This is a genomic window from Enterobacter sp. N5-15 (assembly GCF_057221635.1).
The window spans coordinates 2,061,345-2,117,635 of the sequence record NZ_CM170150.1 but is presented as its reverse complement, the minus strand read 5'-3'; the positions used below and the strand labels follow the sequence as shown (position 1 = coordinate 2,117,635).

At 57.3% G+C, this 56,291-nt stretch carries 54 protein-coding genes and 1 pseudogene (2 of these 55 cut by a window edge); 33 read left to right on the top strand and 22 right to left on the bottom strand.

All coding sequences use genetic code 11. The annotated features are described in order from the left end of the window. Positions 1-313 (bottom strand): IS3 family transposase gene (locus AC2TE5_RS10115; RefSeq protein ID WP_484611838.1); it reaches 1,048 nt to the left of the window's first position. Within the gene, positions 1-313 belong to an annotated coding region that runs on past the window's edge; the region does not span the whole gene. A gap of 342 nt (positions 314-655) precedes the next feature. Here AC2TE5_RS10115 and asr point away from each other — a divergent pair. The 3 genes from asr (at position 656) to AC2TE5_RS10100 (ending at position 2,228) form a co-directional block, all read left to right on the top strand. Beyond that, positions 656-1,126 carry an acid resistance repetitive basic protein Asr gene (gene asr, locus AC2TE5_RS10110; protein WP_045910376.1) on the top strand — a complete coding sequence of 157 codons (471 nt, stop codon included), beginning with the start codon at positions 656-658 and terminating at the stop codon, positions 1,124-1,126. A 94-nt stretch (positions 1,127-1,220) separates the two neighbouring features. Beyond that, positions 1,221-1,304, top strand: coding sequence for a small membrane protein YdgU (ydgU, locus tag AC2TE5_RS10105; RefSeq protein ID WP_021241182.1), 84 nt, complete (start codon positions 1,221-1,223; stop codon positions 1,302-1,304). A gap of 102 nt (positions 1,305-1,406) precedes the next feature. Next, on the top strand, positions 1,407-2,228 hold the full coding sequence (locus AC2TE5_RS10100) for a trypsin-like serine peptidase (RefSeq protein WP_063143028.1): 822 nt from the start codon (positions 1,407-1,409) through the stop codon (positions 2,226-2,228). 1 nt (position 2,229) lies between these two features. Here the strand turns inward: AC2TE5_RS10100 and AC2TE5_RS10095 are convergent, their stop codons facing one another. The 4 genes and pseudogenes from AC2TE5_RS10095 to AC2TE5_RS10080 all read right to left on the bottom strand — a co-directional run bounded on the left by AC2TE5_RS10095 (position 2,230) and on the right by AC2TE5_RS10080 (position 5,442). Beyond that, positions 2,230-4,392: a bifunctional diguanylate cyclase/phosphodiesterase gene (locus AC2TE5_RS10095; protein WP_484613143.1), complete on the bottom strand. Its 2,163-nt coding sequence runs from the start codon at positions 4,390-4,392 to the stop codon at positions 2,230-2,232. A gap of 83 nt (positions 4,393-4,475) precedes the next feature. Next, positions 4,476-4,805 (bottom strand): multidrug/spermidine efflux SMR transporter subunit MdtI, encoded by a 330-nt coding sequence (gene mdtI / locus AC2TE5_RS10090; protein ID WP_024909144.1) that lies wholly within the window; start codon positions 4,803-4,805, stop codon positions 4,476-4,478. Then, positions 4,792-5,154, bottom strand: coding sequence for a multidrug/spermidine efflux SMR transporter subunit MdtJ (gene mdtJ, locus AC2TE5_RS10085; RefSeq protein ID WP_213328438.1), 363 nt, complete (start codon positions 5,152-5,154; stop codon positions 4,792-4,794). Before mdtJ ends, mdtI begins: the two co-directional genes overlap by 14 nt. 117 nt (positions 5,155-5,271) lie before the next feature. Further along, a pseudogene (locus tag AC2TE5_RS10080) lies at positions 5,272-5,442 on the bottom strand (protein YdgV). Positions 5,443-5,575: 133 nt separating this feature from the next. Between AC2TE5_RS10080 and AC2TE5_RS10075 the strand changes: the two are divergent. Further along, positions 5,576-6,610: an AI-2E family transporter gene (locus AC2TE5_RS10075; protein ID WP_213328439.1), complete on the top strand. Its 1,035-nt coding sequence runs from the start codon at positions 5,576-5,578 to the stop codon at positions 6,608-6,610. 3 nt (positions 6,611-6,613) lie between these two features. On the opposite strand, the gene AC2TE5_RS10070 is transcribed toward AC2TE5_RS10075, so the two are convergent. Further along, on the bottom strand, positions 6,614-7,561 hold the full coding sequence (locus tag AC2TE5_RS10070; protein ID WP_484613142.1) for a zinc-dependent alcohol dehydrogenase family protein: 948 nt from the start codon (positions 7,559-7,561) through the stop codon (positions 6,614-6,616). Between the two features lie 28 nt (positions 7,562-7,589). Further along, positions 7,590-8,615, bottom strand: coding sequence for an LLM class flavin-dependent oxidoreductase (locus AC2TE5_RS10065; RefSeq protein ID WP_133548713.1), 1,026 nt, complete (start codon positions 8,613-8,615; stop codon positions 7,590-7,592). Positions 8,616-8,793: 178 nt separating this feature from the next. Here AC2TE5_RS10065 and yajD point away from each other — a divergent pair, with 178 nt between their 5' ends. Next, positions 8,794-9,141 (top strand): HNH nuclease YajD, encoded by a 348-nt coding sequence (gene yajD / locus AC2TE5_RS10060; protein ID WP_003857471.1) that lies wholly within the window; start codon positions 8,794-8,796, stop codon positions 9,139-9,141. A gap of 52 nt (positions 9,142-9,193) precedes the next feature. Further along, on the top strand, positions 9,194-9,463 hold the full coding sequence (locus AC2TE5_RS10055; RefSeq protein ID WP_213328442.1) for a hypothetical protein: 270 nt from the start codon (positions 9,194-9,196) through the stop codon (positions 9,461-9,463). 12 nt (positions 9,464-9,475) lie between these two features. On the opposite strand, the gene AC2TE5_RS10050 is transcribed toward AC2TE5_RS10055, so the two are convergent. Next, positions 9,476-10,261, bottom strand: coding sequence for a MipA/OmpV family protein (locus AC2TE5_RS10050; RefSeq protein ID WP_484613141.1), 786 nt, complete (start codon positions 10,259-10,261; stop codon positions 9,476-9,478). Between the two features lie 124 nt (positions 10,262-10,385). Between AC2TE5_RS10050 and AC2TE5_RS10045 the strand changes: the two genes are divergently transcribed. The 4 genes from AC2TE5_RS10045 to AC2TE5_RS10030 all read left to right on the top strand — a co-directional run bounded on the left by AC2TE5_RS10045 (position 10,386) and on the right by AC2TE5_RS10030 (position 16,575). Continuing rightward, positions 10,386-11,081 carry a response regulator gene (locus AC2TE5_RS10045; protein WP_198885310.1) on the top strand — a complete coding sequence of 232 codons (696 nt, stop codon included), beginning with the start codon at positions 10,386-10,388 and terminating at the stop codon, positions 11,079-11,081. Beyond that, complete coding sequence (locus AC2TE5_RS10040) at positions 11,078-12,274, top strand: sensor histidine kinase (protein WP_213328444.1); 1,197 nt, start codon at positions 11,078-11,080, stop codon at positions 12,272-12,274. The genes AC2TE5_RS10045 and AC2TE5_RS10040 overlap by 4 nt, the downstream gene beginning before the upstream one ends. A gap of 78 nt (positions 12,275-12,352) precedes the next feature. Then, complete coding sequence (locus tag AC2TE5_RS10035) at positions 12,353-13,501, top strand: efflux RND transporter periplasmic adaptor subunit (protein WP_484613140.1); 1,149 nt, start codon at positions 12,353-12,355, stop codon at positions 13,499-13,501. Beyond that, positions 13,498-16,575 (top strand): efflux RND transporter permease subunit, encoded by a 3,078-nt coding sequence (locus tag AC2TE5_RS10030; protein WP_484613139.1) that lies wholly within the window; start codon positions 13,498-13,500, stop codon positions 16,573-16,575. The genes AC2TE5_RS10035 and AC2TE5_RS10030 overlap by 4 nt, the downstream gene beginning before the upstream one ends. Positions 16,576-16,597: 22 nt before the next feature. On the opposite strand, the gene AC2TE5_RS10025 is transcribed toward AC2TE5_RS10030, so the two are convergent. Further along, entirely contained in the window at positions 16,598-17,365 is a 768-nt protein-coding gene (locus tag AC2TE5_RS10025; protein WP_484613138.1) for an arylamine N-acetyltransferase family protein, read from the bottom strand. A gap of 96 nt (positions 17,366-17,461) precedes the next feature. On the opposite strand from AC2TE5_RS10025, the gene AC2TE5_RS10020 reads away from it, so the two are divergent. Continuing rightward, a complete protein-coding gene (locus AC2TE5_RS10020) occupies positions 17,462-18,916 on the top strand; it encodes an aminotransferase-like domain-containing protein (protein ID WP_484613137.1) in 1,455 nt (484 codons plus the stop codon). Here the strand turns inward: AC2TE5_RS10020 and AC2TE5_RS10015 are convergent. Then, positions 18,888-19,772, bottom strand: coding sequence for a LysR family transcriptional regulator (locus AC2TE5_RS10015; RefSeq protein ID WP_484613136.1), 885 nt, complete (start codon positions 19,770-19,772; stop codon positions 18,888-18,890). The genes AC2TE5_RS10020 and AC2TE5_RS10015 overlap by 29 nt on opposite strands. Before the next feature lie 135 nt (positions 19,773-19,907). Here AC2TE5_RS10015 and AC2TE5_RS10010 point away from each other — a divergent pair, with 135 nt between their 5' ends. Beyond that, entirely contained in the window at positions 19,908-20,888 is a 981-nt protein-coding gene (locus AC2TE5_RS10010) for an NAD(P)H-dependent flavin oxidoreductase (protein ID WP_484613135.1), read from the top strand. A 41-nt stretch (positions 20,889-20,929) separates the two neighbouring features. Here AC2TE5_RS10010 and AC2TE5_RS10005 read toward each other — a convergent pair whose 3' ends face one another. Beyond that, complete coding sequence (locus tag AC2TE5_RS10005; RefSeq protein WP_484613134.1) at positions 20,930-21,985, bottom strand: SDR family oxidoreductase; 1,056 nt, start codon at positions 21,983-21,985, stop codon at positions 20,930-20,932. A 97-nt stretch (positions 21,986-22,082) separates the two neighbouring features. Here AC2TE5_RS10005 and AC2TE5_RS10000 point away from each other — a divergent pair, with 97 nt between their 5' ends. After that, positions 22,083-22,970: a LysR family transcriptional regulator gene (locus AC2TE5_RS10000; protein ID WP_484613133.1), complete on the top strand. Its 888-nt coding sequence runs from the start codon at positions 22,083-22,085 to the stop codon at positions 22,968-22,970. Between the two features lie 82 nt (positions 22,971-23,052). After that, complete coding sequence (locus tag AC2TE5_RS09995) at positions 23,053-23,322, top strand: hypothetical protein (RefSeq protein WP_045356947.1); 270 nt, start codon at positions 23,053-23,055, stop codon at positions 23,320-23,322. A gap of 12 nt (positions 23,323-23,334) precedes the next feature. On the opposite strand, the gene umuC is transcribed toward AC2TE5_RS09995, so the two are convergent. Both umuC and umuD read right to left on the bottom strand, forming a co-directional pair. Further along, positions 23,335-24,597: a translesion error-prone DNA polymerase V subunit UmuC gene (umuC, locus tag AC2TE5_RS09990; RefSeq protein ID WP_484613132.1), complete on the bottom strand. Its 1,263-nt coding sequence runs from the start codon at positions 24,595-24,597 to the stop codon at positions 23,335-23,337. Beyond that, complete coding sequence (umuD, locus tag AC2TE5_RS09985) at positions 24,581-25,015, bottom strand: translesion error-prone DNA polymerase V autoproteolytic subunit (RefSeq protein ID WP_008500532.1); 435 nt, start codon at positions 25,013-25,015, stop codon at positions 24,581-24,583. Before umuD ends, umuC begins: the two co-directional genes overlap by 17 nt. 286 nt (positions 25,016-25,301) lie before the next feature. Between umuD and AC2TE5_RS09980 the strand changes: the two genes are divergently transcribed. Next, positions 25,302-25,502 (top strand): hypothetical protein, encoded by a 201-nt coding sequence (locus AC2TE5_RS09980; RefSeq protein WP_032657653.1) that lies wholly within the window; start codon positions 25,302-25,304, stop codon positions 25,500-25,502. 45 nt (positions 25,503-25,547) lie between these two features. Here AC2TE5_RS09980 and AC2TE5_RS09975 read toward each other — a convergent pair whose 3' ends face one another. After that, positions 25,548-26,414 carry an aldo/keto reductase family oxidoreductase gene (locus AC2TE5_RS09975; RefSeq protein WP_484613131.1) on the bottom strand — a complete coding sequence of 289 codons (867 nt, stop codon included), beginning with the start codon at positions 26,412-26,414 and terminating at the stop codon, positions 25,548-25,550. Between the two features lie 143 nt (positions 26,415-26,557). Here AC2TE5_RS09975 and tcp point away from each other — a divergent pair, with 143 nt between their 5' ends. After that, a complete protein-coding gene (tcp, locus tag AC2TE5_RS09970; protein ID WP_213328456.1) occupies positions 26,558-28,219 on the top strand; it encodes a methyl-accepting chemotaxis citrate transducer in 1,662 nt (553 codons plus the stop codon). A gap of 27 nt (positions 28,220-28,246) precedes the next feature. Here the strand turns inward: tcp and smrA are convergent, their stop codons facing one another. Next, positions 28,247-28,810, bottom strand: coding sequence for a DNA endonuclease SmrA (gene smrA / locus AC2TE5_RS09965; protein WP_213328457.1), 564 nt, complete (start codon positions 28,808-28,810; stop codon positions 28,247-28,249). Positions 28,811-29,164: 354 nt separating this feature from the next. Then, positions 29,165-30,076: a LysR family transcriptional regulator gene (locus AC2TE5_RS09960; protein WP_213328458.1), complete on the bottom strand. Its 912-nt coding sequence runs from the start codon at positions 30,074-30,076 to the stop codon at positions 29,165-29,167. A gap of 175 nt (positions 30,077-30,251) precedes the next feature. On the opposite strand from AC2TE5_RS09960, the gene AC2TE5_RS09955 reads away from it, so the two are divergent. The 7 genes from AC2TE5_RS09955 (at position 30,252) to uspE (ending at position 37,426) form a co-directional block, all read left to right on the top strand. Further along, positions 30,252-31,562: a M20 family metallo-hydrolase gene (locus AC2TE5_RS09955; protein ID WP_484613130.1), complete on the top strand. Its 1,311-nt coding sequence runs from the start codon at positions 30,252-30,254 to the stop codon at positions 31,560-31,562. Further along, positions 31,562-33,007 carry a M20 family metallopeptidase gene (locus AC2TE5_RS09950; RefSeq protein ID WP_484613129.1) on the top strand — a complete coding sequence of 482 codons (1,446 nt, stop codon included), beginning with the start codon at positions 31,562-31,564 and terminating at the stop codon, positions 33,005-33,007. The genes AC2TE5_RS09955 and AC2TE5_RS09950 overlap by 1 nt, the downstream gene beginning before the upstream one ends. Positions 33,008-33,048: 41 nt before the next feature. Then, complete coding sequence (gene abgT / locus AC2TE5_RS09945) at positions 33,049-34,575, top strand: p-aminobenzoyl-glutamate transporter (protein ID WP_484613128.1); 1,527 nt, start codon at positions 33,049-33,051, stop codon at positions 34,573-34,575. Between the two features lie 10 nt (positions 34,576-34,585). Beyond that, on the top strand, positions 34,586-35,101 hold the full coding sequence (gene ogt, locus AC2TE5_RS09940) for a methylated-DNA--[protein]-cysteine S-methyltransferase (RefSeq protein ID WP_121423521.1): 516 nt from the start codon (positions 34,586-34,588) through the stop codon (positions 35,099-35,101). 183 nt (positions 35,102-35,284) lie between these two features. Further along, positions 35,285-36,037 carry a fumarate/nitrate reduction transcriptional regulator Fnr gene (gene fnr, locus AC2TE5_RS09935; protein ID WP_006174991.1) on the top strand — a complete coding sequence of 251 codons (753 nt, stop codon included), beginning with the start codon at positions 35,285-35,287 and terminating at the stop codon, positions 36,035-36,037. A 146-nt stretch (positions 36,038-36,183) separates the two neighbouring features. Next, a complete protein-coding gene (locus AC2TE5_RS09930; RefSeq protein ID WP_014883604.1) occupies positions 36,184-36,366 on the top strand; it encodes a hypothetical protein in 183 nt (60 codons plus the stop codon). Positions 36,367-36,475: 109 nt separating this feature from the next. Then, positions 36,476-37,426, top strand: coding sequence for a universal stress protein UspE (gene uspE, locus AC2TE5_RS09925; RefSeq protein ID WP_213328463.1), 951 nt, complete (start codon positions 36,476-36,478; stop codon positions 37,424-37,426). 123 nt (positions 37,427-37,549) lie between these two features. Here the strand turns inward: uspE and pntB are convergent, their stop codons facing one another. Together pntB and pntA are read right to left on the bottom strand one after the other, a co-directional pair. Then, the gene (pntB, locus tag AC2TE5_RS09920) at positions 37,550-38,938 is read right to left on the bottom strand and encodes a Re/Si-specific NAD(P)(+) transhydrogenase subunit beta (protein ID WP_024909329.1); all 1,389 of its coding nucleotides are present in this window, start codon (positions 38,936-38,938) and stop codon (positions 37,550-37,552) included. A gap of 10 nt (positions 38,939-38,948) precedes the next feature. Beyond that, the gene (gene pntA, locus AC2TE5_RS09915) at positions 38,949-40,478 is read right to left on the bottom strand and encodes a Re/Si-specific NAD(P)(+) transhydrogenase subunit alpha (RefSeq protein WP_121423520.1); all 1,530 of its coding nucleotides are present in this window, start codon (positions 40,476-40,478) and stop codon (positions 38,949-38,951) included. 535 nt (positions 40,479-41,013) lie between these two features. On the opposite strand from pntA, the gene ydgH reads away from it, so the two are divergent. From ydgH to folM, 3 genes are all read left to right on the top strand, one after another. Then, positions 41,014-41,958: a DUF1471 family protein YdgH gene (gene ydgH / locus AC2TE5_RS09910; protein WP_024909331.1), complete on the top strand. Its 945-nt coding sequence runs from the start codon at positions 41,014-41,016 to the stop codon at positions 41,956-41,958. 184 nt (positions 41,959-42,142) lie between these two features. Further along, the gene (locus AC2TE5_RS09905; RefSeq protein ID WP_484613127.1) at positions 42,143-43,525 is read left to right on the top strand and encodes an amino acid permease; all 1,383 of its coding nucleotides are present in this window, start codon (positions 42,143-42,145) and stop codon (positions 43,523-43,525) included. 39 nt (positions 43,526-43,564) lie between these two features. Continuing rightward, on the top strand, positions 43,565-44,287 hold the full coding sequence (folM, locus tag AC2TE5_RS09900; protein WP_061715397.1) for a dihydromonapterin reductase: 723 nt from the start codon (positions 43,565-43,567) through the stop codon (positions 44,285-44,287). Here folM and AC2TE5_RS09895 read toward each other — a convergent pair. After that, positions 44,284-44,619, bottom strand: a complete 336-nt coding sequence (locus AC2TE5_RS09895) for a GlpM family protein (RefSeq protein WP_047647949.1) — start codon at positions 44,617-44,619, stop codon at positions 44,284-44,286. The genes folM and AC2TE5_RS09895 overlap by 4 nt on opposite strands. A 128-nt stretch (positions 44,620-44,747) precedes the next feature. Here AC2TE5_RS09895 and rstA point away from each other — a divergent pair, with 128 nt between their 5' ends. The 4 genes from rstA to tus all read left to right on the top strand — a co-directional run bounded on the left by rstA (position 44,748) and on the right by tus (position 48,351). Continuing rightward, the gene (gene rstA / locus AC2TE5_RS09890) at positions 44,748-45,464 is read left to right on the top strand and encodes a two-component system response regulator RstA (protein ID WP_484613126.1); all 717 of its coding nucleotides are present in this window, start codon (positions 44,748-44,750) and stop codon (positions 45,462-45,464) included. 249 nt (positions 45,465-45,713) lie between these two features. Beyond that, positions 45,714-45,974 carry a hypothetical protein gene (locus AC2TE5_RS09885; protein WP_213328466.1) on the top strand — a complete coding sequence of 87 codons (261 nt, stop codon included), beginning with the start codon at positions 45,714-45,716 and terminating at the stop codon, positions 45,972-45,974. Between the two features lie 75 nt (positions 45,975-46,049). After that, positions 46,050-47,348, top strand: a complete 1,299-nt coding sequence (gene rstB, locus AC2TE5_RS09880; RefSeq protein ID WP_033145344.1) for a two-component system sensor histidine kinase RstB — start codon at positions 46,050-46,052, stop codon at positions 47,346-47,348. Between the two features lie 73 nt (positions 47,349-47,421). After that, positions 47,422-48,351 (top strand): DNA replication terminus site-binding protein, encoded by a 930-nt coding sequence (gene tus, locus AC2TE5_RS09875; RefSeq protein WP_484613125.1) that lies wholly within the window; start codon positions 47,422-47,424, stop codon positions 48,349-48,351. On the opposite strand, the gene fumC is transcribed toward tus, so the two are convergent. After that, positions 48,352-49,746: a class II fumarate hydratase gene (gene fumC, locus AC2TE5_RS09870; RefSeq protein WP_484613124.1), complete on the bottom strand. Its 1,395-nt coding sequence runs from the start codon at positions 49,744-49,746 to the stop codon at positions 48,352-48,354. It lies immediately after the preceding gene. 182 nt (positions 49,747-49,928) lie between these two features. Then, complete coding sequence (gene fumA, locus AC2TE5_RS09865) at positions 49,929-51,575, bottom strand: class I fumarate hydratase FumA (RefSeq protein ID WP_484613123.1); 1,647 nt, start codon at positions 51,573-51,575, stop codon at positions 49,929-49,931. A 199-nt stretch (positions 51,576-51,774) separates the two neighbouring features. Between fumA and manA the strand changes: the two genes are divergently transcribed. Further along, positions 51,775-52,950 (top strand): mannose-6-phosphate isomerase, encoded by a 1,176-nt coding sequence (manA, locus tag AC2TE5_RS09860; protein ID WP_213328469.1) that lies wholly within the window; start codon positions 51,775-51,777, stop codon positions 52,948-52,950. 99 nt (positions 52,951-53,049) lie between these two features. Beyond that, positions 53,050-54,582 (top strand): YdgA family protein, encoded by a 1,533-nt coding sequence (locus AC2TE5_RS09855; RefSeq protein WP_484613122.1) that lies wholly within the window; start codon positions 53,050-53,052, stop codon positions 54,580-54,582. Between the two features lie 102 nt (positions 54,583-54,684). Here AC2TE5_RS09855 and AC2TE5_RS09850 read toward each other — a convergent pair whose 3' ends face one another. Beyond that, on the bottom strand, positions 54,685-55,713 hold the full coding sequence (locus tag AC2TE5_RS09850) for a Mal regulon transcriptional regulator MalI (protein WP_484613121.1): 1,029 nt from the start codon (positions 55,711-55,713) through the stop codon (positions 54,685-54,687). A gap of 177 nt (positions 55,714-55,890) precedes the next feature. Here AC2TE5_RS09850 and malX point away from each other — a divergent pair, with 177 nt between their 5' ends. Next, positions 55,891-56,291, top strand: the 5' portion of a protein-coding gene (gene malX / locus AC2TE5_RS09845) for a maltose/glucose-specific PTS transporter subunit IIBC (protein ID WP_213328473.1). The gene runs 1,192 nt beyond the window's last position; 401 of the gene's 1,593 nt are visible here — the first part of the coding sequence; its start codon is at positions 55,891-55,893; its stop codon lies off the right edge, out of view.

The window sequence follows — 56,291 nt, the reverse complement described above, 5'->3', positions numbered from 1 at the left end:
CACCTCCCCTCCGGTAACGCTGCGTCCAGTCGAGAATAAGGGACTCATTGGGGATGGCGAAGCGCGATGAAGCCTCCGCATAGCTGCACCTGTTTTCAGCGACGTAGCGGACAACGCGGAGCCTGAATTCTGCAGTATAGGTCCGCGCAGGACGGTCCTCCAGACCGGCTTTACCCTGACGACGGTAAGCCCGCAGCCAGCGGGTCAGTGGGGTTCTGCCCACACTGAACAGATGGGCTGTTTCTTTGATACTCGACTGTCCGGCCATGTAATGCAGTACAGCTGCAAGCCTAATATGGAAAGGATATTTCATTGTTCTGAACCTCCAGATTTGGAATCTGGTGTCCAGGATCCGGGGTTTAGTGCAGATTGAGCCGCCCTGGCACGTTCACCGGTCACGTCGTTACAGAGTAGCAAGAAACATAAAGTGAACGAAATGACCACTACAGCCGTATGTTCCCCCTCACCCCAGCCCTCTCCCTCAAGGGAGAGGGGGTCGTCCGTGCTGGCAATATTTTCTGAGGAACCCTGGCAATGTACATATGGTTACACGCCGATACCAATCACTCACGGAAACCTCGAATTTACAGGGATATAGTTATTTCAACGGCCCCGCAGTGGGGTTAAATGAAAAACCAAATTCGAGGGTATGAGAATGAATAAAGTATTAGCTCTGGTTGTTGCCGCTGCTATGGGTCTGTCTTCTGCTGCGTTTGCTGCTGACACTACCGCAACTGCTGCACCGGCTGCCGCACCTGCTGCAACCACCACCGCTGCGCCAGCAAAAGCGGTTCACCATAAGAAACATCATAAAGCTGCAGCGAAAAAAGAAGCCGCTGCACCAGCAACCGCAGCACCAACCGAGCAGAAAGCTCAGGCTGCCAAAAAGCACCACAAAAAAGCCGCTAAACCCGCTGTAGAGCAGAAAGCACAGGCGGCTAAAAAGCACCACCACAAGAAAGCCGCTAAACCGGCTGTAGAGCAGAAAGCTCAGGCCGCTAAAAAACATCACCACAAAAAAGCTGCTAAACCAGCTGTAGAACAGAAAGCTCAGGCTGCTAAAAAGCATCACAAAAAAGCAGTAAAACACGAAGCTGCTAAACCAGCTGCACAGCCAGCTGCGTAAGAGTACAAGCTTAACCGTGCCCTTCGGGGCACGTTGGTAAACCGGCGCTGAACCGGAACAGGTTCCGCGCCGTTTTTTTTTATCCGGAGGGCGTATGCTGCGACGCTATCGGTTTGAGCTGATTCTGATCCTGCTTATTTTATGCGCGCTCATCGCAAGCCATTTTTATCTTTCCTGATTGTAGCACGCTGATTTTACTCCCACTTTAGCGCTGTCCCGTCTATAGTATTTTCATAGGGTTCACTTTTAATAATCATAATTACCCCCACCAGAGTGTGATATGCGTAAATCTGTTGTGTTGTTACTGGGAACGTTTGGTCTTTTTTCTGGGTTCTCACATGCGGATGATGGCGGTGATGACACCATTAGCGCGAAAGAGCTAAAGACGCTTTTTTTCGGTCATGACGATCGTACGCGCGTCGCCGATCCCACCCAGGCCCCCTGGGATGCAATAGGTCAACTGGAAACCGCCAGCGGTAACTTATGTACCGCGACGTTGATCACCCCACAGCTAGCCCTTACGGCAGGCCACTGTCTGTTAACACCGCCAAACGGCAAGCCGGATAAAGCGGTTGCCTTGCGGTTTGTGTCGCAAAAAGGGACCTGGCGCTATGAAATTCACGGCATTGAAGGCCGGGTCGATCCGTCTCTCGGCAAACGTCTGAAACCGGATGGTGACGGCTGGATAGTGCCGCCGGCGGCGGCCTCATGGGATTTTGGCCTGATCGTTTTGCGCTACCCGCCTTCAGGCATTACGCCGCTGCCGTTATTTGACGGCGACAAAGCCGCACTCACCGCCGCGCTGAAAGCCGCCGACCGAAAGGTGACGCAGTCAGGCTATCCTGTCGATCATCTGGATACGCTTTATACGCATACCGACTGTATTGTGACGGGCTGGGCGCAAAACAGCGTGCTTTCGCATCAGTGCGATACGTTGCCGGGTGACAGCGGTTCGCCGCTGATGCTGAAAACGGAAAACGGCTGGCAGCTGATCGGAGTCCAGAGCTCTGCCCCTGCGGCAAAAGACCGATGGCGCGCCGACAACCGGGCCCTGTCCGTTACCGGTTTCCGCGACCAGTTGGAAGCGCTGGCGCAGCAGTAAATCAGCAGCGTCTGACCTTACGTAACGCTCTGATTGACTCAATCGGCATAGGCTGGCTGAACCAAAAACCCTGCAGTTGATCGCAGCCAGCCAGCCGCAGCAGTTTCATTTGCTTCTCGGTTTCCACCCCTTCCGCCACCACCGCCATGCCCAGCGCATTGGCGATCCGCACCGTGCCGCTCACCAGCGCTGCCGCCTGTTCATCGTGGTCCACCAGCCCGGCCAGGGATTTATCAATCTTGATGGTGTCGAAGTTAAAACGCCGCAAATAGCCAATGCTGGAATAGCCGGTACCGAAATCATCCAGCGCCACCGCGGTGCCCAGCGCTTTAAGATTGGCTATCGCCATGCGGGCACGCTCCGGATTTTCCAGCACATAGCTCTCCGTGACCTCAAGCTGCAGCCGGTGGGCCGGGAAACGGGTGCTCTCCAGCACGCTGGCCACTTTTTCTTCAAAGGCAGGATCGCGAAACTGCGCGGGCGAGATATTAACGGAAAGCTTTAGTTCACCGTACGGCTGCAGATCCTCACAGGCCCGCTGCAGCACAAACTGACCCAGTTTGTAAATCAGCCCGCTGGTCTCCGCAATGGCGATAAAGGTATCCGGACCAAGCGGCCCCTCCGGGCGACGCGGCCAGCGGACCAGCGCTTCGACGCTGCTCATTGTCTGGCTGCGGGCGTCAATAATCGGCTGATACCAGACCTCAAACTCATCGCGCTCCAGGCCGTCACGAATCTGATTTTCAATCGCCAGCTTGCGTTCCCGGACGCTGTTCAGCTCCGCGTCGTAGTGGGTGATACGCCCTTTTCCGCTCATTTTGGCGTGATACATGGCAATATCGGCGCGGCGAAACAGTTCCGAGCTGTTGCATTCAGTCAGGGTTCCGCTGGCGATACCGATGCTGGCACCGATATGGATTGTGCGTTCCCCCAGCAGAACCGGGGTGGTGAGATAATCCAGCACGGAAACGGCAAAGGCGGTAGCCTGCGCCTCTGCATCATCACCGCCGATGGTCATGGCGAACTCATCCCCGCCCATGCGCGCCAGCATCCCGCCGGGCGGCACGCGTTCATTCAGCGTTTTCGCTATCGCCACGATGAGATCGTCACCGACGCTGTGGCCGTAGATATCATTCACATCCTTAAAGCCATCGAGATCGATAAACACCACGCTTTTGACGTCGGTATCACCGCGTAAACGCACCCGATCCAGCGCCTCGATGAGCGCGCGCCGGTTAGGCAAATGGCTTAACCAGTCCGTTCTTGCGACCAGACGCGCCTGGCTTTCACCGCGCGCGAGTTTGTACAGCCCCACGCTGCTCACCAGAATGAAAAGCAGGATCAGCGCCGACGCCAGCACCACAATCTGCCTGATGTCAGAAGATGCCGCCCGGGCGGCCTGCGCGCCCGGAAGCCGCGCCTGCCAGTTCAGAAATCCGACTAACTCCCCTGCAGCACTGTGCAGCGGCATGCTGCGATCGTTAATTTTGTCTGGGGTAAAGTGGAGGTTATCGATCTGAAAAGTGCCGCCCAGGTCGGATAAGATTCTGGCGTTAAGATGGCGGGTAATCACCAGATAGCGGCGGGTTCCGTCGTGGATCTGTAACCTGCCGACCATCGGGCGAATCAGCCCAATGCCGACAAAGGCCACGCCGGTGCGCGTCTGGCTGATCCCCGCATAGATATTTTTTTCACCCGCGAGCGCTCGCCCGTGCTGGTCGATAAGCGCTTTGAGGCCTTTGCCAAAGAAGTCGAGGTTTTTTTCGTCAAAGGGTCGGCTTTGAAACGATCCCCAGAGGACGTTGAAATGCTCATCCAGCACGAAGGTCCCGTCGTAGAGGTTATTGATTTTAAAGCCGGCACCCCAGGTGTTGTACAGCCAGTCGGGATCGAGCGTGGGACGGTAGGCCTCCCGCACCGCATCGTCCCAGACGGCGTTATCAAGCACCAGAGAGGAGACGCGGTTAACCGAGGTCTGAATGGCTCCCTGCACGGAAAGCGCCGTGCGGTGTTCATCAATTTCGTTGGTTTTGGTGCTGATAAGATGCAGGGAAAGGTAGAGCAGCGCGACGATGGAGATGATTAAGCCGATCCCCGCCATGAAGACCATGGCAAACAACGTTCTCGCATTGGGAATATTGCGCCAGCTTAATGTGCGATACATCAGCCATCCTCTTCATGTTTTGCTTTTCTAAGCGTAATACAGGCAGCGAATTTCGCTGCCTGTAAATCATGGTTCGAGGTCTGTCAGGCGAGTTTTATCATGATCATGCCGGCAAGGAGCAGTATAAGCCCCATCCAGCCCTTGTTATTTAAGCGCTGGCCGAAGAGTACCCAGCCTGCGGCCAGCGTGGCGGCGATACCAAAACCACCCCACAGCGCATAGGCCACCGAAAGATCGATCCCTTTTACCGCCTGGGACAGGGCGCTGAACGCCCCCAGCACCGCGGCAATCGACATCAGGCCGTAGAGTTTACGGCGAAAACCATCCGAGAATTTCAGCAGAACGTTCGCCAGGATTTCCAGCACGATGGCGAGCCCCAGCCAGGCCGCATGAACCCATTCAAACTGTTGCATGGTTCTGCTCCTTCTGCGTTTTGCCAGGCTTTCGGGTACCGGATTTAATCAGCACAATACCCGCGACCAGCGTCGTTAATCCGGCGACCTTCATTGTTGTTAACGTTTCGTCAAATATCAGCACGCTGAACAGCGTAATCAACAAAATACCGATCCCTTCCCAGAGTGCATACGCGACGCCCAGCGCAATTTTTTTCACCGCAAACGAGAGGAAAATATAAGAAAGCGAAATCATCACCAGCATCAAAATAAAACCGGTGTTGCCATCGCTGACGCTTGCCCACTTCATAGACAGCGTGCCGGTAATTTCAGCGATAATTGCCAGCGCTAATAGGATCCAGTAAAACATGTTTTTCTCCTGCTTGAGAATATAATCCATCGTGGCCCGCTGCGTGCAGCAAACCAAAAAATACGAATTGAAATCAGACAGCTAAGCGCTTAGCGCCAGCTCAGGCAGAAGAAATGACTATAGTGCGGTGCGCCAGTGTTGCTCACCAGAAAGCAGGCAGAAGGAGGTGGAGTATACAGCGGTATTGTTTGAAGAGTACGTCCTGAACATATTGTCCATAAAATTACAATTATCCGCGTTGTTGCTTCTCGTCTTTGCGGATGAAAATTGTCCTCAGTAGTTAAACACACCAAATTTGTACCATAAGCTAGGATTTTACTCAAAGTCTTTGCAATTCTTTACCCATCCCGTTTGATTTTGGTTAGTTTATTGCAACGCCTTTCACCTTTATTATAAATAAAAAGATTATTCCGGAGTCACCATGGCTAAACCCATCATTACCCTGAACGGGTTAAAAATTGTCATCATGCTGGGCATGCTGGTGATCATACTGACAGGCGTTCGTTTTGCCGCCGACATTATTGTGCCTTTTATTCTGGCCCTGTTTGTTGCGGTGATCCTTAACCCGCTGGTACAGCGCATGACGCGGCTACGCATTCCGCGCGTGTTGGCCATCACGCTGCTTATCAGCATCATTATTGTGGCGATGGTCTTGCTGATGGCGTATCTGGGGACCTCGCTAAATGAGCTGGCGCGAACGCTGCCGAAGTACCGCTCTTCGCTGGCGATACCGCTGCTGCAGCTGGAACCCTGGCTGCAGCGCGCGGGCATCGAAGTCTCGGTTGAGGAACTCCTGAAATACATCGACCCCAACGCGGCCATGACGATCGTCACCAGCCTGCTGGCGCAGCTTTCCAATGCCATGACCTCCATTTTCCTGCTGTTTTTAACGGTGGTGTTCATGCTTCTGGAGGTGCCGCAGCTGCCGGCAAAGCTGCAGCAGATAATGGTCCGTCCGGTTGAAGGAATGGGGGCGATTCAGCGCGCGCTGGACAGCGTCTCCCGCTATCTGGTGCTGAAAACCGCCATTAGCCTGGTCACGGGCGGCGTCGTCTGGGTGATGCTTCTGGCGCTGGACGTTCGCTTTGCGTTTGTCTGGGGGCTGCTGGCGTTTGCGCTTAACTACATTCCCAACATCGGCTCCGTGCTGGCGGCGATCCCTCCTATCCTTCAGGTGCTGGTTTTCAGCGGGCTTTATGACGCGCTGATCCTGCTGGCCGGATACCTGGTCATCAATCTGGTGTTCGGTAACATTCTTGAGCCGCGCATGATGGGGCGAGGGCTGGGACTCTCAACGCTGGTGGTCTTTTTGTCCCTGATTTTTTGGGGCTGGCTGCTCGGCCCCGTTGGGATGCTGCTCTCCGTCCCGCTGACCATCATCGTTAAGATTGGCCTGGAACAGACGGCGGGCGGGCAAAGCATTGCCGTGCTGCTGAGCGATATGAGCCATCAATAGCGGTCAATCCACCATCGACAGGAGGGGCTTGCGGGTCCTTCCTCCTTCGCGATACGTACCGATCGCCCTCTGCCATTCCGCCAGTGGATAGATCGCGACGTCGCTGTACCTACTGTTGGGCAAATTAAGCCAGATGCGGTCAAACTCCGCGCGCCACGCCTCAGCGCTGAGCGCATCCAGACCGTTTCGGATATGGAACCACGCCACGCGCGGCGCTGGCCGTTGCTGTCTGAAGGTTTGCCCGGAGAGCAGCCCGTAGCAGACAAATATGCCCTGCTCGGGCATCACGCTGAGGATCGCTTCCGCAAGCGGCCCGCCGGTGGCATCGTAGACAACGTCGGTACGCGCGGCGACGGAGCCAATCCGCTGGGCGTCATGCTGCGCGACGGGAATGATCCCCATCGCCTCCAGCCGTTCAGCGTGAACGGCGGAACGGTGGATCCCGTACACCGCTTCCGCCCCCGCCTGACGCGCCCACTGCCCCAGCAGAATGGCGCAATCCGACCCGGCTGCCGTGAGCAGCACCCGCTTTCCCTGAGGCGGATAGCGGGTAAGCATCATCTGCGCCGCCAGCGGGTTGATATAGGCCCGCGCGGCCAGACGTGCGTCAAGAGCGTCCGGAACGGGGATGGCATACTCTGCCGGGCAATCAACATAGCGCTGCCAGGTGCCTTGACCGCGCAGCGGCAGGACGCGTTTACCCAGCAGATGCGCAAACGACGCGGGCGCGTCGGTGACAACGCCGACACCTTCATACCCCGCTACCGCCGGTAGCGGGGTTCGGTGGCGATAGGCGCCGGTGATGGGAATGAGATCGGACGCGTTCACCGGAGAAAACAGCATTTGCACGCGGAGCTGACCCGGCGCAAGCGCCCCCAGCGGCGCGGTTTCAGGTTGCAGAACGGTTTCTGGCTCGCCAAAACGGCGATACCAGAGGGCCAGGTTTTCCATTACGATCTCACGGCTGATAGCGGAACGACTACTCGCGCCAGCCCATTGCCGGTGCGACATGTTTGAGAATAGACTCAATCACGTGCGCATTATAATCCACACCCAGCTGGTTCGGCACGGTCAGTAATAACGTATCGGCTTCGGCAATCGCGTCGTCCTTTTTCAGCTGTTCGATCAGCTTGTCCGGCTCCGCCGCATAGCTGCGTCCGAAGATGGCGCGCGTTTTCTCATCAAGGTAGCCCACGCTATCGCTGTCGTTACGGCTGGCACCGAAATACATCCGGTCGCGGTCGTCCATCAGCGCAAAAATACTGCGGCTGACCGACACCCGCGGCTCGCGCGTATGCCCTGCCTCTTTCCAGGCCTGACGGTACGCGCGGATCTGTTTTGCCTGCTGAATATGGAACGGCTCACCGGTTTCATCGTCCTTCAGGGTTGAGCTTTGCAGGTTCATTCCCAGCTTTGCGGCCCATACGGCCGTCGCATTTGAACCGGCTCCCCACCAGATACGCTCGCGCAGCCCTTCAGAATACGGCTCCAGTCGCAGCAGCCCCGGCGGATTCGGGAACATAGGCTGTGGGTTAGGTTTTGCAAACCCTTCCCCGCGCAGCACCTCAAGCAGCACCTCGGTATGACGGCGCGCCATATCCGATTCGTCTTCCCCTTCCTGCGGGACATAGCCGAAATGACGCCAGCCATCAATGACCTGCTCCGGCGAGCCACGGCTGATGCCAAGCTGCAAACGACCGCCGGAAATCAGATCCGCCGCGCCTGCATCCTCGGCCATGTACATCGGATTTTCATAGCGCATATCAATCACGCCGGTACCGATTTCGATGGTTTTCGTTTTTGCACCTATTGCCGCCAGCAAAGGGAACGGCGAGCTAAGCTGTCGGGCAAAGTGGTGCACGCGGAAATACGCGCCGTCTGCCCCCAGCTCTTCAGCCGCCACGGCTAAATCGATGGACTGCAGCAGCGTGTCTGCCGCCGAGCGAGTGCCGGACTGCGGTGAAGGCGTCCAGTGGCCAAAGGATAAAAACCCGATCTTTTTCATAACCCTGTGTCCTGATAATGCATTGCGTTCTGTCCACTTTACGCATTACCCGGTAAGAATAAATGCCGTTTATTTAACGGAGTGATTCAAATAAATTGACAGAATTGAGCGGGGCGTCATTACGCGCCATAATGGGATATAATATCCCCCACTTTTTTCATGGCAGGTAAAACCGGCAATGGCTCTGATCCCTAAAAACTACGCGCGACTGGAAAGCGGCTATCGCGAGAAAGCATTAAAAATCTATCCCTGGGTCTGCGGACGCTGCTCGCGGGAGTTTGTCTATTCCAATCTGCGTGAACTCACGGTTCACCATATCGATCACGACCATACCAACAACCCGGAAGATGGCAGCAACTGGGAGCTGTTGTGCCTGTTTTGCCACGATCACGAGCATTCGAAATACACCGAAGCGGATCAGTACGGCACCACCGTGGTCGCAGGGGAAGACGCGCAAAAAGACGTGGGCGTCGCCACGTTTAACCCGTTTGCCGATTTAAAAGCGATGATGGATAAGAAGAAATAATCGTTCACCGCCCATACCTGCCGTATGGGCGGTTCAGGAAAGGATAAAGGCCATGGACACCCTCCGCTGCTACTGGGATATGTTTTATACCGCCTACGGTTTACTTTTCACGAGAATACTTAGCCTCATACTTCTGGTCTGGCTGTGCCATGATTTGCTGCGCCGCCCAGGGAAAAACGCTGCTGATGCCGCTGGCCCGATCGCAGAAGCCGATGCCCGGGAGCGGTATCAATGGCGTTTTCAGCTGTGGTCATTGCGAACCGTACAAATCCTCTGCCTGCTATCACTTTTCTGGATGCTTATTAAGGGACTCTTTGCCTGACCCTGTCCCTGGTTAAAATGTCCAGGTGATAGCGGCGGTTGCTGACCCTTCATTACGTCGCATCACGATCGGGCTGTCATTCGCACGATCGCCAAGCCAGGTATAGTCCGCGCTCAGGACCGTCCCCCAGTGGGCATCGAACTGATGGCTCCAGGTCAGACTGGTGTCGACGCCGTAAAATCCACCCGGCGCTGAATAGCGCCGATATCCGGTGCGGCGGCTCTGCTGCTCGCTGACCCCATACCAGGTATTCAGATAACGACCGTCGCCAAACAGGGCCGCGGACTGAAAGGCGATCGTGTCCTGGTTATTTTGTACGGGGATTAGCGTCACGGAAGCCTGATAGCTGGCCCCCTGGCTGTCCGTTAACGGCAGCGTCGCTTTGCCTTCCACACTCAGCCAGGGCGCGGCCTGCCAGCCCACGGCAAGGCCGGTATTCAGGGTGGCATCAATGTCCCCCATCCCTTTCAGATTGTTTGCCCCCTCACGCCAGCCTGAATTTTTCTCAGCCCTTCCGAAGTCGTAGCCCAGCGTGTGTTCGAAATACCAACCGCTGTCGTTTTGCAGGTCATACCCCACCCCTTTTTGCGCATCAATAAAGAAAGCGCCTTTACGACCCTGCAGCACCGGAACCACCTGCCACACCTGCTTGTCTGAGCCTGAGTAACGCGGGGCATACTGCCCTCCCAGCCCGACGGTTAAGGAATCGGAAGCGGAGCCATCATCCGCCTGCACGCCGGACGTCACGACCATCAGAAGCGGGACGGACATATACAGGACTTTTTTTATCGCTATCATACTGCTCTCCATACAGACGCTGGCGTCTCCTGATTCAGGGGCGGCCATACAATGTTGGCGCAGTATGATTTGGCTGAATCAATGAATCGTCGGGAAAGTGTTAAGAAATGGTCAAGGTGAACGGATGTTGTCCAGAAGAGTGCTGATTATTGAAGATGACGCCGATGCGGCTGGCGTGCTCGAAGCCTATTTACGGCGTGAAAATTACGACGTGACCATTACCGGGGACGGTCTTTCCGGGCTGGATATGGCGCAGCGGTGGAAGCCAGACCTCATCCTGCTGGACGTGATGCTGCCGGGGCTTAACGGCACCGAGGTGCTGGCGGGACTGCGTCGTAAAAGCGATGTGCCGGTTATCATGGTCACGGCCATGGGGGATACCCCCGACCGTATTGGCGCCCTGCGGTACGGTGCCGATGATTACGTTGTGAAGCCTTATCATCCGGGAGAAGTGGTGGCTCGGGTGCAGGCGGTGCTGCGGCGCAGCAGTAAAAAAGAGACAGACGAAGCGATCCTTCGCTGGCAAACGCTGGAGGTGGATGTCGCCGCCATTGTGGCGAGCGTGGATAACGGCGGCGACGCGCCCGTGATGCTCGATCTTACGCCAACGGAATTCTCGCTTCTGGCAACGCTGCTGCGTTCTCCTGCGCACCCGTTTTCCCGTCAGTATTTACTGGAACACTGCTTGCCGGAAAGCGAGGCGCTGGAGCGCGTGGTGGACACCCATATTTATAACCTGCGTAAAAAACTCGAAGCGGCGGGTATTTCCGGCGTGCTGATCAACGTTCGCGGCGTGGGTTACAGGTTCAGACAGCCATGATAAAAAACCGGCACTCCTCTCTGTGGCGCTGGATTTGCGCGCGCATCTTAGCGCTGGCCATCGGCAGCGTGATCGTCATTGCCACCTGCATGTGGCTACGCTATGCGGTGCAGAACTACTGGATAATGGGCAGGATGCCGTCGGCGGTCCGGCAGGAGTTTCTTACGCTCAGCCAGAACCCGCAGGCCAATCCGGCCCGCTTCCACACGATTGTGGACACCTGGTGGGGCCTGAGCTATTCCACGCCGTCTATCGCCTCAGCCGACTGGGTCACGGTGGCCCTGCTGGTGCTGGTAATGATCCCGTTTATCGTGGTGATGGGGCTAAAACACGCCCGGCCGCTGGCGCTGCAGTTCAGCCGCCTTCGCGATGCGGCAAAGGATGTCGCCGACGGGCAGTTTGGCCGTCAGGCGGAACTTATCAAGGATGCGCCGGCGGAAATGGTCAGCTTTGCGGCCGACTTTAACTCCATGACGGGGCAACTCGCCCGCTATGAAAAAGAGCTCCGCGCCTCACACGTCGCGATGGCGCACGAGCTGCGCTCGCCCCTGACGGCCGCCATTGGGCGTCTGCAGGGCATGTTAGACGGCGTGTTTGATGCCAGCCCGGCGCAGCTGGGCATGGTGATGAAACAGCTCCAGCACCTCAACCGCCTCACCGATGAGCTCCACCTTCTCTCGTTGGCCGACGCGGGTAACCTTGTGCTGGAGGATCAGCCGTTCTGTCTGGATGAGCTGATTCAGGAGCGGGCTGCCTGGATCATGCCCCAGGCTGATGCGCATCATTTCCGGATAACGCTTCGTAACCCGCGCACCTGCCCCTTCAGAGGCGATGCGTTCCGTCTGGGCCAGGTTGTTACCATCCTCATGGAAAATGCGCTACGTTACGGACGCGATGGCGGCCATCTTGAGGTGGCGCTGCACTACGCCAGCGGGCATTACACCCTCGAATTTACCGATGACGGGCCGGGCGTATCGCCCCAGTTCCTACCGGAAATGTTTAAACGCTTTAGCCGCGAGGAGCAGTCCCGCGCGCGGCATTCCGGCGGCAGCGGCCTCGGTTTGTCCATCGCCCGGGCGATTTGTCAGGCGCATGGGGGTGAGATTAGCGCGTCGTTACCGGAAACCGGCGGCCTTGCCGTGCGCATTTTATTGCCCTGGCATCCGTCCGATAATGAAAATCTCCACTCTTGATAAAGCCTTGACAGAACATCGAATCTTTCTCGACGTAGCGCGCATTTAATAACGCCATTCCCTTTATGGAGCGGCGTTATGTCAGACGAATTTTTTCTCTCCCTCCGCCACTGCCTGCATCATATGTACGGCGTGGCGCGCACCCTTTCCTGGCTGCATTTTCTTCCCCTGGCCCTGCTTGCGCTGGCGATTTTTCCGCTGACCGGCTGCGGTGATAAACACGAAAATAAGCCCGACCCGGTACGAACGGTACGCTACGTCGTGGTTGGCACCGCCCACCCCCTTCCCGCGCTGGAAAGAACCGGTGAGATCCATGCCCACGATGAAACGACCCTGAGCTTTCGCACCGGGGGCCGGATATTGACGCGTAGCGTCGATATTGGTGACAGTGTCACCGCCGAACAGCTGCTGGCCACGCTTGACAACACGACCGGGCAAAACCAGCTCGACGGCGCTGAGGCCGACTATGAAGGCGCCAAAGCCTCTGCGCAGGTCGCCGCGCTTAACGTCAGCCGAATGCAAAAGCTCATGCCAACGGGTGCGATAGCCCGCACGCAGCTCGACAGCGCCCGTGCGGACTGGCTTGTCGCCAGCGCGCGCTTAAAAAGCAGCGAGGCCGCGCGCCGAAATGCCCGCGAAAGCCTCGGCTGGACGCGCCTGATCGCGCCCCAGGCGGGCGTCATCACGGCCGTGAACGCCTCTGCCGGGCAGGTTGTCAGCGACGGTCAGTCCGTGCTGACGCTGGCGACCGGGGAAGATCGCGACGTGGCGTTTGATATTGCCACCCCTGATGCGATCCCGCCTCTGGATAAGGCGATTTTGCAGGTTTCCCTCCTCAGCGATCCGTCGGTGCAGGCGTCTGCCGTGCTTCGTGATATCACCCCGCAGGCCGATCCTCAGACCCGCACCTGGCGCGTCAGAGCCACCCTGCAAAACCCGCCGGCGGCCATGGCGCTGGGTGCCAGCGTGACCGTCACGTTGCCATCGTCAGCCCCGCACGGGTACACCCTTCCCGCGTCCGCGCTGACCCGTGCCGGCGACAAACCGGCCGTTTTTGTGATTACCCCGCAGTCGCGGGCGCAGCTGCGCGCGGTGGTGCCCGCGAGCTATACGGCCTCCTCCGTCATGATTGCCTCCGGCCTTGAGCCCGGCGATCGGGTGATTACGGCGGGCGTGAGCACATTGCGGTCCGGCGAACCGGTGATGGCCGGAGAGGTTCAGCCATGAACTCAGGATCGGAAGACAAATTTAACCTCTCCGCCTGGGCGCTGAAGAACCAGCAGATGGTCAGCTTTTTCATGCTGCTGGTGATTGCGATGGGCGTATTCTGCTATGAGAAGCTGCCGCGTAATGAAGATCCGGCTTTTACCATCAAAACGGCCGTCGTCTCCGCGCAGTGGCCGGGAGCATCCGTGGCGGATACCACCCGCCTGCTGACCGATACGCTTGAAAAAAAGCTGGAGGAAACGCCCTGGCTGGACTATCTCGAAAGTGAAACCCGGGCCGGACGTACCGTTATCCACGTCAACCTCCGTGACGATACGCCCCCGCAAAGCGTGCCGGATATCTGGTATCAGGTTCGCAAAAAAATGCAGGACATCGCGCCGTCCCTGCCTGAAGGGGTGCAGGGTCCTGCCGTGGACGACGAGTTTGACGACACGTTCGGCACAATTTATGCCTTTATTCCCGAAGGTTTCACCCTGCGTGAGGTGCGGGATCGCGTAGAGACCCTGCGTCGCGAGCTTATGTCCCTGCCGGATATGGGCAAAACCACCCTGCTCGGCGAACAGCAGGAGCAATGGGTTCTCGCCTTTTCTCCGGCACGCCTGGCCGGGATGGGGCTTGATATTCAGGCGGTCGCCGACGCCCTGCGGGCGCAGAACGCGGTTGTTCCGGCAGGCACTCTGCGTACCGGGCAGGAGAATATGGCGATAAAGGTCAGCGGGGCGCTCACGACCGAAGAGAATTTACGGGCCGTCACGCTGCACGTGAACAATCGCTATATTCCGCTGACCGACATTGCAACCGTCACCCGGGAAATCGCCGAGCCGCCTGCCCCTGCTTACCGGGTAAACGGCAAACCGGCTATCGGGCTGGCGGTGTCGATGGCGCCAACGGGCAACATGCTGCGTTTCGGTGCTGCGCTGAACGCCAGAATGGCGGCCCTCAGCGCCGGGCTGCCGCACGGTATCGAGATGGTGAAAGTCGCCGATCAGTCGGCGGTGGTCAGTGACGCGGTAAGCGGGTTTATCCGGGTGCTTATCGAAGCCGTTATTATCGTGCTGGCGGTTTCATTTGTCTCATTGGGCTTACGGGCCGGGCTGGTGGTGGCGACGGCCATCCCGCTGGTGCTCGCCATGACGTTTGCCGGCATGATGCTCGCAGGCATCGGCCTTCAGCGCATCTCGCTCGGGGCGCTGATCATTGCCCTGGGCCTGCTGGTGGATGACGCCATGATCGCCGTCGAAACGATGGTCTCCCGGCTGGAAGCGGGGGATTCCCGTCGGCATGCGGCCACCCATGCATTCAAAACGACGGCCTTCCCGATGCTCACCGGTACCCTGGTGATGATTGCCGGTTTTATTCCCGTTGGTTTTGCGGCCTCCAGCGCCGGTGAATACTGTTTTTCCCTGTTTGCGGTGGTGCTCATTGCCCTGCTCTGTTCCTGGGCTGTCGCGATCCTGTTCTCGCCGCTGACGGGCACGTGGCTGTTGCCGGAAAAAGTCAGACATCACGCGGCGGGACCCGGAAGGATCGCGCGCGGGTACGGACGGCTTTTACGCCTGGCACTGCGTCACCGGGCCGCTACCGTGCTGCTCGCCCTTTCCGCGCTGGGGCTGTCCGTGTACGGCACGACGTTTATGCAGGGCGAGTTTTTCCCCGCTTCGGACCGGCCTGAGCTGCTGGTCAGCCTGACGCTTCCGGCCAACGCGTCGCAGCCGGAAACGTTAAGAGAGGTGGAAAAGCTGGAAAAGGCGCTGGCCGGCAACGGCAACATCAATCGCTATTCGACGTACGTCGGGTCGGGTGCCATCCGTTTTTACCTGCCGATGGACGTGCTGCTGGAAAATGAAAATATCGCCCAAATGGTTGTGGTGGCTAAGGATCTTGAGGCGCGGGATCGTCTGCATGCGCAGCTCAACAGGATCCTGGCGACGCAGTTTAGCGACATCATCACGCGCGTGTCGCCCCTTGAGCTGGGGCCGCCCGTCGGCTGGCCAATCAAATACCGGGTGAGCGGGCCTGATTATCTGCAGGTCCGGGCGTTTGCGAACCGTCTCACGGACGCGATTGGCCAGTCCCCGTTCTCACGCGACGTTAACCAGACGGCCGGAGAGCCGGAGAGGGTCATAACCCTTGAGGTGAATCAGACGGCGGCCAGGGCGGCGGGAATATCGTCAGAAAGCCTCGCCCGCACGCTGAACACCGTCTGGTCCGGCAGCGTTGTCACGTCCATCAGGGATAACGACCGCCTTGTCGACGTAGTGCTCCGGGCCTCGGACAGTGAACGTCACAGCACCGCCACCCTCTCCTCGCTTACGATTCAGGGGAATGACGGTAAAAAAATTCCGCTCAGCGCCGTCGCGACGCCGGTCTGGGGCGTGGACGATCCGGTCATCTGGCGTCGCCAGCGCGTGCCCTTTATCACGGTGCAAACGGATCTTGCCCCGGGGCTGAAGGCTGAAGCGGTATCCGCGGCGCTGCGTCCGGCGGTCGATAAACTGCGCGCGAGCCTGCCGGCAGGTTACAGCATTGAAGAAGGCGGCGCGGTTGCCGAATCGGATAAGGGGAACAGCTCCGTCTTTACCGTCCTTCCGGTGACGCTGGTCATCATGCTGTTGCTGCTGATGCTTCAGCTACGGCGATATTCCCGGATGCTGCTGGCACTCCTGATGGCCCCGTTTGGTTTACCGGGGATCGTGCTGGCTATGCTGCCCGGCGGAACGCCGATGGGGTTTGTCGCGCTGCTGGGCGTCATCGCCCTGGCGGGGATGATCGTGCGGAACGCGGTGATATTAATTAGCGAGGTTGACAGCAATCTTGCTCAGGGGATGGCAAACGATGCCGCGATTATGGCGGCCGCGGAGCACCGGGCCAGACCCATCTGTCTGACCGCCTGCGCCGCCATTCTGGGCATGATCCCCATTTCTCACCAGGTCTTCTGGGGCCCAATGGCCTATGCCATTATCGGCGGGCTGCTGGCTGCGACGCTGGTGACGCTGACCGTGTTACCCGCGTCGTTTAGCCTGCTGCTACAGTGGGGCGCTCAGCGCAACGCCACAGAAGACGGACTGCGCTGAGGCCCTACCGTTTCCCGGCAGATTACGCGGCGGTCAGCGCAAAACGGTTTTTCAGGACATGGCGGATTTCCTCCTCCGCCAGCTGCCGCGTTTCAGTGCCGTTCGCCGTGATGGTTTTCAGCATATCGCCCAGCAAAATCTGGCGTCCCTCCGGGCTGTGCTGCACCACAACACGCTTCTGCACAAAGATCGCATCCGGGTGCGTGGAGTTAAGGTAGTTGGCCGGGACGAAATCAATCCATTCCTGAGGCGTGAGATCAAAGCCGTATTGCCGGGCCCATTCTCCCTCCACCTTCGCCTCAAGCAGATATTCGCCTTCCGCGCTGCGGCTCAGTCGGAACGTGTCGAAATCCTGCGTGATTTCCACATCAAGCGTGTCCAGCGCCATCGGCGCACGAATGCCGTAGCTGCCAAACCCGAGATCGCAGAGCCACTGTCGGCTCTCCACCTCGGCAATCAACGCCATATGGGTTTTCGGCCGCCGCGCGGGGTAGAACATCGGGCGCGCCGCCACGAAGCGGTAAGGTATTCCTAACGCCGCCAGCGCCATGGCAAAAAGCCCGTTCACCTCGTAGCAGTAGCCGCCGCGCCCCTGCGTTAAGACCTTATCGGCAATGTCGTCTGGCGCCAGCGAGACAATTTTACCCGCCTGCACGTCCAGATTCTCAAAGGGAACGGAAAAGAGCTGATGACGCATCAGCGCATGCAGGGTGGCCGTATCGGCAGACGCCGGTCCGGTGTAGTTTATGCGTTTGAAATAGGTGGAAATGTTGAAATTATCGCTGTGCATAATGCCTCCTTGTCCTGAACATGCCGGACACTATAGATGGCGCGCATCATTGGCTGTATAGTCAGTTTTATCGAAAATTAGCCTGAACAGATACCCATGTCTGCCCCGTCCCAGTCGTCCCCACACTATCGCCGAATTGCCGAGATGCTGCGCCTCACGCTCACGTCTGGCGCGCTGCGCGCCGGTGACAGGATGATCTCCGCACGCAAACTGGCCGAGCGCGAGCACGTTAGCCTTCCGACGGCGCTGGAGGCCCTTCGCTGCCTGGAGGCTGAAGGGCTGATCGTTGCGCGCCCGCGTTCAGGATATTACATCCGCCAGACCAGCCTGCCACCGCGCGTAGAGCCCGCGCGTTCCTCGCCAGGCCCGGTCCCCGTCACCCTGTCCGCCGTGGCCCGGTCGCTGTTCAGCAGTGCAGAAGCCAGGCTGATCCCGCTGGGCGCCGCCCTGCCCGATCCCGCGTGGCTGCCGGGAGACGCGCTGCAGCGGGCGTTGCACTCTGCTGGCCGTCGTCTGGACGCGCATGGACAGAGCTACAGCCTGCCTCCGGGAAGGGGGGATTTGCGCAGTAAGATTGCCGCGCGTTCTGCGCAGTGGGGAGCCCGGTTCGGCGCGGACGATGTCATTATTACCGCAGGCGCGACGCAGGCGCTGCGCCTGGCCCTTCGGGCCGTGTGCCAGCCGGGCGATGTCGTGGCGATTGAGCAGCCCGCCTACTTTGGCACGCTCCTGCTGCTGGAAGATTTAGGCCTGAAGGCCTTAGCGATCCCCACCGATCCTGTCGAAGGCCTGCTGCTGGAACCGCTGGCGGACGCCATTCGCCGCCACCGCCCTGCTGCCGTTCTGGCCTCGCCCACCGTGCAAAACCCATTGGGTGCCAGCATGCCCGTCGCGCGCAAGCATGAACTGGTTGCCCTGCTTGAAGAGGCGGGAATTCCTTTGATTGAGGACGATGTCTACGGTGACCTGGTCGGCGAGGGGCAACGTCCTCCGGCCTGCAAGGCGTTCGACCAGAGCGGGAATGTGATTTACTGCAGCTCCCTGTCAAAAACGCTGGCGCCGGGCTGGCGAATCGGCTGGATTGCCCCCGGACGCTACCACCCGCAGGTCTTACAGGCCCGCATGGCCGGAGACTGGGCCGGCACGCCGCTGCTGGAAGCCGCGTCGTGCGAGATGCTGGCAAGCGGCGACTACGATCGTCACCTGCGGCGGCTGAAGCGCCGGGTCGCAGAGGGGATCCGCGCCGTTGTGGCGCGGGTCGAGGCCAGTTTCCCACCCGGTACGCGCGTTAGCGTACCCGCAGCCGGTTTCCTGCTGTGGGTAGAGCTGCCTCAGCAGGTCAACGCGCTGGAGGTGCATCGCCGCGCGCTGGCGCTGGGTATTGGCGTCAGCCCTGGCCCCCTGTTTTCCCCGGCCGCGGAGTTAACGCACTTTCTGCGGCTGAACTGCGCAAACGAACCCACGCCCCGCCTGCTGAACGCCGTGGACCAGATTGGCGCGCTGTGTCACGAGCTGGCTGCTTTCACACCAGACTCTCCAGCCATTCGGTAAAGACCCGAACCTTGCGGGAGAGGTGACGGTGTGGATAGAGCAGTGACAGCTTGCGGTCCGGCGATCGATAGTCTGGCAAGACTTCAACCAGAAGGCCGCGGTCAATGTAAGGCTGGAGAAAGAGATTCATCCCCTGCATTAACCCCAGCCCGGCAAGGCCTGCCGCGATGTAGGCCTCTGAGTTATCCACGACAAGCTTACCGGGAAGGGTAATTTCCGCGATGCCTTCTGGCGTGGTAAACGTCCACGGATGAATTTGTCTGCTGCGGTTATTAATCCAGTTGATGGCCTGATGCCTGCGTAAATCATCCGGCGTTTCTGGCGTACCGTGTTGGGCCAGCCAGGCCGGGCTGGCGCAGGTCGTGATTTTGATGTTCCCGATTTTACGCGCGATATACTCGCCGTCCTCCAGCCCTCCCACCCGCAGCACGCAGTCCAGGCCATCCCGCAGCATATCCCGACGGCGGTCAGAGCTGCTCAGAATGATGTCGATCTCAGGATGCTGACGATAAAAATCAGGCAGATTGGGGATCACCCGCAGCGTGGCAAAAGAGACCGGCATATCCACACGCAGCTGGCCGTGTATTGCCCGGTCCGTACCAAACGACTCCAGTAATTCGTCCGCCTGCGCCAGCAGGGGTTTACTCCGGCGGTAAAATGCTTCCCCATCCGGCGTCAGGCTAATCCGACGCGTTGTGCGCTGCAGTAGCCGCGTGCCGCTGTGCTGCTCCAGAAGCTGTAACGCTTTGGTGACCGCCGGACGATGGATCTGCAAATTCTCCGCCGCCTGGGTAAGACTGCCTGACTCGACAATTTCAATAAAAATTCGAATAGATTCAAAGAGGTTCATTTGCATAAGAGACGCTCTTGCCGCGAGCAGGATAAAGTGATTGTTATTAATTTTATAACAGTGATGAATCTTTTTGGCTATTTTTCCTAACAATCCTGCGCCCTACACTCTTCCCCATTCAAACGTAAGGAAGAGTCTGCTATGAAAAATAACCGTATTTGTCAGATCCTGGGTATCGAAAAACCTGTTATTCAGGGGCCGTTATCCTGGCTCACGGATGCCCGCCTGGTCGCTGCGGTCAGCAATGCCGGAGGGCTCGGCGTGCTGGGGCCCAATGCTGGTTTAACCGCCGACACCGCGGTGTCCACGCCGGAAGAGACCGCCGAAAAAATGCGCGAGGAGATTCGTAAAACCAAACGGCTGACCGAGAAACCGTTTGGCGTGAACCTGATCCCCACGGCCGTTAATGACGTCTGGACAGGGCCGATCCTTCAGGTGGTGAAAGAAGAAGGCGTCAGGGTCGTTGTGTATACGGGCTATGGGGAAGGCAGCATTATTCCCGCGCTGTTCAGCGAGTTAAAAGAGGCGGGTATCGCCATTATCTACCGCGACATCAACCCAACGCCGGAGAACACCCGCCTCGCGGAAGAAATGGGGGCTGACATTATCGTCGCCACCGGTTTTGATGAGGGCGGAACGTTACCCGCAACGGTGCTTGGCACCTTTTCCATCGTGCCGCTGATTGCCGATGCCGTGAAGCACGTCCCGGTGATGGCCGCGGGCGGCATTACCGATAATCGCACCGCCAGAGCGGCGCATGCATTGGGTGCGGAAGGCGTGTTTGCCGGGTCGGTCTTTATCAGCACGGAAGAAAGCCGCGTGCCGCAGGGGGTCAAAGAGAAAATTGTTGCCGCCAACGGTCTCGATTTACTGCTTTTCCGCACCGTTCCCCATTACTACCGCGCGCTTCCCGGCAAGCTGGCGGACAAACTGGCGGCGATGGATAAAGCAGGCGCAAGCAACGAAGCGCTGGGCAAGGCGATGGGAGGATTACGGGGCCTGCGCCTGGGCATGCTGGAAAATAATACCGATGAGGGCTATATCGCCCTCGGCACGGGGATTGGGAACATCCGCAGCGTGAAAAGCGTGGCCGAGGTTGTTAATGCGTTAACGGTTGAGTAAGTGCCCCGGCGTCCTGGCCTGCACCAGGAAGCCCAGGTTCATCAGGGAATAATCCGCGCGGCTCTCAGCTGCGCAAACAGGCTGAAAAACATCTCATCGGTGGCCTGCATTTGCGTAAAGCCCGCCCTGCGCAGCTTGCTCCCGTCACCGAACATGTCGTAATCCCAGCTAAAGACAAAATCGGCAAACCGCCCGTCGCTCAGCTGCAGAATATCCGCTTCCACCAGCCTCTCCCCTGCAAGCTCGCGCCATACCCCGCGATAGTCGTTAAACAGCTGATGAAATGACAACCTCACCGGCGGCGCAGAGTCCAGTTCAAACCAGCGTGCGATGCGCGGCCACAGTTCGCTCCAGCGCCAGATATCGCCATTGTTTACGTTGAAGGCCTGATTCTGTGCCGCAGGTGACGTGGCGGCCCATAGGGTTGCCTCGGCCAGCAGCCCGGCGTCGGTATGGTCAACGATGCTGTGCCAGGCCTGTTCCGAACCGGGAAAACGCAGCGGTAAACCCAGCGCCTTGCACAGGGAGGCGTACAGGGCGATGCTCAGCGCGAGGTTCATGGCATTACCCGGTACCGCACTCCCCACCACGCCAGGCCTGATGGCATTCCAGTGCCAGCCTTTCCCCCGCTGAAACTGGCTGAGCCACGTGAGCTGCGCGGCGTTAAATTCGGCACCCGGTACGCCGGGATCGCTTTCCCGCGCCGGGGTTTTAAACGGCCCAAGATGTGCACCATAAACTTTATACCCCTGCATCAGGCTTACCGTCTGCAAAGGCGCCGTTTTTTCGAGGGTGCTGACCAGATTACTCAGCATGGTGACGTTCGGCTCAACCATGTCCGTCCAGTTCGCCGCGTTCGCCCAGGCGCTGTAAAAGATATGGGTGACACCGTTCAGGGCGTCCAACGCCCGCGCGGTGTCCTGCGCATCCAGTAAATCGACGTTCACCACGGGAATGCCGTCCGGGTGGGCTACCGCGTGGCGACTGAGGCCGATCACCTTCCACTGATGGTGCAGAAGGGTGTTGACCAGCTGTCTGCCGACAATGCCGCTGGCGCCCGCGACCAGGGCGACGTTGTGTTGCTGCATCTTATTCATGGTGTTTCTCCGTAAAGGGTGACAGACGCAGTGTGATCTATTATTTTTTCTGGAGATATCCCCTGAAACCGATGGCACTTATAAGCAGAATCATTAAATGAATAATAAGCTCAATGCCATTTACACCTTTCTACGCGTCGCTGAAGCGGGCTCGTTTTCGGCGGCCGCCCGTCAGACCGGTATTAAGCAGTCCGCCGTCAGTCAACAGATCGCGGCGCTTGAGGAATCACTGGGTGTGGTACTGCTGCACCGTACGACGCGTACGATGAAGCTGACCGAACAGGGTGAACGTTACCGGCGTGATATGCAGCTCGTGCTGGACGCCATGGGGGAAGCGGAGAGACGTTTACATCCTGTCGACCCTGACGTTCAGGGACGCGTCCACGTCCAGCTACCGAGCGGCCTGGGGCAGATCGTTTTGCCGCATCTGCTGGCGCTACAGCGCCTGCATCCCGAACTGCAGCTGATGATTTCCCTGGATGACCGCCTTGCCGACCTGGTGACGGAGGGCGTGGATGTCGCGATACGGCTGGGCAGTGAGCCTCCGCAGGCGCACGCGGCTCGCGTGCTGGCGCGTATTGAAGCCGCGCTGTTTGCCGCTCCCGGTTTTCAGGCGGTACACGCCGTCAGGGAACTGACGACGCTGCCACACGTACGTTTCAGCGGTATTCCGCTGGATGCCCCCCTGCGCCTGATTTCTGACGAGGAGACGGTCGAGGTCAACGTGAATACCGTTTTCCGTGCCAACACCAGCGACGCGCTGCTGCAGGCGCTGGAGTCAGGCATCGGCATCGGCGGCATGCAGCGACCGCTCGTGGCCAGGGCGCTGCAGGCAGGCACGCTGGTACCGGTGCTGCCCGACTGGCGCTTGCCCGATCGCTTCCTCTACGCCGTTTATCCTGACGCCCGCTTTATTCCGCAGCGCGTCAGAAAGGTCGTCAGCGTGATTGAGCAATTACTGCCTGAAATAATAAAGAAAAACTGATTGTTTCCGCCGTAAATGACGTGCATTTTTTACCCGCAAGGAATAGAGTGTTTTTACCGTATCCCCTCTTTCTGGAGCACGTATGCCGGATTACCGTTTTTTCCAAAAAGGCCCGAACCTCATTGCGATCGAGAGCGCAAACACCGATGCGGCCGCTCAGCTCATCGCTCAGGGGTTTGAAAAACAGTTTGAGGAGATCGGCGCCGCGGATGAAAAAGAGGCGCTTACCCGCCTTGCGGATATCCGTAAAAATAATGAGATCGATCGCTATAACTTCCTGGCCGGAGCGGGCGAAATGCCGCTGATCGGCGCGCTGGCGGCTGCGGCAACCTGGTTGGTGCAAAAGAAATAACGCAACGATCCTTTACTTCGCCACCGGCAAATCGGCGTACCGCGTCGTATAGGCCGGTGACAGCATCTCACGCTTCATCGCCCAGGATTTCTCAATACCCTGCCCGGCGAACCATATCTTCCCTTTACCGGAATGATTTACGCTGTCCATCATCGCCATCAGCGCCGCGCTGTTGGCGCGCAGACGATTATCGTCAAACAAATTCAGCTGGGCGACGCCGCTGCTGAAAAAGTCCGCCAGCATGACCCCGGCTTTCATATAGCGATATCCGTCGAGCCATATACGCCCCAGCGCCTCCGTGGCGGCGCGGATGATATCGCGCGAGTCATTGGTGGGCGTCATCAGGGTGACAGAAGCCTGATTGCCGTAATAAATTTCGTTGTCCGCGTGCGGGCTGGTGCGCACAAACACGCTGATAAAACGACAGTATTGATGCTCGCCGCGCAGTTTTTCCGCAGCGCGTTCCGCGTAGGCGCAAATGGCCTGGTGCATCTCCTCGTACTGCGTAATACGGTGTCCAAACGAACGGCTACAGATAATTTGCTGCTTCGTGGGGGTGAACTCTTCCAGATCAAGACAGGGTTCACCGCGAAGCTCGCGGGCCGTCCGTTCCAGTACCACGTTGAAATGTTTGCGAATGACCCAGGACGACGCTTCCGCCAGCTCCAGCGCCGTGGTAATGCCCATCGCGTTCAGTTTTTTCGTGATGCGCCGCCCTACCCCCCACACCTCCTCTACCGGAACCTTTGCCAGCAGCTTACGCTGCCGCTCGCGGCCTGAGAGATCGACCACGCCGCCCGTGCTGGCCCAGCGTTTCGCCGCATAGTTGGCCAGCTTCGCCAGCGTTTTTGTCGGGGCAATACCGACGCCGACGGTTAAGCCCGTATTTTTAAAGACCTGCGTGCGCATCTGGTGACCGAACGCTTCCAGTGACAGGCAGTGACTGACCCCAGAAACGTTCACGAACGCCTCATCGATGGAGTAAATCTCTATTGCCGGGGCGAGATCGGTCAGCGTCTGCATGACCCGACTGCTGAGATCGGCATACAGCGCATAGTTCGAGCTAAAGACGTAAACCCGCGACGGGTATAGCTTTTCTTTGAATTTAAAATACGGCTCACCCATTTTTATGCCGAACTGCTTTGCCTCCCGCGACAGTGAAATAATGCAGCCGTCGTTATTGGACACCACCACGATGGGTTTCCCCTCCAAATCGGGGCGGAATACCCGCTCGCAGGAGGCATAGAAGCTATTCACATCAACCAGCGCGAACATGTTTATGCGTTTTGAGCGTGTGGGTGACGACGCCGAAGATCTGCAGCTCCTCTTCGGACTGAAAGGTAATCGGCTGATAGCGGGCATTATGCGGCAGAAGTCTCAGAACCGGACGGGTCTGTAGCTCTTTCACAGTAAACTCACCGGCGACCGACGCCACGACGATATCCCCATGTTCGGCATTTAACGAACGATCGACCACCAGCAGATCGCCGTCGCCGATCCCCGCCCCAATCATGGAGTCTCCACTCACCTTGATAAAATAGGTCGCACTGGGGTGCCTTACTGCCAGCCGGTTAAGATCGAGACGATCCTCCACATAATCCTGCGCCGGGCTGGGAAACCCACAGGCAACACGTTCTAAAAATAAAGGTAATTCAATGATTTGTTTTGGTTGATAAGAAAAGAGAGTGTCCATAATGCCTTTCTCGCCAGATACTGTATATAAATACAGTATTACGGATTATGGACAAGGATCAAGGTCATTTCCGGAGGTGAACCCAAACGCGTTGAAGTTTGAGCGGTTTTAATTGAGCAACGTCGCCCGCCGTTAACAGGCCTGACAGTATAAGTCATATAAAAGTCATCTGGTTTATGACTTATAAAAAATAACATCACTATGCACTAACTACATATTGACTTTAAAGTCAGATATAAGCATATTTCACAGCACAAATTAACAAGACTTACTGGAGAATATTTCCATGCCAGCCCGTGACTATCCAGACAAGCGTGTTGCACGCGGTCTGGCAAAGGAGGCCGATCTCAGGATGCTGAGCGCCCGCATCGATCCCGACCTGATGGAGTACATCAGAACCACCGCCTTTGAGACGCGTAAGAGTAAGCAAGAGATTGTGGCGGAAGCGTTAGCGCTCCACAGACAGAAAAGTCAGACAGGACCCTAAGCGCGCAAAGCCGGGGGCCCCCTTCGGGCTTTGCGCATATCACGTTTAATCTAACAGCGAATTCAGCGTTTCCAGTGCTTCAGGCGGTAACTTCAGATCCGCCGCCGCGAGGTTTTGCCGCAGATGCGCCACGGACGAGGTGCCCGGGATCAGCAGAATATTCGGGGAACGCTGCAGCAGCCATGCCAGCGCTACCTGCATTGGCGTGGCGCCCAGTGAATCCGCGACGGCTTTCAGCCCGGAAGATTGCAGTGGCGTAAAGCCGCCCAGCGGGAAGAACGGCACATACGCAATCCCCTGCTGTGCCAGCAGATCCACCAGCGCGTCATCCACCCGGTTCACAATGTTGTACATGTTCTGCACGCACACCACCGGGACCATCTTCTGCGCTTCCGCGACCTGGGTGGCCGTGACGTTGCTCAGGCCAATATGCCGCACCAGCCCCTGCTGCTGTAATTCGGCCAGGGTGGAGAGCGGTTCAGCAATCGATCCTTCCGCCGGCCCGTGTGCGCTAAACATGATCCGCAGATTCACCACGTCCAGCACGTCCAACTGCAGATTACGCAGGTTGTCATGCACCGCCTGAGTCAGTTCCTGCGCGGAAAAGGCTGGCAGCCAGGCGCCTTTGTCGTCGCGACGGGCGCCAATCTTGGTGACGAGCGTCAGATCGTCCCGGTACGGGTGAAGCGCCTCGCGGATCAGCTGGTTAGTGACGTGAGGACCATAAAAATCACTGGTATCAATGTGGTTCACCCCCGCCGCCACCGCTTCGCGCAGCACGTCCAGCGCGGCCTGCTTGTCCTTCGGTGGACCAAAGACGCCCGGCCCGGCGAGCTGCATCGCACCGTAGCCCAGTCGTTTAACCGTCCGCGTCCCGAGCGCGTACGTCCCGCTTTTATCAATGCTGCTCATGTTAACCTTCCTCATAAAAATGATCCGGATTTACAACAGGTTCCCTCAAAGAACCTTTAGTTAAGCGCGAGTTAATTAAAGTTTAAATTCTCTACGACGATAGTAATGAAGTAACCCTGCATCTTCTCTAACGGACGACCGCTATGCTGAAAAACCTGCACGTGATTACCGGTATTATCTTTGCCCTCACCATATTCTGTCTGCTGCAAGTTGTCACGGGAGGGTTGTTCTACTCTGCCGTCAGCAACGATCGCCATAACTTCCAGAATTCCGGCGTGCTCAATGCCCAGCAGGAAAGCCTGAGCGACAGCGTGAACACGCTGGTGAAAACGCGCGTCACCGTCACCCGCGTGGCGATCCGCTACCTGAAAAACCAGCGCGACCCGGCTTCCCTTGCGGCGATCAATAAGCTGCTTGGCACCGCAGGCGACTCGCTGGCAAAAGCCGAAGCCTATAACAAAGAGTGGCAGAAACTGCCGCAGGTTAACGGCCAGGAGGCGGCATTAACCGACGAGATGCAAAAATCCTGGAACCAGATGCACGAAGTGATGCGCTTATCGATTGAGTATCTGCGTGCCGACAACTATCAGGCCTATGGCGATCTGGACGCGCAGCAGGCGCAGGACGAGATGGAAGCGGTCTATAACCGCTGGCGCGCCGAAAACAACACCCTGCTGAAGGCCGCAACCGAAGAGAACCAGAGCAGCTTCACGCAGATGCAGTGGACGCTGGCGGCGATTCTGCTGGCCGTTATCGCGGTTCTGGTGGTCATCTGGCAGGGTTTACAGCACCTGCTGTTAAAACCACTCCACTCCATTATGAACCATATTCGCGCCATTGCAGGGGGTGACCTGACGCAGGATATCGCCATCTCTGGCCGCAACGAGATGGGGCAGCTGGCCGCCGGCCTGCATGAGATGCAGCAGTCGCTGGTGACCACCGTCAGCGCCGTACGTGGAAGTACCGACTCCATCTACACCGGCGCAGGCGAAATTGCCGCAGGAAGCAACGATCTTTCCGCCCGCACCGAGCAGCAGGCCGCCTCGCTGGAAGAGACCGCCGCCAGCATGGAAGAGCTGACCGCGACGGTTAAACAGAACTCCGATAACGCCCGTCAGGCCACGCTGCTGGCGAAAAACGCCTCTGAAACGGCCGCGCGCGGCGGTCACGTCGTGGATAACGTGGTTCGCACCATGAACGAAATCGCCGACAGTTCGCAGCAAATTGCGCATATTACCGGCGTGATTGACAGCATCGCGTTCCAGACCAACATTCTGGCGCTTAACGCAGCGGTGGAAGCGGCGCGCGCCGGGGAACAGGGGCGCGGTTTTGCGGTTGTTGCAGGCGAAGTCCGTACGCTGGCGAGCCGCAGCGCGCAGGCGGCAAAAGAGATCAAAGGGCTTATTGAGAACTCCGTCAGCCGGGTGAATACCGGTTCCGAGCAGGTCAGCGAGGCTGGCACCACCATGAAGGAAATTGTCGCCGCCGTCACCCGCGTGACCGATATCATGGGTGAGATCTCATCTGCCTCTGACGAGCAGAGCCGCGGTATTGAGCAGGTGAGCCTGGCCGTTTCGCAGATGGACAGCGTGACGCAGCAAAACGCCGCGCTGGTGCAGGAGTCCGCCACGGCGGCTGCGGCACTGGAAGATCAGTCCGAGCAGCTGCGCCAGGCGGTGGCCGCGTTTCGTCTGAACGGCAAAGAAAAAGCGGTCGCCCCACGCCCGGCCAATCTGAAAACGCCACAGCTGCTGCGCCCGGCCACGACAACCGCCTCCACCGACAGCAACTGGGAAACGTTCTGAGTCTCAGGCGGGCGAGGATATCGCCCGCTAGCGGCTGCGCTTGGCGTGACGCTCCCAGTTTTCCTGTTTTGCTTCATCGGATTTTCGCAGTGAAACATAGCATGCCCCGCTGCCGCCGTGATGCGGCAGCGCCACGCAGAAGGCCTGCACTTCCTCAAACTCGGTTAACCAGCGCGCCAGATAGCTGCGCACCACATTGGGATGCGAGTTCTGCTCGCGCCCTTTCCCGTGAATGATAATCAGATTGCGTAACCCGTCGCGTCCGGCCTGGCGAATAAAGGAATAGAGCATCTGACGGCAGCGTTCGGCGGGCTGACGCAGGAGGTTTAAGCTGGCCTGGCGGGCGTATTTACCCGTGCGCAGCTTATCGATAACGCCCTGCTGTACCCCTTCGCGCTGGAACGCCAGCGGTTCTTCCAGGGGAAGCATGTCAAGAAAATCCAGCGTCAGGAAGTTATCCAGCTGTTCGCTATCCACCTCCTCGCGCGCCCGCGTATTGCGGCTGGGCTGCCAGTGAATATCCGCGCAGCGCTTCAGGGGCTGGACATCTTCCATGGCGTCAAGAAAAAATGATTTGTCGTCAGGGTTCATGGACATCCTCCGGCTACATCTGAGGACTGTACTATACCTGCGCCAGAGACCGGCCTCAATCACCGTTACAGGACGATGCGTGGCAATAATATTAACCTGATGAATATATATAGTAATTATAAAATAAACTTAAATCAGACTTAACTAAAATTTCAGCAAAGGTAAAATACGTGATTTATGTTAAAATTTCATTAAATCAATCACTCACCTGCCTTTCATTTTTCGGGAAAAGTGTTATACCTAAATATACCTGCCCCATGGAAATAATACCCAGGATTGGCGAAAGGACGCACTGCTGTGTGTACTATAGGGTCTGTCTGATGTCGGGCAGATCCTGTTTTTTTAATAAGCACTTCACGCTCCGATTAATTTTCTCGCTTCCCTTCTGAATTGCGTAATTAATGATTCAGCCAGGGGCGTCTGACGTGAATCACGGCGCTGAATTAAATAATAGGCCGCTTTAGGAAGCGATTCGACAACCGGCAGCATAACCAGACGGTGTGCCAGCAGCGGGTCACAGCCTAGCTCCTGCGGCAATATGCTTAAAAAATCACTTTGCGCGACCAGGCTAATACAGGAAGAAAAGGTTTCGCAAACCACACCAATTCGCGGTATTTGTGAGCGATCGCTAAATACCTCTTCTAATTGCTTGTAATAGCTTCCCCGCGGCGTCGGCATTGTCCAGTTATAATGCAGAAGTTCATTAATGGACGTCGCCCCCATGGCCGGATGTCCTTCCCGACAAAATACCGCAAACGGTTTTTCGAAGAGCTTTTCAAACGTAAATTCCTGGTCGTAAGGCCCCTGATAATAGGTGTTGATGGTGAAGTCCAGTTCGCCCTGGCGTAATTCATTGATCATCGACACCAGCTGCCCTTCCATAATCCGCACCTTGACCTGCGGATGCTGCGCATGAAAGCGGGTAATGACGGCGGGCATAAGCGTGCGTGAAACGCTGGCCCCCATTCCGATGTTGATCTGCCCGGCCAGCTCCCCTTGACGCTGACGGATGTCATCCTGCGCCGCACGCAGCTCTTCCAGAATCAACCTGGCGCGCTGGTAAAAGCCCTCGCCGCATTCGGTCAACGCGACGCCCTTACTCCTGCGCACGAAAAGCTGCGCCGCCATGCCCTCCTCCAGCTCTTTGATGGATTTGGTCAGCGCCGGCTGGGAAAGATTCAGCGTCCTGCTGGCACCGCGGATGCTGCCCTGACGCGCAACCTCAACAAACGCCCGGATTTGATGAAATTTAATCTGGAATGTCATAGCCCGACCGATAACTGTTGTTTATCAGAGTAAAGAAACTGTCATCTACTTTAATGGAAAGGGATGTGCGAGGGTAATTCCTGAACGGTTAAAACTGTGAAAAATCGGTTAGTGATAAGTAAAAACTATCACAGCGTGAAGCAGTTCACATATTTTAATGATGACAGGAACAGATATGGACACACTGGCGCAGTACATCCAGGCATTATCCCCGCAGCTGAGCGCATGGCGTCGTGATTTTCACCATTTTGCGGAATCCGGCTGGGTAGAGTTTCGTACCGCCGCGAAAGTCGCGGAAATCCTCGACGCGCTGGGTTACGAGCTGGCGATGGGACGCGACGTGGTGGATGCCGAAAGCCGAATGGGGTTGCCCGATGCCGCTACCCTGGCACAAGAGTTTGCCCGCGCGCGGGCGCAGGGCGCGCCTGAGAAATGGCTGGCGCCGTTTGAAGGCGGGTTTACCGGCATTGTGGCGACCCTCAATACCGGGCGTCCTGGACCGACCCTGGCGTTTCGCGTCGACATGGATGCCCTTGATTTAAGCGAAGCGCTGGATGAAAGCCATCGCCCGTTCCGCGACGGTTTTGCCTCCTGCAATCCGGGAATGATGCACGCCTGCGCGCACGACGGCCACACCACGATTGGTCTGGGGCTGGCGCGGATGCTTAAGCAGAATGAAGCGCAGCTCAACGGCACCCTCAAGCTTATCTTCCAGCCTGCCGAAGAAGGCACCCGCGGCGCGCGCGCCATGGTTGCCGCCGGGGCGCTGGACGACGTGGACTATTTCACGGCCATCCATATTGGTACCGGCGTCCCTGCCGGAACGGTGATTTGCGGCAGCGATAACTTTATGGCCACCACCAAGTTCGACGTGAACTTTACCGGCGTTGCCGCACACGCGGGCGGTAAACCGGAGGACGGACGTAACGCCCTGCTCGCCGCCGCGCAGGCCGCCCTCGCCCTGCACAGCATCGCCCCGCACAGCGAAGGCGCCTCCCGGGTGAACGTCGGGGTGATGCAGGCGGGCAGCGGACGCAACGTGGTGCCCGCGAATGCGCTGATAAAGGTTGAAACCCGCGGTGAAAGCGAAGCGATTAATCAGTACGTCTTTGAACGCGCGCAGGCGGTCATTACCGGGGCAGCGGCGCTCTACGGCGTGCGCGCCGAGATGCGGCTGATGGGTGCCGCAACGTCCAGCGCGCCGACGCCGGCGTGGGTGGATTATCTGCGCGAACAGGCAAGCCAGGTTTCCGGGGTTGTCCACGCCATCGATAAGGTGAAGGCGCCAGCAGGCTCCGAAGACGCCACGCTGATGATGGCCCGCGTGCAGCAGAACGGCGGCATGGCGTCCTATATGGTGTTCGGTACGGATTTGAGCGCCGGACATCACAACGAAAAATTCGACTTCGATGAGCAGGTCATGGCCATCGCCATTGAAACGCTGGCGCGGACTGCGCTCAATTTCCCGTGGACGCGAGGTGTGTAATGCAGGAGAACTACGCTTTTATTGCCGATGCTATCGACACGCGATCTCGGACGTTAACCGATATTGCCGATGCGATCTGGGATCGTCCTGAAACCCGCTTTGAAGAGTTCTGGTCCGCCGAACGGCTCGCCAGCGAGCTGGAGTCAGAAGGATTCACGCTGACGCGCGAGGCAGGCGGTATTCCAAATGCCTTTATCGCCAGCTTCGGCAGCGGGAAACCGGTCATTGCCCTGCTGGGCGAATACGACGCGCTGGCCGGGTTAAGCCAGCAGGCGCACTGCGCAACGGCGCAATCCTCCACGCCGGGAGCCAACGGCCACGGCTGCGGGCATAACCTCTTAGGCACCGCGGCGCTGGCGGGCGCGGTGGCGGTGAAAAGCTGGCTGGAGCAGCACGGCGGCAGCGGAACGGTGCGTTTTTACGGCTGTCCCGGTGAAGAAGGTGGCTCAGGGAAAACCTTTATGGTGCGCGAAGGCCTGTTTGATGACGTCGATGCCGCCGTCACCTGGCACCCGGAAGCCTTCGCCGGGATGTTTAACGTCAGCACGCTGGCGAATATTCAGGCAGCCTGGCGTTTTCACGGCGTGGCGGCGCATGCAGCCAATTCCCCTCATCTGGGACGCAGCGCGCTGGACGCCGTGACGCTGATGACCACCGGCACCAACTTCCTCAACGAACACATCATTGAGAAAGCGCGCGTCCATTATGCCATTACCGATACCGGCGGGATTTCGCCCAACGTGGTGCAGGCGCAGGCTGAGGTGCTGTACCTGATCCGCGCCCCGGAGATGGCCGATGCGCAGCAGATCTACGAACGCATCGAGAAAATCGCCCAGGGCGCGGCGATGATGACCGAAACCTCCGTCGAGTGTCGCTTTGATAAAGCCTGCTCCAGCTACCTGCCGAACCGCACGCTCGAGGCGGCGATGTATCGCGCCCTGCAGCACTACGGCACGCCGCTCTGGACGGAGGAGGAACGCGCCTTCGCCCGCGAGATCCGCGCCACCCTGACGCCCAACGATCTGCAAAACAGCCTGAAAAATATTGCCGCAACGGGGGGCGACGCGGGTAAAGCCTTTGCCCGTCGTCATCAGAAGACGCTGCTGGTGGATGAAGTCGCGCCCTATGCCATCACCGACAACGTGCTGGCGGGTTCAACCGACGTGGGCGACGTCAGCTGGAAAATGCCGGTCGCCCAGTGCTTCAGCCCCTGCTTTACCGTCGGCACGCCGCTGCACACCTGGCAACTGGTGGCGCAGGGACGTACCTCCATTGCCCACAAAGGCATGCTGCTGGCCGGAAAAGTAATGGGCGCGACCGCGCTCAATCTGCTGCAGGACGCAGCGCTGCTGAAAAAATGCCGTGAAGAGTTCGAACAACAATTACAAGAAAAACCGTACGTGTGTCCGATCCCACAGGGCGTGACACCGTCACCTTTAAAATAAAAAAACACAACACAACAACACAACACTCCCGAGGAACGCCCATGAGTATGTCATCCATACCTTCGCATTCCCCATCCGGTAAGCTCTATGGCTGGGTTGAAAGGATCGGCAATAAAGTGCCGCACCCTTTCCTGCTGTTTATCTATCTGATTGTGATTTTAATGGTCGCCACCGCCGTGCTCTCCGCCTTTGACGTGAGCGTGCGTAGCCCGGCTGACGGCAGCCTGGTGGCGGTAAAGAACCTGCTCAGCGTTGACGGGCTGCACTGGTTTTTGCCGAACGTTATCAAAAACTTCAGCGGTTTCGCCCCGCTGGGCGCCATTCTGGCACTGGTGCTGGGCGCCGGGCTGGCGGAACGCGTTGGCTTGCTGCCCGCATTAATGGTGAAGATGGCTTCGCACGTCAGCGCGCGCTACGCCAGCTATATGGTGCTGTTTATCGCCTTCTTCAGCCATATTTCCTCCGACGCCGCGCTGGTGATCATGCCGCCGATGGGGGCGCTGATTTTCCTCGCCGTCGGGCGTCATCCCGTGGCGGGCCTGCTGTCGGCGATAGCGGGCGTGGGCTGTGGATTCACCGCCAACCTGCTGATCGTCACCACCGACGTGCTGCTTTCGGGCATCAGCACGGAGGCGGCGAAGACCATCGATGCGGCAATGCACGTCAGCGTGATCGACAACTGGTACTTTATGGCCTGCTCGGTCATTGTCCTGACGATTGTCGGCGGACTGATTACCGATAAGATCGTCGAGCCGCGCCTGGGTAAATGGGAAGGCCGTAGCGATGAAAAGCTGGACACCCTGAGCAAAGAGCAGCGCTTCGGCCTGCGCGTGGCTGGCGTGGTCTCGCTGGCCTTTATCGCGCTGGTGGCGCTGATGGTGGTGCCGGAAAACGGCATACTGCGCGATCCGGTTAAACATACCGTCCTGCCGTCGCCGTTTATTCAGGGCATCGTGCCGCTGATTATCCTCTTCTTCTTTGTCGTTTCGCTCGCCTACGGTATCGCGACCGGCAAAATCCGCCGTCAGGGCGATCTGCCGCAGCTGATGATCGAACCGATGAAAGAGATGGCGGGCTTTATCGTGATGGTGTTCCCGCTGGCGCAGTTTGTGGCGATGTTTAACTGGAGCAACATGGGCAAGTTTATGGCCGTGGGCCTGACCGACGCGCTGGAGGCGGCCGGATTAAGCGGCGTGCCGGCGTTTGTGGGCCTGGCGCTGCTGTCATCCCTGCTGTGCATGTTTATCGCCAGCGGCTCCGCCATCTGGTCGATTCTGGCCCCGATCTTCGTGCCGATGTTTATGATGCTGGGGTTCCATCCGGCGTTTGCCCAGATCTTGTTCCGCATCGCGGACTCCTCGGTGATTCCGCTGGCGCCGGTTTCGCCGTTTGTTCCGCTGTTTTTAGGCTTCCTGCAGCGCTATAAACCGGAAGCCAAACTGGGTACCTACTATTCGCTGGTTTTACCCTATCCGCTTATCTTTTTAGGGGTATGGCTGGTGATGCTGGTGGCATGGTATCTTGTCGGCCTGCCGATTGGGCCGGGGATTTACCCGAGGCTGAACTAAAGGAATGAGGATGCTGAGATTACTCGAAGATAAGATTGCGACGCCGCTAGGGCCGCTGTGGGTGATCGCGGACGAGCAGTTCTGCCTGCGCGCCGTCGAATGGGAAGAGCACAGCGACCGCATGGAAGAACTGCTCCATGTTCACTACCGCGCGCAGGGGTATGAACGTATTCATGCCACCAACCCGGGCGGACTGAGCGACAAGCTTGCGGCCTACTTCGAAGGCGATCTCAGCATCATCGATACTCTGCCGACCGCCACGGCAGGCACCCCTTTTCAGCGCGAAGTGTGGCAGGCCCTGCGTTCGATACCGTGCGGGCAGGTCATGCATTACGGTCAGCTCGCGGAGCAGCTAGGCCGCGCGGGGGCCGCACGTGCGGTGGGTGCCGCTAACGGATCTAACCCGGTCAGCATTGTGGTGCCCTGCCATCGCGTCATTGGCCGCAACGGTACCATGACGGGCTATGCCGGCGGCGTGCAGCGCAAAGAGTGGTTGCTGCGTCACGAAGGGTATCTCCTGCTCTAGATCCCAGGCTTTTTGTGCTTAATTTTCTACCGGTTAGGCTAAAAATCCATAATCAAGCTGTGGAATTTCAAGAAGATGGCGACACGTTGTCGCCTCTTGTCCTTATTGAGGGTTTGTCAGGCTTACGTACTTACCAAAAAGATGTTAAAATTGACCAATATCAATTAAGGCTTGAGCAAACCTATGATCCCGGAAAAGCGAATTATACGACGCATTCAGTCTGGCGGTTGTGCTATCCATTGCCAGGATTGCAGCATCAGCCAGCTCTGTATCCCGTTTACCCTGAATGAGCATGAACTCGATCAGCTTGATAATATCATCGAGCGCAAAAAGCCTATTCAGAAAGGGCAGACGCTGTTTAAAGCGGGAGACGAACTGAAATCGCTCTATGCTATCCGTTCTGGCACCATCAAGAGCTACACCATCACCGAACAGGGTGATGAGCAGATCACCGGCTTCCATCTGGCGGGCGACCTGGTGGGCTTTGATGCCATCGGCACAGGCCATCATCCGAGCTTTGCTCAGGCACTCGAAACCTCGATGGTTTGCGAAATCCCGTTTGAAACCCTGGACGATCTGTCCGGCAAAATGCCTAACCTGCGTCAGCAGATGATGCGTCTGATGAGCGGTGAGATCAAAGGCGATCAGGACATGATCCTGCTGCTTTCCAAAAAGAATGCAGAAGAGCGCCTGGCCGCGTTTATCTACAACCTCTCCCGCCGCTTCGCCGAGCGTGGCTTCTCGCCGCGTGAATTCCGTCTGACGATGACGCGTGGCGATATCGGTAACTACCTGGGTCTGACCGTGGAAACCATCAGCCGTCTGCTGGGCCGTTTCCAGAAAAGCGGGATGCTGGCCGTTAAGGGTAAATACATCACTATCGAAAACGGTGAAGCGCTGGCCGTTCTTGCCGGGCACGCCCGCAACGTGGCGTAACTTTCCGCCTGTTGATGACCAGACTGATAAATTCCTGTGATTTATTGGTCTGGTATAATCACTTCCGTTTCAAGATATTTTCATCGCAGTACGTCCCCACACAGCGCCCAAAAGGTTCTCGTTGAGGTTATGAATTGAGAGAAAGTTTGTTTTTCGTTTCAGTCGTGATTGCCTCAGTGACCTTTATCTTCATCTGGATCATGCTTGTCGGCCCGATGAAGGGGGAGGAAAAAACCTACGTTCAGGACTCCACGACCTTTGCGATAGCGGTGATGGTGCTGCTGTTTATTGCGTTTATCGCGGTGACGACCACGGTACTTTTCCTCTGATAATTTTTCATGAATTATTGATCTGGTAAAACCTCCCCTCTGTTTCATTCAGGATATATAGGTTACTCTTTTAATTACAGACTGTGGTGACAGTAGTAAGGAGACCTGTATGGCCAAGTATCAAAACATGCTGGTAGCTATCGATCCGAATCAGGACGATCAGCCAGCATTACGACGTGCTGTGTATTTGCATCAACGGATTGGTGGCAAAATCAAAGCGTTTTTGCCGATCTATGACTTCTCGTATGAGATGACCACCCTTCTGTCGCCTGACGAGCGCACCGCTATGCGTCAGGGCGTCATCAGCCAGCGTACCGCGTGGATCCGTGAACAGGCGAAGTATTACCTGGAAGCGGGCGTGCCCATTGATATTAAAGTGGTCTGGCATAACCGACCCTTCGAAGCCATCATCCAGGAGATTGTCGCCGGTGGGCACGACCTGCTGCTGAAGATGGCGCACCAGCACGACAAGCTGGAGTCCGTGATTTTCACCCCGACCGACTGGCACCTGCTGCGTAAATGCCCTTGCCCGGTCTGGATGGTGAAAGACCAGCCGTGGCCTGAAGGCGGGAAAGCCGTTGTGGCGGTAAACCTCGCGAGCGAAGAGGATTACCACAATTCGCTGAACGAGAAGCTGGTGAAGGAGACCATCCAGCTTGCCGAACAGGTGAATCATACCGAAGTGCATCTGGTTGGCGCCTATCCGGTCACCCCGATTAACATTGCCATTGAGCTGCCTGAATTTGACCCGAGCGTGTACAACGACGCGATCCGCGGTCAGCACCTGCTGGCCATGAAAGCGCTGCGTCAGAAATTCAGTATCGATGAGAAAATGACCCACGTGGAAAAAGGGCTGCCTGAAGAGGTGATCCCGGACCTGGCGGAACACCTGCAGGCGGGGATTGTGGTGCTGGGCACCATTGGCCGAACCGGTATTTCTGCCGCATTCCTCGGCAATACCGCCGAACAGGTGATCGACCATCTGCGCTGCGACCTGCTGGTCATTAAGCCGGATGAGTACCAGACGCCGGTTGAGCTGGACGATCCGGAAGACGATTAACCAGTAAGATGAAAAAAAACCGTCGGGGAACCGGCGGTTTTTTTTTGCCGGGTGGCGGCTTCGCCTTACCCGGCCTACGGATTTGGTAGGCCCGGTAAGCTTGCGCCACCGGGCTTTACCCTGTCAGAGTGATTTCAGAATCGCATCCACGCTGGCTTTGGCATCGCCAAACAGCATGTGGGTGTTCTCTTTGAAGAACAGCGGGTTCTGAACCCCGGCATAGCCGGTATTCATGGAGCGTTTAAACACAATCACGTTCTGCGCCTTCCACACTTCCAGAACCGGCATACCGGCGATTGGGCTACCCGGATCGTCCTGTGCAGCAGGGTTAACGGTATCGTTGGCACCAATAACCAGCACGGTGTCGGTGTCGGCGAAATCATCGTTGATCTCATCCATTTCCAGCACGATGTCGTAAGGCACTTTCGCTTCCGCCAGCAGCACGTTCATGTGGCCCGGCAGACGCCCTGCCACCGGGTGAATACCAAAGCGAACCTTGATACCCCGCGCGCGCAGCTTCTCGGTGATTTCCGCAACCGGATACTGCGCCTGCGCCACCGCCATGCCGTAGCCCGGGGTGATGATCACGGAATGCGAGTTTTTCAGCATGTCTGCGGTATCTTCCGCAGAAATTTCACGGTGCTCACCCACTTCTTCATCCGCACTGGAAGAAGACCCATCGGTCCCGAAACCACCGGCGATAACGCTGATGAACGAGCGGTTCATCGCCTTACACATGATGTAAGACAGGATCGCACCGGAAGAACCCACCAGCGCACCGGTGACGATCAGCAGATCGTTGCTCAGCATAAAGCCTGCCGCCGCTGCTGCCCAACCGGAGTAGGAGTTCAGCATCGAGACAACCACCGGCATATCCGCACCGCCGATGGACGCCACCAGGTGCCAACCGAACGCCAGCGCGATGATGGTCATTACCAGCAACGCCAGCACCTGCAGGCCTACGCTTTCGGTACGCACGAAGACCACCAGCAGTACAAATGAGACCACCAGCGCCGCCAGGTTCAGCTTATGACGGTTTGGCAGCATCAGCGGTTTAGAGGAGATCTTCCCGCGCAGCTTGCCGAACGCCACAATAGAGCCGGTGAAGGTCACCGCACCGATGAAGATACCGAGGAACACTTCCGTCAGGTGGATGTTCACCAGAATCGGTTCCAGGCCCGGTTCGTGATACAGGTAGCTGTTGAAGCCCACCAGCACCGCCGCCAGACCTACGAAGCTGTGCAGAATAGCAACCAGCTCCGGCATTTCAGTCATTTCAACGCGTTTTGCCAGGCGAATACCAATCGCGCCGCCGATGATCATCGCCACCAGGATCCACGCCACGTTGCCGGTATCCGGCCCGAAGATGGTGGCAATCAGCGCAATCGCCATCCCGGCGATACCAAAGTTATTCCCCTGCTGAGACGTTTCGTGTTTGGAAAGCCCCGCCAGACTGAAAATAAACAGGATTGCAGCAACAATGTATGCGGCTGTCACTAATCCTCCAGACATATGCTACCCCTTAGCCTTTACGAAACATTTTCAGCATGCGCTGAGTCACGGTGAAACCACCGAAAATATTGATACTGGCGATCAGCACCGCGATAAAGCTCAGGAAGCTGATCCAGCCGCCGTGACCAATCTGCAGTAACGCCCCCACCACGATGATCCCGGAGATGGCGTTGGTTACCGACATCAGCGGCGTATGCAGCGCATGGGAGACGTTCCACACCACGTAGTAGCCTACGACGCAGGAGAGCGCGAAGACGGTAAAGTGGCCGAGGAACTCTTTCGGCGCAACGTCAGCCAGCCAGCCGAACAGAATAATTACCAGCGCCATGATCGCGTATTTACGCCACGGAGAAGCCGGTTTGGCGGGTTCTTTTGGCGCGGGTGCCGCTTTCGGTGCCGCCTGAGGCTGAGCAGAAACCTGAATAGGCGGCGCAGGCCAGGTAATTTCACCTTCACGGACGACGGTGACGCCGCGCACCACCACATCGTCGAAATCAACGGTGACGTTGCCGTCTTTCTCTTTGCAGAGCAGCTTCAGCAGGTTGACCAGGTTAGTGCCGTAGAGCTGAGAAGACTGCGTTGGCAGACGGCCCGGCAGATCGGTATAACCGATCACCTTCACGCCGTTCGCGGTCGTGGTCACCTGATTCGGTACGGTATATTCACAGTTACCGCCGTTTTGGGCGGCCAGGTCGACAATCACGCTGCCCGATTTCATGGAGTCAACCATCTCACGGGTAATCAGCTTCGGCGCCGGTTTACCCGGGATAAGCGCGGTAGTGACAATAATGTCGACATCTTTCGCCTGAGCGGCGAAGAGTTCCATTTCGGCTTTGATAAAGGCTTCGGACATCACCTTCGCGTAACCGTCGCCGCTGCCTGCTTCTTCCTTGAAGTCCAGCTCAAGGAATTCGGCACCCATACTCTGGACCTGTTCCTTTACTTCAGGACGGGTGTCAAAGGCACGTACGATAGCGCCCAGGCTGTTTGCCGCACCGATTGCGGCAAGGCCCGCCACGCCCGCGCCAATCACCATCACTTTCGCCGGAGGGACTTTACCCGCGGCGGTGATTTGACCGGTAAAGAAGCGACCAAATTCGTGGGCCGCTTCAACAATGGCGCGGTAGCCAGCAATGTTTGCCATGGAGCTTAAGGCATCCAGCGACTGCGCGCGCGAAATGCGCGGCACGGAGTCCATCGCCATCACGGTCACGCCACGGGCCGCCAGCTTCTCCATCAGCTCCGGGTTTTGCGCAGGCCAGATGAAGCTCACCAGGGTCGTCCCCGGATTCAGCAGCGCAATCTCACTCTCTTCCGGTGCGTTGACCTTCAGAATCACCGGCGACTGCCAGACGTCAGCACCGTCGACCACTTCCGCGCCGGCCTGGATAAAGGCCTCGTCATCGAAACTCGCCAGTTTGCCTGCGCCGCTTTCAACCGCGACCGTAAAACCCAGTTTAAGCAGTTGCTCCACCGTTTTCGGTGTTGCCGCTACGCGGGTTTCATTGGCTAACCGTTCTTTTGGTACCCCAATACGCATAGTTTTCCCTTCCATCGGTTTTTGATGATGGTTTATCGATAAATGCCCGCGGTTTGTATCAATTTTCGCCATCGCGCGAGCGACGAGATATGATTAACCCCGGAAAATAAAACAGTAACAAACTGTCTATAACCTACTGAAAATAGCGCCCGCGATCTACCGCCAGAAAACACTATTTCTTACTTTATCTGTGAAAAATAAGCGATCGCCGTCACTGACAGTGATATTTACCTTAAATTCATTGCCAGAACCGATAAATCGCGCAAGCGGAGCGGTAAAAACATGATATAGCGCCATAAGAGAACAACTTATTAACATTAAATTAACTTGTAAAAGTCATATGCTTTATCAGTTTTACTTGTCAAACGCGTGTTTTTTCAACATATCACTAAATGTTATCGAATTCGGTGATTCAGTCAGCACAGGCAGTGAAAAATGGCGCAGACAGCGACGGGTTTTAAATGCAATAATCGGGACCGTCTCAAATTAACAACAATACCAGTACATGGTTTGCGCAAGGCGAAGGATCATTTTTATGAAGCTTAAGAACACACTCCTGGCGTCCGCACTTCTTTCCGCGACCGCCCTGTCTGCGAATGCCGCAACAGAGTTAACGCCGGAGCAAGCGGCAGCGTTAAAACCTTTTGACCATACGGTCATTGTGGGTCGTTATAATTCTATTGGCGACGCCGTCGCCGCGGCATCAAAAGCTGCTGATAAAAACGGGGCTGCCTCGTTTTATGTCGTTGATCAGTCCGATTACGGCAACAGCGGTAACCAGCGCGTGACCATTGCGCTGTTCAAAGACAATGCGCCAAAAGCTGACGCACCGAAAAACCGCGTGATCAACGGTGTTGTTGAACTGCCGAAAGATCAGGCGATTGAGCTGGAACCTTACGACACCGTTACCGTTCAGGGCTTCTACCGCAGCCAGCCTGAAGTGAACGATGCCATCACCAAAGCCGCGAAAGAGAAAGGGGCCTACTCTTTCTTCATCGTGCGTCAGGTCGATGCTAACCAGGGTGGCAACCAGCGTATTACCGCGTTCATCTATAAAAAAGATGCGAAAAAACGTGTTCTGCAGAGCCCGGATGCCATCCCGGCGAATTCAGAAGCAGGTCGCGCGGCGATAGCTAAAGGCGGCGAAGAAGCGAAGAAAGTTGAAATTCCAGGCGTAGCAACGACGGCAGCCCCAAGCGCTGAAGTGGGCCGTTTCTTTGAAACGCAGTCCACGAAAGGTGGCCGTTACTCCGTTACGCTGCCGGACGGTACCAAAATTGAAGAGCTGAATAACGCCACTGCAGCGCAGATGGTGCCGTTCGACAGCATCAAGTTTACCGGCAACTACGGCAACATGACGGAAGTCTCTTACCAGGTCGCGAAGCGTGCGGCGAAGAAAGGGGCGAAGTACTACCACATCACCCGCCAGTGGCAGGAACGTGGTAACAACGTGACCATCAGCGCCGATCTGTACAAGTAACAAAATGGTTTACGAAAGGCGGCGCAATGCCGCCTTTTTTGTTACTTTTTTTGAATTTCGGCCCCACGTCATTGCATGCTTTCGTTACACTCCGTAAAATCCCGCGCCTTAGTGTGATCCACCATTTTTATGCGCCTGAGCGAAATAATTATTCTGGATTTTGACCTTTCATAACAGGAAGCCAATGGAAAAGAAACTTGGCCTGAGTGCTCTGACTGCACTCGTTTTAAGCTCAATGCTGGGTGCAGGCGTATTCAGTTTGCCGCAAAATATGGCCGCCGTCGCCAGCCCTTCCGCGCTCATCATTGGCTGGGGCATTACGGGTGTCGGAATACTGCTGCTGGCCTTCGCCATGCTGCTGCTCACCCGCATTCGCCCGGACCTGGACGGCGGCATTTTCACCTATGCGCGTGAAGGTTTCGGCGAGCTGATTGGCTTCTGTTCCGCGTGGGGATACTGGCTGTGTGCCGTTATCGCCAACGTCTCCTATCTGGTGATCGTCTTCTCGGCGCTCAGTTTCTTTACCGATACGCCTGAGCTGCGCTTCTTTGGCGACGGGAATACCTGGCAGTCTATTGTGGGCGCCTCGGTGTTGCTGTGGTTCGTCCACTGGCTGGTGTTGCGTGGCGTACAAACGGCCGCCAGCATCAACCTGGTGGCGACGCTGGCGAAACTGGTTCCGCTCGGCCTGTTTATCGTTCTGGCCTTTATTGCGTTCCGTCTGGACGTATTTAAGCTCGATTTCAGCGGCGTTGCGCTGGGCGTTCCCGTCTGGGAGCAGGTGAAAAACACGATGCTGATTACCCTTTGGGTATTCATCGGTGTTGAAGGCGCGGTCGTGGTTTCTGCCCGGGCCCGGAATAAACGCGATGTGGGCCGCGCTACGCTGCTGGCCGTACTGGCTGCGCTCGGGGTCTATCTGCTGGTGACCCTGCTGTCGCTGGGCGTGGTGGCGCGTCCTGAGCTGGCTGAAATGCGTAACCCGTCAATGGCAGGCCTGATGGTGAAAATGCTCGGCCCCTGGGGCGATGTGGTGATTGCCGCAGGGCTGATCGTCTCCGTCTGCGGCGCTTACCTGAGCTGGACCATCATGGCGGCTGAAGTGCCGTTCCTGGCCGCGACGCACAAGGCGTTTCCACGCCTGTTTGCCCGTCAAAACCAAAACAGCGCGCCGTCGGCATCACTCTGGCTGACCAACATCAGCGTTCAGGTCTGTCTGGTGCTGATCTGGCTCACAGGTTCAGACTATAACACCCTGCTGACCATCGCCTCGGAGATGATTCTGGTACCCTATTTCTTAGTGGGTGCGTATCTGTTAAAAATTGCCACACGCCCGGCGCATTATGTCGTGGGTGTCGGAGCCTGTATTTACGGCCTGTGGTTGTTGTATGCTTCCGGACCTATGCATCTGCTGCTGTCGGTAGTGCTGTACGCACCGGGTCTGCTGGTGTTTATCTACGCCCGCCGCACGCATCAGCTGGAGAACGCGCTGAAACGCCGTGAGATGGCATTAATTGGACTGCTACTGGTTGCTGCCCTACCGGCAACCTGGATGTTAATGGGATAGCATCGCCTTTCCCATTGTTGAACTGTTAAGGAGAATACGATGGGAAATGCACCGCTTCGCCCAATACTGATTACCGGCGGAGGTCGCCGTATCGGCCTCGCCCTCGCCCATCACTTCCTCAACCTTCGCCATCCGGTCATTGTCAGCTACCGTACGGAATACCCGTCGATCGAAGGGTTACGCAAAGCCGGTGCTGTCTGCATTCAGGCTGATTTCTCCACCGATGAAGGCATTCTGGCTTTCGCGGAAGAGGTGAAATCCACCACGACGGGGCTGCGCGCCGTGATCCATAACGCCAGCGCATGGCGTGCCGAAAAACCCGGTACGTCACTCAGCGAAACGCTCTCCGCCATGCTGCAAATCCACGTTAATACCCCTTATCTGCTCAACCACGCCCTGCAGGATCTGCTGCGCGGTCATGGGCACGCTGCGGGCGACATTATTCACTTTACCGATTATGTGGTGGAGCGCGGAAGCGACAAGCACATCGCCTACGCGGCCAGCAAAGCCGCGCTGGATAACATGACGCGCTCGTTTGCCCGCAAGCTCGCGCCCGAGGTGAAGGTGAACGCCATCGCCCCGGCGATGATTTTGTTTAACGAAAATGATGATGCGGAGTATCGCCAGCAGGCGCTGAATAAGTCGCTCATGAAAATCGCCCCGGGCGAGAAAGAGGTCATCGACCTTGTGGATTACCTGCTCACCAGCTGCTACGTCACCGGCAGAACCTTTGCCGTGGACGGCGGCCGACCGCTGCGCTAGTGAAAGCGGCTCCAGAAGAAAATTAACACCCAGGCGCTGAGCCCCCAGCAGGCCACCGCCCCGCTCAGCGCCAGGGGAAGACGCAGAAAACCGGTGAAATACCACAGCGAAAGCAGGTAGAGAAAATACGGAATGATAGACCACATGCCAAACACGATGGTCGTACGTAACGCTTCCGTGCCCCGTTCAGAAGCCACAATATAGTGAGCAATCAGCGCAAAGGTCGGAAACAGCGGGATTAGCCCGGCAATATAGTAGTTTTTCGTTTTTGCCAGAATGCCAATCAGTAACACCACCAGCGCGCCCAGCGCGGCTTTGATCACCAGCCCCATATTTTTCCCTGGAATAATCAACACACAATATGAGCCAGAATAACGGAACCGGCGTTAATTTTGAAAGATTAATGGAAGGTTAAGGTTTCGCGGTGTATGTTGGCTTTTTTCACGAAAACAGACGCTGTATGAATAAGATTGTTTATGTTGAAGACGAACCCGAAGTCGGGCAACTGATCGCCGCCTATCTGGGTAAACATGATATGGACGTCATTGTTGAACCTCGCGGCGATTGTGCCGAAGAGGTGGTCGTCCGTGAAAACCCCGATCTGGTGCTGCTGGATATCATGTTGCCAGGCAAAGACGGCATGACGCTCTGCCGTGACCTGCGCGCCCAGTGGGAGGGACCTATCGTCCTGCTCACCTCACTGGACAGCGATATGAACCACATTTTGTCGCTGGAGATGGGCGCCAATGACTACATTCTGAAAACCACACCGCCTGCCGTCCTGCTTGCACGCCTGCGCCTGCATTTGCGCCAGCACGCCAGCATCGAACGCGAAGCGCCCGCGCCCTCTCTGACGCCGCACAAAGCGATGCGCTTTGGTACGCTGTCTATTGACCCCATTAACCGCCAGGTGCTGCTCTCTGGCGAGCTTATCGCCCTCTCCACCGCAGATTTTGACCTGCTGTGGGAGCTGGCAACGCACGCAGGGCAAATCATGGACCGCGACGCGCTGCTGAAAAATCTGCGCGGCGTGAGCTATGACGGCATGGACCGCAGCGTTGACGTGGCGATTTCGCGTCTGCGCAAAAAGCTGCAGGATAACGCTACCGAGCCCTACCGCATTAAAACCGTGCGTAATAAGGGTTACCTGTTTGCCCCACATGCGTGGGAAACCTGATCGCGTCTCCCGATAAGATAACCTGCGCGAAATGAAGGCGTTGCGCGACGATGCCCTTCTTTCGCGCGTTTATTTTTACGTTTGCGCAACAATTGACTTGCTAAGCACGCGAACTATTCCATAATTAACTCTCGACTCTCCTTTTTTCAGCTCGCCCCGCTCTTGCGAACGTTTTACCCATTTTTACCGTGAAGCTCTCACGATACCTCTCCCATAAAATCTTGATATGAGGATTTAAGCCCATGAAATATGTATAGCTACAGTCAGGTAGAAGCCATCAAAACCAATCTTGAATGGATTGTTAATCAGGCAGCGCTTAGCCATTCCTCCCCCTCACGCGCCGATCGGAAAGCGCTCTTTGATCTCCTTGAACTCATCCAGTCTTACGAAATTCTCCTGGATTTAATTAACGAATTCGGGACCGATGTGATTGATATGCACATTGCGGAAGGACTGGCCGTGACAGAAACACTCATCGCCAAGGTAAAAAACAGCGCGAAAGCCATGTAACACGCTTCACAGACATGAAAATATCGACGGGTTTTCATGTATATTCTGCACAAAGCGTTTCTTCGGTGAGATCCAATGAAAAAGCTGTTTGTGCAGTTTTATCTTTTGCTGTTTGTCTGCTTCCTGGTCATGACCATGCTGGTCGGGCTGGTCTATAAATTCACCGCCGAACGTGCGGGCAGGCAGTCGCTGGACGATCTGATGAAAAGCTCGCTCTATCTGATGCGCAGCGAGCTGAGAGAAATCCCGCCGCACGACTGGGCGAAAACCCTCAAAGAGCTGGATCTGAACCTGTCGTTCGATTTACGCATCGAGCCGTTAAAAGATTTTGAGCTGGATCCGCCCGCCATGCAGCGCTTGCGCGACGGGGACATCGTCGCGCTGGATGAGAAATACACCTTTATCCAGCGTATTCCGCGCAGCCATTACGTGCTGGCCGTCGGGCCGGTGCCCTATCTCTATTATCTGCACCAGATGCGTTTGCTGGACATGGCGCTGATGGCTTTTATCGCCATTTCGCTCGCGTTTCCGGTCTTTATCTGGATGCGCCCCCACTGGCAGGACATGCTGAAGCTGGAATCCGCCGCGCAGCGTTTTGGCGAGGGGCATTTTACCGAACGCATCCACTTCGACAGCGGTTCCAGCTTTGAACGTCTGGGCGTGGCCTTTAACCAGATGGCCGATAACATCAATGCCCTGATCGCCAGTAAGAAGCAGCTGATCGACGGGATTGCGCACGAGCTGCGCACGCCGCTGGTTCGCCTGCGCTATCGTCTGGAGATGAGCGAGAATCTGACGGAAGCGGAGTCTCAGGCACTTAACCGCGATATTGGCCAGCTTGAAGCGCTGATTGAGGAGCTGCTGACCTACGCGCGCCTCGATCGTCCGCAAAATGAACTGAACCTCAGCACGCCGGACCTGCCCGCCTGGCTGCAAACCCATATCGATGACGTTCAGAGCGTGAACCCGCAGCGCACGCTGTTAACGCGCGTCACGCCGGGTGATTACGGCGCGCTCGATATGCGCCTGATGGAGCGCGTGCTGGATAATCTGATGAACAACGCCATGCGCTACAGCGAAAGTACGCTACAGATCGGGTTGGATTTGCAGGGCAATCAGGCCAGCCTGACGGTGGAGGATGACGGGCCGGGGATCGCCCCGGAAGCGCGAGAAACCGTGTTTGAACCGTTTGTCCGCCTCGACCCCAGCCGCGATCGCGCCACAGGCGGATGCGGCCTGGGGCTGGCGATTGTCTACTCTATCGCGCAGGCGATGGGCGGCACGGTGCATTGTGAAGAGAGCGAGCTCGGCGGCGCGCGCTTCTGCTTTAGCTGGCCGGTGTACCATAACATCGCCCTTCCCGTCCCTGCTTGACCTCAACCGCACGCTGGCCTGACCCGGCGTGCTGTGCTATATGATAAGTATGTTGTAACTAATGAGAGTACTTATGGCGACCTACGATCTCCTCGAACGGCTGAACAGCACGTTTCGGGAAATAGAACACGAGCTCCTGACCCTGACCGAACGTTTACAGACCTGCCGCCTGCTGGCCGCGCGCGTCTTTACCCTGCCCGAGGTGGCTAAAGGGGCCGAGCACGACCCGCTGAACGCCATCCAGGTTGAACAGCACATCGGCAGCGCCGCCCTTGAGCTGGCGCTGAAGCACTATCGCCGCCTGTTTATCCAGCAGCAGTCAGAAAACCGCAGCAGTAAGGCGGCCGTGCGTCTGCCCGGCGTGATCTGCCTGCAAACCGATGCGACAACGCGCGACGCGCTGGAAAGCCAGATTACCCATATCAACACCCTGAAAGCTGCTTTTGAAAAGATCATCACCGAAGAGTCCGGTCTCGCCCCTGCCGCCCGGTTTGAATGGGTGCACCGCCAGCTTCCGGGGCTGATTACCCTGAACGCCTATCGCACGCTGACGGTACTGCGTCACCCCGCCACGCTGCGCTTCGGCTGGGCGAATAAGCACATCATTAAAAACTTCACCCGGGATGAAATTCTGGCGCAGCTGGAAAAAAGCCTGAAGACGCCGCGCACCGTCGCACCGTGGTCGCGTGAACAGTGGATTGAGCGCCTGGAGCAGGAGTACCACAGCATCGCCTCGCTGCCGGCGGACACGCGCCTCAAGATAAAGCGGCCGGTGAAGGTGCAGCCTATCGCCCGCGTCTGGTATTCCGGACAGCAAAAACAGGTTCAGTACGCCTGTCCGACGCCGCTGATTGCGCTTTATGACGCCGATCGGGGGGCCATCGTGCCGGATATTGGTGAGCTTTTGAATTACGATGCGGACAATGTCCAGCACCGTTACAGACCTCAGGCGCAGCCGCTGCAGCTGATTATTCCGCGGCTGCACCTGTACGTGGCGGGATGACTATTTCAGGCTGCCGACCATCGCCTCCGGGCGAACCCAGGCGTCGAACTCCGCCTCCGTGAGATAGCCCAGCGCCAGGGCGGAGGCTTTCAGCGTCAGCCCCTCTTTATGCGCTTTTTTAGCGATCTCGGCGGCCCTGTCGTAGCCGATATGGGTATTCAGCGCCGTCACCAGCATCAGGGATTCATTGAGCAACTGGCTGATACGCTCACGATTCGGCTCAATGCCTACCGCACAGTGCTCGTTAAAGCTCTCCATCCCGTCCGCCAGCAGACGAATCGATTGCAGAACGTTGTGGATCACCATCGGGCGATAGACATTCAGCTCGAAGTTGCCGGACGCACCGCCCAGGTTGACGGCCACGTCGTTGCCCAACACCTGGCAGCAGAGCATGGTCATGGCTTCGCACTGGGTCGGGTTGACCTTACCCGGCATGATGGAGCTGCCCGGCTCGTTTTCCGGGATGCTGATTTCACCGATGCCGCAGCGCGGGCCCGAGGCCAGCCAGCGCACGTCGTTGGCGATTTTCATCAGCGAGGCCGCCAGCCCTTTCAGCGCGCCGTGGGTGTGGACCAGCGCATCGCAGGTCGCCAGCGCTTCAAACTTATTGGGCGCCGTAACGAACGGCTGTCCGGTGATGTTTGCCAGCTCCTCCGCCACGCGCACCGCGTATTCTGGATGGGTGTTTAACCCGGTCCCGACCGCCGTCCCGCCGAGCGCCAGCTCCGCCAGATGCGGCAGGCTGTAATCAATGTGCTTCAGGTTATGTTCCAGCATCGCCACCCAGCCGGAAATCTCCTGGCCGAGCGTCAGCGGCGTGGCGTCCTGCAGGTGCGTACGGCCAATTTTAACGATGTCGCGGAAGGCCTGCGCCTTCTCGTTGAGCGTGGATTTGAGCACGTTGAGCTGGGGGATAAGCTGCTCGCGGATAGCAATCACTGCTGCCACGTGCATCGCCGTCGGGAAGACGTCGTTAGAGCTCTGGCTTTTGTTGACGTCATCGTTCGGATGGACCTTACGCTCCATGCCGCGCACGCCGCCCAGCAGTTCGCTGGCCCGGTTCGCCAGCACTTCGTTCATGTTCATGTTGCTCTGGGTGCCGGAACCGGTCTGCCAGATGGCGAGGGGGAATTCATCGGGATGCTTACCCGCCAGCACTTCGTCGGCGGCGTTGATGATGGCGGTCGCTTTGTCTGCCGTCAGCAGGCCTAAATCCTGGTTCACTTTAGCGGCGGCGCGTTTGGTGAGCGCCAGCGCCTGAATCAGCGAGACGGGCATTTTTTCGGTCGAGATACGGAAATGCTCAAGCGAACGCTGGGTTTGCGCGCCCCAAAGCTTGTCGGCCGGGACGTCGATGGCGCCCATCGAGTCTTTCTCATGGCGTACCGTGGTCATTACTTTCTCCTTGATAACAAAAGAGGGATTGCTCACATGCTTAAGGGATAAGTATTGATGACTTCTGAGAAACGATATGGCGCTTTGTGCGCTCTTATTGGTGTCGGGTGGCGGCTTTGCCTTACCCGACCTACGAGAATGTAGGCCGGGTAAGCGTCAGCGCCACCCGGCAATTTACAGAATTACTTCACGCACGCCGAACACTGGGACGACTGGATCTGCTTGAAGAAGTCGTTACCTTTGTCATCCACGAGGATGAACGCCGGGAAATCTTCCACTTCAATTTTCCAGATCGCTTCCATACCCAGTTCCGGGTATTCCACGCACTCCAGGCTCTTGATGCTGCCCTGCGCCAGCACCGCCGCCGGGCCGCCGATACTGCCGAGGTAGAAGCCGCCGTGCTTGTGGCAGGCGTCCGTCACCTGCTGGCTGCGGTTACCTTTCGCCAGCATGATCATGCTGCCGCCGTTGGCCTGAAGCTGGTCAACGTACAAGTCCATGCGGCCCGCCGTCGTTGGGCCTAACGAGCCGGAGGCATAGCCTTCAGGCGTTTTCGCCGGGCCGGCGTAGTAGATCGGGTGATCTTTAATGTACTGCGGCAGCCCTTCGCCGTTGTCCAGACGCTCTTTCAGCTTCGCGTGCGCGATGTCGCGGCCCACGATAATCGTGCCGTTCAGGGAGAGACGGGTCGAAACCGGATACTGCGAAAGCTGCGCCAGAATCTCTTTCATCGGACGGTTCAGGTCGACTTGAACCGCTTCACCCTCACCCGCTTTACGCAGCTCTTCCGGAATGTATTTACCCGGGTTGTTTTCCAGTTTTTCGATCCACACGCCTTCGCGGTTGATCTTCGCCTTGATGTTGCGATCCGCAGAGCAGGATACGCCCATCCCGACCGGACAGGAGGCACCGTGGCGCGGCAGACGGATCACGCGCACGTCGTGGGCAAAGTATTTGCCGCCAAACTGCGCCCCGAGGCCCAGGTTACGCGCCTCTTCCAGCAGTTCCTGCTCAAGCTGCACGTCGCGGAACGCCTGGCCGTGCTCGTTACCTTCGGTAGGCAGGCCGTCATAGTATTTGGTTGAGGCCAGCTTAACGGTTTTCAGCGTGCTTTCAGCCGAGGTACCGCCAATCACAAACGCGATATGGTACGGCGGGCACGCCGCGGTGCCGAGGGTGCGCATCTTCTCAACCAGGTAGTTCTTCAGCTTGCCCGGGGTGAGCAGCGCCTTGGTTTCCTGGTAGAGATAGGTTTTGTTGGCTGAACCACCGCCCTTGGCGATGCAGAGGAATTTGTACTCGTCACCGTCGACGCTGTAGAGGTCAATCTGTGCAGGCAGGTTGGTGCCGGTGTTGACCTCTTTGTACATATCCAGCGCCGCGTTTTGCGAGTAGCGCAGGTTATCTTCGGTGTAGGTGTTGTAGACGCCGTGCGCCAGGGCCGCTTCGTCACCGCCGCCGGTCCAGACGCGCTGGCCTTTTTTGCCGACGATGATCGCCGTGCCGGTGTCCTGGCAGGTTGGCAGAACACCTTTCGCCGCGATGTCTGAGTTACGCAGGAACTGCAGGGCAACGTATTTATCGTTTTCGCTGGCCTGCGGGTCGCTCAGGATATCGGCAACCTGCTGCTGGTGCGCCGGGCGGAGCATAAACGAGGCGTCGTGGAAAGCGTGCTGCGCCAGCAGCGTCAGCGCCTGCGGATCAACCTTGAGGATCTCTTGTCCTTCAAACTCAGAGACGGATACGTGATCGCGGGTTAACAGGTAATACTCGGTCCGATCCTTACTGAGGGGGAAAGGATCCTGATAATGGAAGGGTTTATTCGACATTGGTCTCTCACTTACTGCTTCGGTCTGTTTATTCAGGGCAGATGTTCCGCTGCCCGGCTTAAAAGCGAGTCAGCTTATCCTACACAATTTTTTAACAAAAACTGAGACTAGTACGACTTTTTACATCCACAGGTTACTTCCATGAGGTTTATTGCTTTAATACCCGGAGTTAATTCCATAATTGAATCAGGGCTTGATAATGCAAAAACTCATTAACTCAGTGCAAAACTACGCCTGGGGAAGTAAAACTGCGTTAACGGATCTCTACGGTATCGCGAACCCGAACAACCTGCCGATGGCAGAACTGTGGATGGGGGCACACCCGAAGAGCAGCTCAAAAATTGAAGACGCCAGCGGCCAGGTACGCAGTCTGCGTGACGTAATTGATGCCGATAAAGCCGCGCTGCTGGGTGACAAGGTCGCTCAGCGCTTTGGCGAACTGCCGTTCCTGTTCAAGGTGCTGTGCGCCGACCAGCCGCTCTCCATTCAGGTTCACCCGAACAAGAAAGCCTCTGAAATCGGCTTTGCGAAAGAGAACGCGGCGGGTATCCCGTTAGACGCCGCCGAGCGTAACTACAAAGATCCTAACCACAAGCCGGAGCTGGTCTTTGCGCTGACCCCGTTCCTGGCGATGAACGCGTTCCGCGAGTTTTCAGAGATCGTTTCTCTGCTGCAACCGGTCGCGGGCGCCAACAAGGCTATCGCCCACTTCCTCGAAAACCCGAACGCAGACGCGCTGAGCCAGCTGTTTGCCAGCCTGCTGAATATGCAGGGTGAAGAGAAATCTCACGCGCTGGCGGTGCTGAAAGCAGCCCTGGGCAGCCAGCAGGGTGAACCGTGGGAGACCATCCGCCTGATTTCCGAATTCTACCCGGACGACAGCGGCCTGTTCTCTCCTCTGCTGCTGAACGTGGTGAAGCTGAACCCGGGCGAAGCGATGTTCCTGTTCGCTGAAACCCCGCACGCCTACCTTCAGGGCGTGGCGCTGGAGGTGATGGCCAATTCCGATAACGTGCTGCGCGCGGGCCTGACGCCGAAATACATCGACATCCCTGAGCTGGTTGCCAACGTGAAGTTCGTGGCGAAACCTGCCGCGGAGCTGCTGACTCAGCCGGTGAAAAACGGCGCAGAGCTGGACTTCCCGATTCCGGTTGAAGATTTTGCCTTCTCCCTGCACGACCTGAACCCGGCCGAAACCGCCATCGCGCAGGAGAGCGCGGCAATCCTGTTCTGCGTGGAGGGCGAAGCGACGCTGCGCAAAGGCGAACAGCGTCTGGTGCTTAAGCCCGGTGAGTCAGCATTCGTTGCAGCCAATGAGTCTCCGGTTAGCGTAAGCGGCACTGGTCGTCTGGCGCGCGTTTTCAATAAGCTTTAAGCACTTACTGAATTTTTTAACAACTCTTGCTAAGCTAGTTGCAGGCTTAATATCTCCAGGCGGTTTTTACCGCCTGGTTTCATTTTAGGGATAGTCGCAATGAAAAAATCGGTCGTAGCGGTTGGAGTGATTGTAGCGTTAGGCGTGGTCTGGACGGGTGCCTCCTGGTTTACCGGGAAACAGCTGGAAGGCCGTCTGGCTGAGATGGTGGCGCAGGCTAACGGAGAGATTACGCGCAGCGCGCCGGAGGCGGGCCTTGAGCTGAGCTACCAGAACTATCATCGCGGCGTGTTTACCAGCCGTATGCAGCTGGTGGTGAAGCCGGTTGCCGGTGCTGAAAACGGCTGGCTGAAACCGGGCCAGAGCGTGGTGCTGGACGAGGTGGTGAGCCACGGTCCGCTGCCGCTGGCGCAGCTGAAGTCCTTTAACCTGATCCCGTCGATGGCGTCCGTTCATACCGTACTGGTGAATAACGACGTCACCAAACCGCTGTTTGACCTGGCGAAGAATGAATCGCCTTTCGACATTAATACCCGAATTAGCTATGCCGGTGACACAAGTTCCGACATTGCCCTGAAAGCGCTGAACTACGAGAAAGAGAATGAGAAAGTCGCCTTCAGCGGCGGCCACTTTAAACTCGATGCTGACCGCGACGGAAACGTGTTCTCCCTGACGGGTGAAGCGGAAAGTGGCCTGGTCAATGCCGTGAACGAATATAACCAAAAGGTTCAGCTCACCTTCAGCAACCTGAAAGCCGACGGCAACAGCCGAATGACCGATTTCCAGGAGCGTATCGGCGATCAAAAACTGTCTCTCGACAAGGTTGCCATTGCGGTTGAAGGAAAAGAGATGGCCGTGCTGGAAGGCATGGACGTCAACGGCAAATCCGACGTTTCCAAAGACGGTAAGAGCATCAACACCCAGTTGGACTACACGCTGAAAAGCCTGAAAGTGCAGAATCAGGATCTGGGCACCGGCAAACTGTCGCTGAAGATCGGCAATATCGACGGCCAGGCGTGGCATGAGTTTAGCCAGAAATACAGCAAAGAGAGCCAGGCGCTGCTGACCGATGCCGCGCTGCAGCAGAACCCTGAGGTGTACCAGCAGCAGGCGATGGCGGTACTGTTCAACAACCTGCCTATCCTGCTGAAAGGCGAGCCGGTGGTAACCGTCGCGCCGCTGAGCTGGAAAAACAGCAAAGGCGAAACCAGCTTCAACCTGTCTCTGTTCCTGAAAGATCCGGCAGCCGCAACGGGTGAACCGCAGACGCTGGCGCAGGAAGTGGATCGCAGCGTGAAGTCGCTCGACAGCAAGCTGACCATCCCGATGGATATGGCGACCGAGTTTATGACCCAGATTGCGAAGCTGGAAGGCTACGGCGATGAAGACGCCGGCAAGCTGGCTAACCAGCAGGTGAAAGGTCTGGCGGCAATGGGCCAGATGTTCCGCATCACCAAAGTGGAAAACAACACCATTTCCACCAGCCTGCAGTACGCCAATGGCCAGGTAACGCTTAACGGCGACAAGATGCCGCTGGAAGACTTTGTCGGCATGTTTGGTATGCCAACGCTGGGGATGCCGGAACCGGCTGAACCGGCAGCGCCAGCCGAACCGGCGGCGCCGCAGCAGTAAACGTCAAAACCCCTCGTTCGAGGGGTTTTTTATTGCCGGGTGGCGCTGACGCTTACCCAGCCTACGATCCCGAGCCTTTGTAGGCCCGATATGCAGCGGAAATTACTTCACCGTCACCAGCCGCGCCGCCACAATCTGGTGCCCGGCCTGCACATCCGTATTGTCGATGCGCTGCATGATCCTGTCCGCCAGGGTGTAGCCCATCTCCCGCGCAGGAGTTGTAGCCCAGACGATCGGCAGGTCGTCGAGGGCATTTTCACCGACGTCGGCGAACGCCCCGAGCGCCACCTGGTGGCCAAAGAAGGTTTCCACCCCGCCCTCGCCGCCTTGACGCCCGGCGCGGATCAGGCCAAACCAGGCGCCCATGGCAATCACATCGTTGTAGCAAATCACGGCGCTGATCGTCGGACTGCTTCGCAGCAGCGCGCCTATCGCTTCCGCCGCTTTCTTCTGGCTGGATTCACACTCCACGACCCATTCGCTGTGGAACGGCAGACCGTATTTAATCAGCGTCGCGCAGTAGCCGCCTACCCGCTCGGCGCGTGTCAGGGACGAGCTTTTACCGCCCAGCCAGGCAATGCGCTGATGCCCGCGACGAATAAGATGCTCGGTCAGCATTTGCGCGGCCTGCATGTTATCCGGGCGCAGCGTATCGGCCTCGTCCAGGTAGCTGGCGCGCGAAGCAAACACCAGCGGCACGCCTTTCGCGGCGGCGCGCTCGCACAGTTCACTGCCCACGCCCGACGCCCCGGCGACGATCACTCCGTCCACCCCCTGGTTCAGCAGCATATCGAGCCGGGAGAGAAGCTGATCGGCCTCGCGACCGCCGTGCAGCAGAAAGACCATTCGTCCCTGCGCTTCAAGCGCTTCGGTTAGCCCGGCGGTCAGCTCCGCATAGAAAGGTGACGTCAGGTCGCGAACAATGAGGCCAATCACCCCGCTTTGCCCGCCGCGCAGCGCCGATGCCTGTCGGTTACGCACAAAGCCCAGCTGTTCAACCGCCTCGTTCACCCGCTGACCGGTCGCAGAAGAGATGCGCCCTTTCCCGCTTAGCACCAGAGAAACGGTGCTGACGGAGACGCCCGCCGCCAGCGCGACATCGTTGATGGTGATTTTTTTCGCTACAGCCATGTGTCGGCGTGACTCCCTAAAATGAGATCGGTAAAACGTTTTATCAATACGTTATCTTTATACTACCAGTCAAAGCCTGAGAATGTGATTTAGCGCGCACTAAACTTTGATAAAACGTTTTATCTTCTCGCAGCATTGAAGCAGACAAACTGATTTTAACAATAAAGGAGTCGTTTTATGACGGCGAAAGCAGCACAAAAAATATCGCTGTGGGAATTTTTCCAGCAACTGGGTAAAACCTTTATGCTGCCCGTGGCACTCCTCTCGTTCTGCGGGATCATGCTCGGGATCGGCAGTTCGCTAAGCAGTAAAGACGTCATCACGCTGATCCCGTTCCTCGGTACCCCGGTGCTGCAGGCGATCTTCATCTGGATGAGTAAAGTCGGCTCCTTTGCGTTTAGCTTCCTGCCCGTCATGTTCTGTATTGCTATCCCGCTGGGTCTGGCCCGTGAAAACAAAGGCGTCGCGGCGTTTGCCGGTTTTGTGGGTTACGCGGTGATGAACCTGGCGGTTAACTTCTGGCTGACAGCGAAAGGCATTCTGCCAACCACCGACGCTGCCGTGCTGAAAGCCAACAA

Bases quoted from the DNA above. Each gene is read 5' to 3' on its own strand.
- AC2TE5_RS09980 (WP_032657653.1), top strand. From the start codon at position 25,302: ATGCCAGCCCGTGACTATCCAGACAAGCGTGTTGCACGCGGTCTGGCA.
- fumA (WP_484613123.1), bottom strand. From the start codon at position 51,575: ATGTCGAATAAACCCTTCCATTATCAGGATCCTTTCCCCCTCAGTAAG.
- AC2TE5_RS09855 (WP_484613122.1), top strand. From the start codon at position 53,050: ATGAAAAAATCGGTCGTAGCGGTTGGAGTGATTGTAGCGTTAGGCGTG.
- AC2TE5_RS10050 (WP_484613141.1), bottom strand. From the start codon at position 10,261: ATGATAGCGATAAAAAAAGTCCTGTATATGTCCGTCCCGCTTCTGATG.
- AC2TE5_RS09975 (WP_484613131.1), bottom strand. From the start codon at position 26,414: ATGAGCAGCATTGATAAAAGCGGGACGTACGCGCTCGGGACGCGGACG.
- smrA (WP_213328457.1), bottom strand. From the start codon at position 28,810: ATGAACCCTGACGACAAATCATTTTTTCTTGACGCCATGGAAGATGTC.
- yajD (WP_003857471.1), top strand. From the start codon at position 8,794: ATGGCTCTGATCCCTAAAAACTACGCGCGACTGGAAAGCGGCTATCGC.
- AC2TE5_RS10015 (WP_484613136.1), bottom strand. From the start codon at position 19,772: ATGCAAATGAACCTCTTTGAATCTATTCGAATTTTTATTGAAATTGTC.
- folM (WP_061715397.1), top strand. From the start codon at position 43,565: ATGGGAAATGCACCGCTTCGCCCAATACTGATTACCGGCGGAGGTCGC.
- AC2TE5_RS09850 (WP_484613121.1), bottom strand. From the start codon at position 55,713: ATGGCTGTAGCGAAAAAAATCACCATCAACGATGTCGCGCTGGCGGCG.
- AC2TE5_RS09885 (WP_213328466.1), top strand. From the start codon at position 45,714: ATGTATAGCTACAGTCAGGTAGAAGCCATCAAAACCAATCTTGAATGG.
- AC2TE5_RS10100 (WP_063143028.1), top strand. From the start codon at position 1,407: ATGCGTAAATCTGTTGTGTTGTTACTGGGAACGTTTGGTCTTTTTTCT.
- fumC (WP_484613124.1), bottom strand. From the start codon at position 49,746: ATGACCACGGTACGCCATGAGAAAGACTCGATGGGCGCCATCGACGTC.
- AC2TE5_RS10020 (WP_484613137.1), top strand. From the start codon at position 17,462: ATGTCTGCCCCGTCCCAGTCGTCCCCACACTATCGCCGAATTGCCGAG.
- umuC (WP_484613132.1), bottom strand. From the start codon at position 24,597: ATGTTCGCGCTGGTTGATGTGAATAGCTTCTATGCCTCCTGCGAGCGG.
- ogt (WP_121423521.1), top strand. From the start codon at position 34,586: ATGCTGAGATTACTCGAAGATAAGATTGCGACGCCGCTAGGGCCGCTG.
- mdtI (WP_024909144.1), bottom strand. From the start codon at position 4,805: ATGCAACAGTTTGAATGGGTTCATGCGGCCTGGCTGGGGCTCGCCATC.
- tcp (WP_213328456.1), top strand. From the start codon at position 26,558: ATGCTGAAAAACCTGCACGTGATTACCGGTATTATCTTTGCCCTCACC.
- uspE (WP_213328463.1), top strand. From the start codon at position 36,476: ATGGCCAAGTATCAAAACATGCTGGTAGCTATCGATCCGAATCAGGAC.
- AC2TE5_RS10045 (WP_198885310.1), top strand. From the start codon at position 10,386: ATGTTGTCCAGAAGAGTGCTGATTATTGAAGATGACGCCGATGCGGCT.
- manA (WP_213328469.1), top strand. From the start codon at position 51,775: ATGCAAAAACTCATTAACTCAGTGCAAAACTACGCCTGGGGAAGTAAA.
- mdtJ (WP_213328438.1), bottom strand. From the start codon at position 5,154: ATGTTTTACTGGATCCTATTAGCGCTGGCAATTATCGCTGAAATTACC.
- AC2TE5_RS10010 (WP_484613135.1), top strand. From the start codon at position 19,908: ATGAAAAATAACCGTATTTGTCAGATCCTGGGTATCGAAAAACCTGTT.
- fnr (WP_006174991.1), top strand. From the start codon at position 35,285: ATGATCCCGGAAAAGCGAATTATACGACGCATTCAGTCTGGCGGTTGT.
- AC2TE5_RS10005 (WP_484613134.1), bottom strand. From the start codon at position 21,985: ATGAATAAGATGCAGCAACACAACGTCGCCCTGGTCGCGGGCGCCAGC.
- AC2TE5_RS09905 (WP_484613127.1), top strand. From the start codon at position 42,143: ATGGAAAAGAAACTTGGCCTGAGTGCTCTGACTGCACTCGTTTTAAGC.
- AC2TE5_RS10035 (WP_484613140.1), top strand. From the start codon at position 12,353: ATGTCAGACGAATTTTTTCTCTCCCTCCGCCACTGCCTGCATCATATG.
- AC2TE5_RS10000 (WP_484613133.1), top strand. From the start codon at position 22,083: ATGAATAATAAGCTCAATGCCATTTACACCTTTCTACGCGTCGCTGAA.
- pntA (WP_121423520.1), bottom strand. From the start codon at position 40,478: ATGCGTATTGGGGTACCAAAAGAACGGTTAGCCAATGAAACCCGCGTA.
- pntB (WP_024909329.1), bottom strand. From the start codon at position 38,938: ATGTCTGGAGGATTAGTGACAGCCGCATACATTGTTGCTGCAATCCTG.
- ydgU (WP_021241182.1), top strand. From the start codon at position 1,221: ATGCTGCGACGCTATCGGTTTGAGCTGATTCTGATCCTGCTTATTTTA.
- tus (WP_484613125.1), top strand. From the start codon at position 47,422: ATGGCGACCTACGATCTCCTCGAACGGCTGAACAGCACGTTTCGGGAA.
- umuD (WP_008500532.1), bottom strand. From the start codon at position 25,015: ATGGACACTCTCTTTTCTTATCAACCAAAACAAATCATTGAATTACCT.
- AC2TE5_RS10040 (WP_213328444.1), top strand. From the start codon at position 11,078: ATGATAAAAAACCGGCACTCCTCTCTGTGGCGCTGGATTTGCGCGCGC.
- AC2TE5_RS10025 (WP_484613138.1), bottom strand. From the start codon at position 17,365: ATGCACAGCGATAATTTCAACATTTCCACCTATTTCAAACGCATAAAC.
- ydgH (WP_024909331.1), top strand. From the start codon at position 41,014: ATGAAGCTTAAGAACACACTCCTGGCGTCCGCACTTCTTTCCGCGACC.
- rstA (WP_484613126.1), top strand. From the start codon at position 44,748: ATGAATAAGATTGTTTATGTTGAAGACGAACCCGAAGTCGGGCAACTG.
- AC2TE5_RS10065 (WP_133548713.1), bottom strand. From the start codon at position 8,615: ATGAAAAAGATCGGGTTTTTATCCTTTGGCCACTGGACGCCTTCACCG.
- AC2TE5_RS09895 (WP_047647949.1), bottom strand. From the start codon at position 44,619: ATGGGGCTGGTGATCAAAGCCGCGCTGGGCGCGCTGGTGGTGTTACTG.
- AC2TE5_RS09960 (WP_213328458.1), bottom strand. From the start codon at position 30,076: ATGACATTCCAGATTAAATTTCATCAAATCCGGGCGTTTGTTGAGGTT.
- asr (WP_045910376.1), top strand. From the start codon at position 656: ATGAATAAAGTATTAGCTCTGGTTGTTGCCGCTGCTATGGGTCTGTCT.
- AC2TE5_RS10030 (WP_484613139.1), top strand. From the start codon at position 13,498: ATGAACTCAGGATCGGAAGACAAATTTAACCTCTCCGCCTGGGCGCTG.
- rstB (WP_033145344.1), top strand. From the start codon at position 46,050: ATGAAAAAGCTGTTTGTGCAGTTTTATCTTTTGCTGTTTGTCTGCTTC.
- AC2TE5_RS10070 (WP_484613142.1), bottom strand. From the start codon at position 7,561: ATGGAAAACCTGGCCCTCTGGTATCGCCGTTTTGGCGAGCCAGAAACC.
- abgT (WP_484613128.1), top strand. From the start codon at position 33,049: ATGAGTATGTCATCCATACCTTCGCATTCCCCATCCGGTAAGCTCTAT.
- AC2TE5_RS09950 (WP_484613129.1), top strand. From the start codon at position 31,562: ATGCAGGAGAACTACGCTTTTATTGCCGATGCTATCGACACGCGATCT.
- AC2TE5_RS10075 (WP_213328439.1), top strand. From the start codon at position 5,576: ATGGCTAAACCCATCATTACCCTGAACGGGTTAAAAATTGTCATCATG.
- AC2TE5_RS10095 (WP_484613143.1), bottom strand. From the start codon at position 4,392: ATGTATCGCACATTAAGCTGGCGCAATATTCCCAATGCGAGAACGTTG.
- AC2TE5_RS10055 (WP_213328442.1), top strand. From the start codon at position 9,194: ATGGACACCCTCCGCTGCTACTGGGATATGTTTTATACCGCCTACGGT.
- AC2TE5_RS09995 (WP_045356947.1), top strand. From the start codon at position 23,053: ATGCCGGATTACCGTTTTTTCCAAAAAGGCCCGAACCTCATTGCGATC.
- AC2TE5_RS09955 (WP_484613130.1), top strand. From the start codon at position 30,252: ATGGACACACTGGCGCAGTACATCCAGGCATTATCCCCGCAGCTGAGC.